General features: G+C 70.8%; 41 protein-coding genes, 1 tRNA gene and 1 pseudogene. 28 read left to right on the top strand and 15 right to left on the bottom strand.

What is annotated here, in order from left to right; genetic code table 11:
• The 4 genes from ACZ6ZQ_RS21255 to ACZ6ZQ_RS21240 all read right to left on the bottom strand — a co-directional run.
• Positions 1-974: serine/threonine-protein kinase (locus tag ACZ6ZQ_RS21255; RefSeq protein WP_469770061.1), on the bottom strand; the 974-nt coding region annotated here is incomplete at its 3' end.
• Between the two features lie 11 nt (positions 975-985).
• On the bottom strand, positions 986-3,232 hold the full coding sequence (locus ACZ6ZQ_RS21250) for a protein kinase domain-containing protein (protein WP_469770060.1): 2,247 nt from the start codon (positions 3,230-3,232) through the stop codon (positions 986-988).
• A gap of 2 nt (positions 3,233-3,234) precedes the next feature.
• Positions 3,235-4,119 (bottom strand): protein kinase family protein, encoded by an 885-nt coding sequence (locus ACZ6ZQ_RS21245; protein ID WP_469770059.1) that lies wholly within the window; start codon positions 4,117-4,119, stop codon positions 3,235-3,237.
• Positions 4,120-4,391: 272 nt separating this feature from the next.
• A tRNA-Cys gene (locus ACZ6ZQ_RS21240) sits at positions 4,392-4,463 on the bottom strand.
• 292 nt (positions 4,464-4,755) lie between these two features.
• Here ACZ6ZQ_RS21240 and ACZ6ZQ_RS21235 point away from each other — a divergent pair.
• The 6 genes from ACZ6ZQ_RS21235 (at position 4,756) to ACZ6ZQ_RS21210 (ending at position 11,014) form a co-directional block, all read left to right on the top strand.
• Complete coding sequence (locus ACZ6ZQ_RS21235) at positions 4,756-6,198, top strand: MFS transporter (RefSeq protein WP_469770058.1); 1,443 nt, start codon at positions 4,756-4,758, stop codon at positions 6,196-6,198.
• 298 nt (positions 6,199-6,496) lie between these two features.
• Positions 6,497-6,697 carry a hypothetical protein gene (locus ACZ6ZQ_RS21230; RefSeq protein WP_453668838.1) on the top strand — a complete coding sequence of 67 codons (201 nt, stop codon included), beginning with the start codon at positions 6,497-6,499 and terminating at the stop codon, positions 6,695-6,697.
• A complete protein-coding gene (locus tag ACZ6ZQ_RS21225) occupies positions 6,694-7,089 on the top strand; it encodes a type II toxin-antitoxin system death-on-curing family toxin (protein WP_453668839.1) in 396 nt (131 codons plus the stop codon). The genes ACZ6ZQ_RS21230 and ACZ6ZQ_RS21225 overlap by 4 nt, the downstream gene beginning before the upstream one ends.
• 150 nt (positions 7,090-7,239) lie before the next feature.
• Positions 7,240-9,024: a DEAD/DEAH box helicase gene (locus ACZ6ZQ_RS21220; RefSeq protein WP_469770057.1), complete on the top strand. Its 1,785-nt coding sequence runs from the start codon at positions 7,240-7,242 to the stop codon at positions 9,022-9,024.
• A 414-nt stretch (positions 9,025-9,438) separates the two neighbouring features.
• Positions 9,439-10,080 carry an IclR family transcriptional regulator gene (locus ACZ6ZQ_RS21215; RefSeq protein ID WP_266373770.1) on the top strand — a complete coding sequence of 214 codons (642 nt, stop codon included), beginning with the start codon at positions 9,439-9,441 and terminating at the stop codon, positions 10,078-10,080.
• 136 nt (positions 10,081-10,216) lie between these two features.
• Positions 10,217-11,014 carry a S16 family serine protease gene (locus ACZ6ZQ_RS21210; protein WP_469770056.1) on the top strand — a complete coding sequence of 266 codons (798 nt, stop codon included), beginning with the start codon at positions 10,217-10,219 and terminating at the stop codon, positions 11,012-11,014.
• A gap of 115 nt (positions 11,015-11,129) precedes the next feature.
• Here the strand turns inward: ACZ6ZQ_RS21210 and ACZ6ZQ_RS21205 are convergent, their stop codons facing one another.
• On the bottom strand, positions 11,130-11,603 hold the full coding sequence (locus ACZ6ZQ_RS21205) for an Lrp/AsnC family transcriptional regulator (RefSeq protein WP_453668213.1): 474 nt from the start codon (positions 11,601-11,603) through the stop codon (positions 11,130-11,132).
• A gap of 122 nt (positions 11,604-11,725) precedes the next feature.
• Here ACZ6ZQ_RS21205 and hppD point away from each other — a divergent pair, with 122 nt between their 5' ends.
• The 4 genes from hppD (at position 11,726) to nthA (ending at position 14,157) form a co-directional block, all read left to right on the top strand.
• On the top strand, positions 11,726-12,871 hold the full coding sequence (gene hppD, locus ACZ6ZQ_RS21200; protein ID WP_453668212.1) for a 4-hydroxyphenylpyruvate dioxygenase: 1,146 nt from the start codon (positions 11,726-11,728) through the stop codon (positions 12,869-12,871).
• Positions 12,872-13,020: 149 nt separating this feature from the next.
• Positions 13,021-13,302, top strand: a complete 282-nt coding sequence (locus ACZ6ZQ_RS21195) for a hypothetical protein (protein WP_469770055.1) — start codon at positions 13,021-13,023, stop codon at positions 13,300-13,302.
• A complete protein-coding gene (locus ACZ6ZQ_RS21190; RefSeq protein ID WP_469770054.1) occupies positions 13,295-13,573 on the top strand; it encodes an SH3-like domain-containing protein in 279 nt (92 codons plus the stop codon). Before ACZ6ZQ_RS21195 ends, ACZ6ZQ_RS21190 begins: the two co-directional genes overlap by 8 nt.
• Positions 13,570-14,157 carry a nitrile hydratase subunit alpha gene (gene nthA / locus ACZ6ZQ_RS21185; protein ID WP_469770053.1) on the top strand — a complete coding sequence of 196 codons (588 nt, stop codon included), beginning with the start codon at positions 13,570-13,572 and terminating at the stop codon, positions 14,155-14,157. The genes ACZ6ZQ_RS21190 and nthA overlap by 4 nt, the downstream gene beginning before the upstream one ends.
• Before the next feature lie 255 nt (positions 14,158-14,412).
• Here nthA and ACZ6ZQ_RS21180 read toward each other — a convergent pair whose 3' ends face one another.
• A complete protein-coding gene (locus ACZ6ZQ_RS21180; RefSeq protein ID WP_469770052.1) occupies positions 14,413-16,074 on the bottom strand; it encodes a tetratricopeptide repeat protein in 1,662 nt (553 codons plus the stop codon).
• Positions 16,075-16,181: 107 nt separating this feature from the next.
• Here ACZ6ZQ_RS21180 and ACZ6ZQ_RS21175 point away from each other — a divergent pair, with 107 nt between their 5' ends.
• Positions 16,182-17,549: an FAD-binding oxidoreductase gene (locus ACZ6ZQ_RS21175; protein ID WP_469770051.1), complete on the top strand. Its 1,368-nt coding sequence runs from the start codon at positions 16,182-16,184 to the stop codon at positions 17,547-17,549.
• Between the two features lie 84 nt (positions 17,550-17,633).
• The gene (locus tag ACZ6ZQ_RS21170) at positions 17,634-18,020 is read left to right on the top strand and encodes a VOC family protein (protein WP_469770050.1); all 387 of its coding nucleotides are present in this window, start codon (positions 17,634-17,636) and stop codon (positions 18,018-18,020) included.
• Positions 18,021-18,152: 132 nt separating this feature from the next.
• Here ACZ6ZQ_RS21170 and ACZ6ZQ_RS21165 read toward each other — a convergent pair whose 3' ends face one another.
• The gene (locus ACZ6ZQ_RS21165) at positions 18,153-18,629 is read right to left on the bottom strand and encodes an SsgA family sporulation/cell division regulator (protein ID WP_469770049.1); all 477 of its coding nucleotides are present in this window, start codon (positions 18,627-18,629) and stop codon (positions 18,153-18,155) included.
• Between the two features lie 265 nt (positions 18,630-18,894).
• On the opposite strand from ACZ6ZQ_RS21165, the gene ACZ6ZQ_RS21160 reads away from it, so the two are divergent.
• A complete protein-coding gene (locus ACZ6ZQ_RS21160) occupies positions 18,895-20,430 on the top strand; it encodes an RDD family protein (RefSeq protein WP_469770048.1) in 1,536 nt (511 codons plus the stop codon).
• 395 nt (positions 20,431-20,825) lie between these two features.
• Positions 20,826-21,308: an RDD family protein gene (locus ACZ6ZQ_RS21155; RefSeq protein WP_469770047.1), complete on the top strand. Its 483-nt coding sequence runs from the start codon at positions 20,826-20,828 to the stop codon at positions 21,306-21,308.
• Here ACZ6ZQ_RS21155 and ACZ6ZQ_RS21150 read toward each other — a convergent pair.
• The gene (locus ACZ6ZQ_RS21150) at positions 21,297-21,623 is read right to left on the bottom strand and encodes a hypothetical protein (protein ID WP_469770046.1); all 327 of its coding nucleotides are present in this window, start codon (positions 21,621-21,623) and stop codon (positions 21,297-21,299) included. The genes ACZ6ZQ_RS21155 and ACZ6ZQ_RS21150 overlap by 12 nt on opposite strands.
• A 425-nt stretch (positions 21,624-22,048) precedes the next feature.
• Between ACZ6ZQ_RS21150 and ACZ6ZQ_RS21145 the strand changes: the two genes are divergently transcribed.
• Entirely contained in the window at positions 22,049-24,484 is a 2,436-nt protein-coding gene (locus tag ACZ6ZQ_RS21145; protein WP_469770045.1) for an immune inhibitor A domain-containing protein, read from the top strand.
• A 120-nt stretch (positions 24,485-24,604) separates the two neighbouring features.
• Positions 24,605-24,922 (top strand): hypothetical protein, encoded by a 318-nt coding sequence (locus ACZ6ZQ_RS21140; protein WP_469770044.1) that lies wholly within the window; start codon positions 24,605-24,607, stop codon positions 24,920-24,922.
• A 121-nt stretch (positions 24,923-25,043) separates the two neighbouring features.
• On the opposite strand, the gene ACZ6ZQ_RS21135 is transcribed toward ACZ6ZQ_RS21140, so the two are convergent.
• Both ACZ6ZQ_RS21135 and ACZ6ZQ_RS21130 read right to left on the bottom strand, forming a co-directional pair.
• Positions 25,044-25,628, bottom strand: a complete 585-nt coding sequence (locus ACZ6ZQ_RS21135; protein ID WP_469770043.1) for an isochorismatase family protein — start codon at positions 25,626-25,628, stop codon at positions 25,044-25,046.
• Positions 25,629-25,775: 147 nt separating this feature from the next.
• The gene (locus ACZ6ZQ_RS21130; RefSeq protein WP_469770104.1) at positions 25,776-27,104 is read right to left on the bottom strand and encodes a nicotinate phosphoribosyltransferase; all 1,329 of its coding nucleotides are present in this window, start codon (positions 27,102-27,104) and stop codon (positions 25,776-25,778) included.
• Positions 27,105-27,279: 175 nt separating this feature from the next.
• Here ACZ6ZQ_RS21130 and clpS point away from each other — a divergent pair, with 175 nt between their 5' ends.
• From clpS to ACZ6ZQ_RS21115, 3 genes are all read left to right on the top strand, one after another.
• Positions 27,280-27,591 (top strand): ATP-dependent Clp protease adapter ClpS, encoded by a 312-nt coding sequence (gene clpS, locus ACZ6ZQ_RS21125; RefSeq protein WP_469770042.1) that lies wholly within the window; start codon positions 27,280-27,282, stop codon positions 27,589-27,591.
• Positions 27,591-28,190: a DUF2017 domain-containing protein gene (locus ACZ6ZQ_RS21120; protein WP_469770041.1), complete on the top strand. Its 600-nt coding sequence runs from the start codon at positions 27,591-27,593 to the stop codon at positions 28,188-28,190. Before clpS ends, ACZ6ZQ_RS21120 begins: the two co-directional genes overlap by 1 nt.
• A 319-nt stretch (positions 28,191-28,509) precedes the next feature.
• On the top strand, positions 28,510-29,958 hold the full coding sequence (locus tag ACZ6ZQ_RS21115; RefSeq protein ID WP_469770040.1) for an amino acid permease: 1,449 nt from the start codon (positions 28,510-28,512) through the stop codon (positions 29,956-29,958).
• Positions 29,959-30,027: 69 nt separating this feature from the next.
• Here ACZ6ZQ_RS21115 and ACZ6ZQ_RS21110 read toward each other — a convergent pair whose 3' ends face one another.
• Complete coding sequence (locus ACZ6ZQ_RS21110; protein ID WP_469770039.1) at positions 30,028-30,732, bottom strand: LmeA family phospholipid-binding protein; 705 nt, start codon at positions 30,730-30,732, stop codon at positions 30,028-30,030.
• Positions 30,729-33,080, bottom strand: coding sequence for an MMPL family transporter (locus ACZ6ZQ_RS21105; protein ID WP_469770038.1), 2,352 nt, complete (start codon positions 33,078-33,080; stop codon positions 30,729-30,731). Before ACZ6ZQ_RS21105 ends, ACZ6ZQ_RS21110 begins: the two co-directional genes overlap by 4 nt.
• A gap of 108 nt (positions 33,081-33,188) precedes the next feature.
• Between ACZ6ZQ_RS21105 and ACZ6ZQ_RS21100 the strand changes: the two genes are divergently transcribed.
• The 5 genes from ACZ6ZQ_RS21100 to ACZ6ZQ_RS21080 all read left to right on the top strand — a co-directional run bounded on the left by ACZ6ZQ_RS21100 (position 33,189) and on the right by ACZ6ZQ_RS21080 (position 36,023).
• A complete protein-coding gene (locus ACZ6ZQ_RS21100) occupies positions 33,189-33,989 on the top strand; it encodes a TetR/AcrR family transcriptional regulator (RefSeq protein WP_469770037.1) in 801 nt (266 codons plus the stop codon).
• A 58-nt stretch (positions 33,990-34,047) separates the two neighbouring features.
• Positions 34,048-34,470, top strand: a complete 423-nt coding sequence (locus ACZ6ZQ_RS21095) for a M67 family metallopeptidase (RefSeq protein WP_469770036.1) — start codon at positions 34,048-34,050, stop codon at positions 34,468-34,470.
• 88 nt (positions 34,471-34,558) lie between these two features.
• A complete protein-coding gene (locus tag ACZ6ZQ_RS21090; protein WP_453667952.1) occupies positions 34,559-34,681 on the top strand; it encodes a putative leader peptide in 123 nt (40 codons plus the stop codon).
• Between the two features lie 106 nt (positions 34,682-34,787).
• A complete protein-coding gene (locus tag ACZ6ZQ_RS21085; protein ID WP_469770035.1) occupies positions 34,788-35,066 on the top strand; it encodes a MoaD/ThiS family protein in 279 nt (92 codons plus the stop codon).
• A gap of 6 nt (positions 35,067-35,072) precedes the next feature.
• Positions 35,073-36,023, top strand: coding sequence for a PLP-dependent cysteine synthase family protein (locus ACZ6ZQ_RS21080; protein ID WP_453667950.1), 951 nt, complete (start codon positions 35,073-35,075; stop codon positions 36,021-36,023).
• Between the two features lie 140 nt (positions 36,024-36,163).
• Here ACZ6ZQ_RS21080 and ACZ6ZQ_RS21075 read toward each other — a convergent pair whose 3' ends face one another.
• Positions 36,164-36,625, bottom strand: coding sequence for a type II toxin-antitoxin system PemK/MazF family toxin (locus tag ACZ6ZQ_RS21075; RefSeq protein WP_469770034.1), 462 nt, complete (start codon positions 36,623-36,625; stop codon positions 36,164-36,166).
• Positions 36,626-36,857: 232 nt separating this feature from the next.
• Here ACZ6ZQ_RS21075 and ACZ6ZQ_RS21070 point away from each other — a divergent pair, with 232 nt between their 5' ends.
• From ACZ6ZQ_RS21070 to ACZ6ZQ_RS21060, 3 genes and pseudogenes are all read left to right on the top strand, one after another.
• On the top strand, positions 36,858-37,610 hold the full coding sequence (locus ACZ6ZQ_RS21070) for an MBL fold metallo-hydrolase (protein ID WP_469770033.1): 753 nt from the start codon (positions 36,858-36,860) through the stop codon (positions 37,608-37,610).
• Positions 37,611-37,762: 152 nt separating this feature from the next.
• Positions 37,763-39,310, top strand: coding sequence for an APC family permease (locus ACZ6ZQ_RS21065; RefSeq protein ID WP_469770032.1), 1,548 nt, complete (start codon positions 37,763-37,765; stop codon positions 39,308-39,310).
• Positions 39,300-39,700: pseudogene (locus ACZ6ZQ_RS21060) on the top strand (universal stress protein); the annotation flags it as partial. The gene ACZ6ZQ_RS21065 and the pseudogene ACZ6ZQ_RS21060, both read left to right, overlap by 11 nt.
• Positions 39,701-39,843: 143 nt before the next feature.
• Here the strand turns inward: ACZ6ZQ_RS21060 and ACZ6ZQ_RS21055 are convergent.
• A complete protein-coding gene (locus ACZ6ZQ_RS21055; RefSeq protein ID WP_469770031.1) occupies positions 39,844-41,109 on the bottom strand; it encodes a PTS transporter subunit EIIC in 1,266 nt (421 codons plus the stop codon).
• Positions 41,110-41,308: 199 nt separating this feature from the next.
• Positions 41,309-42,580, bottom strand: a complete 1,272-nt coding sequence (locus ACZ6ZQ_RS21050) for a PTS transporter subunit EIIC (protein WP_469770030.1) — start codon at positions 42,578-42,580, stop codon at positions 41,309-41,311.
• 224 nt (positions 42,581-42,804) lie between these two features.
• On the opposite strand from ACZ6ZQ_RS21050, the gene ACZ6ZQ_RS21045 reads away from it, so the two are divergent.
• Complete coding sequence (locus ACZ6ZQ_RS21045) at positions 42,805-43,038, top strand: PTS sugar transporter subunit IIB (protein ID WP_093660495.1); 234 nt, start codon at positions 42,805-42,807, stop codon at positions 43,036-43,038.
• Positions 43,039-43,224 lie beyond the last annotated feature (186 nt).

Below are 43,224 nucleotides of genomic sequence, written 5' to 3'. Positions count from 1 at the left end.
GCGCCTCCGGCGGCCAGTACGGCGGCTCCGGCCGCGAGCCCGGTCAGGAACCTGCGGCGGCCGGGAGGCTGCGCCACGACCGTGCCGGGGAGCGTCGACCACTGCTGTGCACCGGTCTCCCGCTGCTTGATGTCGGTGGCCAACGGGCCCTGCCGCCAGATCCGTTCGGGGCGCCGCGGCGGCGCGAAGGCCGCACGGATCTGATCGGGGGAGGGCCGCGACGCGGGATCCTTCGCCAGGCACGGGCCGATGAGCGGGCGCAGCGGTTCCGGGACCCCGCTCAGGTCCGGCTCCCCGTGGACCACTTCGTACTGCACGGCGGCCACATGGCCACCGGAGTACGCCCGTACACCGCTTGCCGCGTACGCCAGGACGGCCCCGAGGGAAAAGACGTCCGCTGCCGGACCGACGCGCTGCCCCAGCACCTGCTCGGGTGCGCCGAAGCCGGGCGTCACCGGGGCCTGGCCCGTGGTGGTGAGCGTGAGCCCGTGCTCGGGTCGCGCGATGCCGAAATCGATGACGCGCGGGCCGGAGGAGGTCAGCACGATGTTCGCGGGCTTGAGGTCGCGGTGGATCAGGCCGGTGGCGTGGATGGTCCGGAGTGTCTCGGCGAGGGCGGCGGCGAGGGCGCGCAGGGCCTCGTCGGGGAGCGGCCCGTAGGCGGCGACAGCCTGCTCCAGGGTCGGTCCCGCGAGGAACTCCGAGGCGATCCAGAGACGGCCGCCCTCGGTCTGGGCGGCCAGGACCCGTGCGACACCCTGGCCGGTGACGGCCCGGGCGGCCTCCGCCTCGCGCAGAAAGCGCTGCACCATGTGCTGGTCATGGGCGAGCTGGGGCAGCAGGACCTTGACGGCTGCGGCCCGGCCCTGGCTGTCGTGGCCGAAGTACACCTTGCCCATGCCCCCGGCACCGAGCACTCCGACGAGGCGATAGGGGCCGAGCCGGAGCGGGTCGCCGGGGCCGAGAGGGTTCATCCGAGAGTCTTTCATGAGGGGCCCGCAGGGGACTTGACGAAGGTGAGGTTGACGGCGATGACCTCCTCGCCGTCCGTGAGGACGAGGCGCTTGGCAGGCTCGTGGAGGGTGAGGCTCCGTGAGCTCCTGGAGAAGGCCCATTCCTGAGCGTGGGTGCGGAGGTTGACGACGCAGACGCTGCCGCCGGCCGTGACGAAGACGTATTCGCCGTTCACGGCGGGCGGGACCGTCAGCTCGGGAGCCCTTTTGGTCTCCGTCTCCCACCGGAGCTTCCCTTCGGCGGCGCCCACGACCACGACGCCCATGTCCTTCTCCGCCGCGTACACCACTCCGCCCCGCAGGGCCGGCGTGCCGTACGAGCCCGCCGGGCGGCCCGCTCCGAACGTCCAGGCGACGGCGCCGTCGCTCAGCCGGAGCGCCTGGAGGCGGCTGCCACCCACGTACACGTGCTTGTCGTCCGCGGCGAGACCGTTCGGTGCGAGCGCGGCGTCCCGGGTCCGCTCCCCGGGCACCGTGGTCGCCCACAGCGGTCTGCCCGTCCGCACGTCCAGGGCGCTGACGTCGAGGCCGCCGCCGTTCTGCGCCGGCCGGCGCAGGATCAGCCGGCCGCCGGTGAGGGCGGTGACGATGAGGTCGTCGGCGCTCCCGACGTCGTACGCACGCAGGGGCGAGCTCCACTTCTCCCTGCCCGTACGGACGTCGAAAGCCGCGACGCTCCAGCTCCCCGCGCTTTCTGCGCTCCCCGCCCTCGCCGAGGCGAGGTACGCCGTGCCGTCGGCGACCCTCAGCAGCGCGGCCTGCTGCACGGGTGCGGCGGACTTCGCGAACGGGGCGGCCGGGGACGTCCGGCCGTCGACGGGATCCACGGTGTGGAGCGACAGCCGATGACCGTGTGCGCCACTGGGGAGCAGTACGTGGATCTGCTTGCCGTCCGTGTGGACGTGCCGGGGGTCCTTCACCGCCCCCACGAGCCAGCGGCGCTCACCGCTCAATGCCGCCAGCCCGAGCAGTCCGTCGCCTGTCGCCATCGCGACGATCTCACCGGCCGGAAGCGGGGCGAGCACGGCCGGGCTGCCCTTCGTGCGCGTGGCACGCCTGCCCCAGGCCTGGCGCTCGACCGCGGGAGTCGTCGGAAGAGGGCCCGGCGGTGGTGCACCCGTAGGCAGCGCCGTGCCGCCGCCGGATCCACCGCCGGGTCCACCTCCTTGGCCCCCGGTTCTGCGGAGCCACGACCAGGCACCGGCGCCGACGGCCACCAGCGCGAGGGCCGATCCGCCGGACACGGCCAGCAGCCTGCGCCGGCTCATGGCGGCCGGCCCGGTGTCCGGGACGGTCTCGGGGAGCGGCACCACGTCCGGGGCCGGCAGTCGGTAAGGGGCGTACTGCCAGACCTCCGTCGCCCGCCGGGCGATCTCCGCGAGGAGCACGTCCGGCAGGTGATCCGCGAACTCGCCGCGCCCGTCGTGGAGTCCGGCGGCGAGCTGCGCCGTGGTGGGGCGCTGCGAAGGGTCCTTGGCGAGACAGCGCAGGAGCAGCGGCGCCAGGGACGCGGGTACGTCCGTCAGGTCCGGGTCGGCGTAGCGCACGCGATAGAGGAGGTCCGCGGCCTGGCCGGCGCCGAAGGGGCCGTGGCCGGTGGCCGCGTACACCAGGACGCCGGCGAGGGCGAAGACGTCACCCGCGGGAGTGTGCTCCTGGCCCGTGGCCTGCTCGGGAGACATGAACGCCGGGGTGCCCGCCGCGGCGCCCACGCGCGTCAGACGGTCGTCGCCGGCCGCGCGGGCGATGCCGAAGTCGATGACCTTGGGACCGTACGCCGTGATCATGACGTTCGAGGGCTTGAGGTCGCGGTGTACGACGTCGGAGGAGTGGAGCTGGCCGAGCGCTCCGGCGAGCGCGGCGCCGAGGGCGCGGACGGTGGGCTCGGGGAGGGGACCGCAGAGCGAGACGGCTTCGTCGAGGGGCGGGCCGAGTACGTACTCCGTGGCGAGCCAGGGGGTTTCGGCCAGCGGGTCGGCGTCGACGACGGCGGCGCCGTGCTGGGAGCCGATGATGCGGGCGGCGTCGGTCTCCAGGCGGAAGCGGGTCCGCGCGGCGGGGTCGGTGGCGATGGCCGCGTGCATGGTCTTGAGAGCGACGGTGCGGCCGCCGGGGGACCGGGCGAGATAGACCGTGCCCATGCCGCCACTGCCGAGTCGGGCCGTCAGCAGATACCCGGACAGGTGCTGGGGGTCGTCGTGGGTGAGTGGGGAGGGCATGGTCAGGGCGTCCTGATTTCGGCGGAGAGCATCTCCGCGGACTGGCGGGCGAGGGCGGCGACGATGCGGCCGGGGAGCCAGCCGGGGGTGAGGAGCGGGCCCGCGGACGTGAGCACGGTGGCGTGCGGGGTGGGGGGTGCCAGCTCGGTGAGGACGGCAGGCGCGGTGGGGCGGTTCGCCGGGTCCCTGGTCAGGCAGGCGGAGACCAAGGGGCGCAGGGCCGCGGGGAGTTCGGAGCGCTCGGGGACGGTGTGGCCCGTGGCCGCGTACGCGAGCACCGCACCCAGGGCGTAGATGTCGCCGGGTGGGCGGGGGCGGCCGCCCGCCGCCTGTTCCGGGGCGAGGCTGCCGGGCTCCAGTCCCGGCAGACCGGCGCGCCGCTCGCCGTCCGGTGCGGCGGCCCGTACCGCGCCGAAGCAGGTCAGCCGGGGGCCGTCGCCCGTCAGGAGCACGGCGGCCGGGGAGACACCGGCATGGGTGAGGCCCTGGGCATGGGCGGTGGCGAGTGTCTCGGCCACCGCCGCGCCGAGCGCGCGCACCGACTGCTCCGGAAGTGGCCCGCCGTGGACCGAGAGTGCGATGGGGAGGGGCAGCGCGGGCAGGTACGGGGACGCGTACCAGGGGGCTTCTCCCGGCGGCGCGAGCTCGGCCACCGGCGAGACCCACGGGCCGAACAGGCGCTGCGATGCCTCGGCCTCGACCGCGAACCGGGCCGGATCCGCGCCCGGGAGCGGAGTGCTGAGCAGGACGGTGCGCTCGCCGTCGGTGCGTCGCGCGATGAAGCGACGGTGGGGGACGTACGAATCGTACGGACCCGGAGGATCGAGACGGGTGAGGAGCGCATACGGGCCGATACCACGCGGTGAGTTCAGGCGTGGTCGTTCCATGTGCGAATCCCCCTCTGTTGCTGTTGAGCAACAGGAGCCTACTGAGGGGCTGCTGAGGCGGGTGCGGGCGGGTGCGGGCGGATGTGGGCGAGGGAGGGGCCGGTGCCGGTGCCGGCAGGGCGCTCCATGGTCCGCCGTCGTCGGTTGCGGGCCTGGGCGGCGGGCACCGCAGCAGAGCCCGTGATCAACTGAGACGGGAACTGAGACGGACAACCAGAAGGGCGGCACCCCTTCCGGGTGCCGCCCTTTTGCTTTGCCTGGTCAGGCGATTGAGACCGTGGCGGGAATCGAACCCGCGTAACCCGCTTTGCAGGCGAGTCCCTCAACCACTCGGGCACACGGTCGTGTGTTCCTCGATGCATCGACCGTAGGGGCGGCCCCGGACCCCGCTCAAGGGCGGCGCCAGGGCTGCAATACGACTGCCATACGCCGTTCATGGTGGCCCGTCGCCGGGCCCGTAGCCGCGCCCGTCGGCGTGACCCATGTTCCGTGACCGTGACCCGTGGCCGTGGCCATGGCCCGCGGGTCATTAGGTCGTTGTCCGTGGTCGTAAGCCCGCGGCGTAGGACCAAGGGACGACTGGAGCCCCGCCCCGCGACAGGGGCCAACCAGTACGACGCCCCTTACGCTGGGGGCATGACAGCCCTCGAATCGCGCCAGCACCTCGACGTCAGCGTCGCCGACCCCGCTGACGACGGCGGCGTCCTCGGTCGCAGCTACCGGGCACTCAGCATCGGCATCGTCTCCGTCGTCCTGCTGATCGCGTTCGAGGCGACCGCCGTCGGGACGGCGATGCCGGTGGCGGCGCGGGAGCTGGACGGGGTGGGGCTGTACGCGTTCGCGTTCTCCGCGTACTTCACGACCAGCCTGTTCGCGATGGTGCTGTCCGGGCAATGGGCCGACCGCAGCGGGCCGCTCGGGGCGCTGACCGCCGGGATCTCGTCGTTCGCCGCCGGGCTGCTGCTGTCCGGGTCGGCATCGACGATGTGGCAGTTCATCGGCGGACGCGCCGTCCAGGGGCTGGGCGGCGGGCTGGTGATCGTCGCGTTGTACGTCGTCATCGGCCGCGCCTACCCGGAGCGGCTGCGGCCGCCGATCATCGCGGCGTTCGCCGCGAGCTGGGTGATCCCGTCCGTGGTGGGGCCGCTCGCGTCCGGAACGGTCACCGAACAGCTCGGCTGGCGGTGGGTGTTCATCGGCATCCCGGTCCTGGTCGTCGTCCCGCTCGCGCTCGCGCTGCCCGCGATACGGCGGCGGGCGTCCGGGCCCGTCGACCCGACGGCGCCCCCGGCGCCGTTCGACGCGCGGCGGATCCGGCTCGCCCTCGGGATCTCACTGGGCGCCGGGCTGCTGCAGTACGCAGCCCAGGACCTGCGGTGGCTGTCGCTCGTACCCGGGGCCCTGGGCACCGCGCTCCTGGTACCCGCGGCACTGGGTTTGCTGCCGCGCGGCACGTACCGCGCCGCGCGCGGGCTGCCGTCGGTGGTGCTCCTGCGGGGCGTGGCGGCCGGGTCGTTCATCGCGGCCGAGTCGTTCGTACCGCTGATGCTGGTCGCCCAGCGAGGGTTGTCGCCGACGCTCGCCGGGCTGTCGCTCGCGGTGGGCGGTGCGACCTGGGCGCTGGGGTCGTTCGTCCAGTCCAGGCCGCGCCTGGAGCCGTACCGGGAGCGGCTGGTGGTGACTGGCATGGTGCTCGTCGCGGCGGCGATAGCGGCCGCGCCCAGCGTGCTGATCGCGTCCGTGCCGGTGTGGACCGTCGGCGTCGCGTGGGGCTGGGGCTGCTTCGGCATGGGCCTGGTCATCTCGTCGACGAGCGTCCTGCTGCTGAAGCTGTCGGCCCCGGAGGAGTCGGGCACCAACTCCGCCGCCCTCCAGATCTCCGACGGCCTGTCGAACGTCCTGCTCCTGGCCGCGGGCGGCGCGGCCTTCGCAGCCCTCGGCGGCGGTGCGGCCGGCGCCCGTACGGCGGCCGCCGCGACCGCGTCCCACCCGGCCGCCTTCGCCGCGGTGTTCCTTCCCATGGCGGTGGTCGCGCTGCTCGGCGCATGGGTGGCGACGCGCCTCCACAACCGGCCCTAGGCCGTGTTTGAGAACTCCCGCCTGGCTCGCGACGCCTGACACGCACTCCCCCGTAGTCCTTCGGGCACGGGAGGTGCCCCCACGCTGCGTTGTCGGAGTCATCCACGTACGTCCAGTACGAGGATGCTCTCCCCCAGCTACCGCTGGGAGGTGCCCCCACCGCCTTGCGATTGCACGCACCAGACGCCGCGAGCCCCGCCCTACGGGCGGACGGCGCTAGTTCTCAAACACGCCCTAGTCCCGCGCCCGTCGCGGAATTCGCCGCGCGGCGGCGCGGGGCCGCGCTTAGCATCGGGCCATGCACGAGCTCACGATCATCCTCACCGATGCCGAACGCGACACGCTCCACGATCTCGCGGACGCACAGGACCGGAGCGCGGAGGAGCTCGCGCACGATGCGGTGCACCACTATCTGCGGGTGCAGAGCGACCGGCTGGCCGCGCTGGCCGGGCGGCTGGCGCAGCAGCACGCGGGTCTGCTGAGGAGGCTTGGCGAATGACCCACCAGACCACGAGCCAGACGCGTCATCTCACCGTGAGCGAGGTGACCGGCATCGCCCGGATCGCCTTCGGCGGACATCCGCCCGAGCTACGGGCCGGCGGCCTGCTGGAGTCGGCGGTGCACCGGCCACGGGCACGGATGTACGGGGTCGCCGCGTACCCGGATCTGTACGAGCAGGCCGGCGCGCTGCTGCACGCCATCGCCGCGAACCACCCGTTCGTCGACGGCAACAAGCGCACGGCCTGGCTGTCGGCCGCCGTCTTCCTCGCACTCAACGGCGCCGACCCGGCGGGCATCGACCAGGACCGGGCGTACGACCTGGTCGTCGCTGTCGCGGCCGGGGAGCTCACCGATCCTGCGGCGATCGGGGCGGTGTTGCGCACGCTGTGAGCCCGGCCGCCCGCGCCGTGGGCGGGGGCTGTGAGGCGGGTCTCACCGCGTCCCGGACCGGCCCCGTGAGGCCCTTCCCGGGGCGGCCGCACCGGTAGGGTGGCCCGGTTGTCGTACGTAACGCCGTAGCCCTGCCTCGAACCGGAGACCGTGACTACTACCGCCTCCCACCACCTCTCACCCGCCTTCCCCGGCCGTGCCCCGTGGGGTACGGCCGGCAAGCTGCGTGCCTGGCAGCAGGGCGCCATGGAGAAGTACATCCAGGAGCAGCCCCGTGACTTCCTCGCGGTGGCGACCCCCGGCGCCGGTAAGACGACCTTCGCGCTCACCCTCGCGTCCTGGCTGCTGCACCACCACGTCGTGCAGCAGATCACCGTGGTCGCGCCGACCGAGCATCTGAAGAAGCAGTGGGCGGCCGCGGCGGCCCGGATAGGCATCAAGCTCGACCCGGACTACAGCGCGGGTCCGCTGAGCAAGGAGTACGACGGCGTCGCCGTCACCTACGCCGGCGTCGGCGTACGCCCGATGCTGCACCGCAACCGCAGCGAGCAGCGCAAGACCCTCGTCATCCTCGACGAGATCCACCACGCCGGTGACTCCAAGTCGTGGGGCGAGGCGTGCCTGGAGGCGTTCGAGCCGGCGACCCGTCGCCTCGCCCTCACCGGTACGCCCTTCAGGTCCGACACCAACCCGATCCCCTTCGTCACGTACGAGGAGGGGAACGACGGCATCCGCCGGTCGGCCGCCGACTACACGTACGGCTACGGGAACGCCCTCGGCGACGGCGTCGTCCGGCCCGTCATCTTCCTCAGCTACAGCGGCAACATGCGCTGGCGCACCAAGGCCGGCGACGAGATCGCCGCCCGGCTCGGCGAGCCGATGACGAAGGACGCCATCTCGCAGGCCTGGCGCACCGCCCTCGATCCGCGCGGCGACTGGATGCCGAACGTGCTGCGCGCCGCCGACCAGCGGCTGACCGAGGTCAGGAAGGGGATCCCGGACGCGGGCGGCCTTGTCATCGCCTCCGACCAGGACTCGGCCCGCGCGTACGCCAAGCTCATCCGGGAGATAACCGGTACGAAGGCGACCGTCGTGCTCTCCGACGACGCGGGCGCGTCGAAACGGATCGACGAGTTCAGCGAGAACGAGGACCGCTGGATGGTCGCGGTCCGCATGGTGTCCGAAGGCGTCGACGTACCCCGGCTGGCGGTGGGCGTCTACGCCACGACGATTTCGACGCCGCTCTTCTTCGCCCAGGCCGTCGGCCGTTTCGTACGGTCCCGGCGGCGCGGCGAGACCGCGTCCGTCTTCCTGCCCACCATCCCGATGCTGCTCGGCTTCGCCAATGAGATGGAGGTCGAGCGCGACCACGTGCTCGACCGGCCGAAGAAGGACGGGGACGAAGACCCGTACGCCGAGTCCGAGAAGGAGATGGACGAGGCGAACAAGGAGCAGGACGAGGACACCGGGGAGCAGGACATGCTGCCCTTCGAGGCCCTGGAGTCCGACGCGGTCTTCGACCGGGTGATGTACAACGGCGCCGAGTTCGGCATGCAGGCCCACCCGGGGAGCGAGGAGGAGCAGGACTACCTCGGTATCCCGGGGTTGCTGGAGCCGGACCAGGTGCAGCTGCTGCTGCAGAAGCGGCAGGCGCGGCAGATCGCGCACAGCCGCAAGAAGCCGGACGAGGAGGCGGACCTGCTGGAGCTGCCGGCCGAGCGGCGGCCGGTGGTCTCGCACAAGGAACTGCTGGAGCTGAGGAAGCAGCTGAACACGATGGTGGGCGCGTACGTCCATCAGAGCGGCAAGCCGCACGGCGTGATCCACACCGAGCTGCGCCGGGTGTGCGGGGGGCCGCCGAGCGCCGAGGCGACGGCGGGGCAGATCCGGGAGCGGATCAAGAAGGTGCAGGAGTGGGCCACGCGGATGCGGTGACGACGCCACGCCGGCTGTGAGCACGTCGGCTGTGGGCACGTCGGCTGTGAGGAGGGCCCGGACGCGACCGCGTCCGGGCCCTCCCGGCGTGGCGGACGGCCTGTACCGGACCTTGTATCCGAGGCCTGTATCCGACGCCAAAAGGTCACTCGAGGGCTGACGCCCCGGTCATCCGGACTTATGGCCCGCAGAAGGGTGCCAAACGGTCCTGGCGCCCGGATTCTGGACGAGGTCTTCCGCTGAGCGGACCAGGGTCGCTACATTCCCCGCAATGAAACGCCCCGTGGCAGCGCCGCCGCGGAGCGCAGCCGGTGTGCCATGGCCTGCCGGCGGCCTCTCCGTGCGTCGCCGATGGGACCGGTGCCGCTGGACCGTGAGAGCGTCGCCGTCACTCACCTCGAAAGAGAGGGCGTCGTGACCGCGGAGACATCCCAGACGCTCGACAGGGGACTGCGTGTCCTCAAACTGCTCGCCGACACCGACCACGGCCTGACCGTCACCGAGTTGTCCAACCGGCTCGGCGTCAACAGGACCGTCGTCTACCGTCTGCTGGCCACCTTGGAACAGCACGCCCTGGTCCGCCGTGACCTGGGTGGCCGGGCCCGGGTGGGGCTCGGCGTGCTCCGCCTGGGCCGGCAGGTGCATCCGCTGGTACGGGAGGCGGCGCTGCCCGCGCTGCGCTCGCTCGCCGAGGACATCGGCGCCACCGCCCATCTCACGCTGGTCGACGGGGCGGAGGCGCTCGCGGTCGCGGTCGTCGAACCCACCTGGACGGACTACCACGTCGCATACCGGGCCGGATTCCGCCACCCGCTGGACCGGGGCGCGGCGGGCAAGGCGATCCTCGCGGCCCGTCAGGGCGGTCTCACCGAGCCCGCGTACACCCTCACCCACGGCGAACTGGAGGCGGGCGCGAGCGGTGCGGCCGCGCCGCTCATCGGGGTGACGGGGATAGAGGGAAGCGTGGGCGTGGTCATGCTCGCGGACTCCGTCCCCGAACGCGTGGGCCCCCGCGTCGTCGACGCGGCCCGCGAGGTCGCGGACGCGCTGCGCTGACGTTCCGGGCCGCCGGCCCCGGGGCGGCCCCGGGCGCGGCACTGCTTCGGGCCGGGCCCGCCCTGGCCGGTGCGGCCGGTCCTGCTCGTGACCGGGGTCGGTTCGGGCCCCGTGGGGGGACCGATACATTGACACCGTGTTCTCTCGCCTCAATCGTCTCTCGCGCCCCCGGGCTCTCGCCGTCTGCGCCCTGCCCGTCGGCGCGCTGCTCCTGGTCGCGGGGCTCGCGCCGCTGCCGTTCACCGTGGCCCAGCCGGGGCAGACCACGAATGTGCTGGGGACGGACAAGGGGAAGCCGGTGATCACGATCACCGGGGCGCCCGTCCGCAAGACGGACGGGGAGTTGCGGATGACGACGATCCTGGCGACGGGGCCGTCGGTGGACGTCGATCTCGGGGACGTGGTGGACGCCTGGTTCCGTACGGACAGTGCCGTGCTGCCGCACGACTCCGTCTACCCCTCCGGGCAGTCCGACGAGGAGATCGAGAAGCACAACACCGCCGAGATGGAGAAGTCCCAGGACAGCGCGGTGCAGGCCGCCCTGGGCTATCTCAAGAAGAACCCGGACAGTGTGAAGGTCACGCTGAACCTCGCGGACGTCGGCGGGCCCAGCGCCGGTCTGATGTTCTCGCTCGGCATCGTGGACAAGCTCGAAGGCGACGGCGCGGGCGGCGATCTCACCGCCGGCCGCAACATCGCCGGTACGGGCACGATCGACGCCGACGGCAAGGTCGGCGCGGTCGGCGGGGTGTCCCTGAAGACGCAGGCGGCGGCGCGCGACGGAGCGACCGTCTTCCTGGTGCCGAAGGCCGAGTGCGCTGCGGCCGACGCCGAGCTCCCCGACGGGCTGCAGCTGATCCCCGTCACGGAGCTGAAGGACGCCGTGGCCTCGCTCAAGGCGCTGGAGAAGGGCGGGCAGGTTCCTTCCTGCTGATCCTGTCGGTGCTTCCGGTGCTTCCGGTCCTGTCACCTTCCGGCGCCTGCCGGGTTGCTCGGACGACGTGGCGTCCGGAGCCGTGTCCATCTCCCGCCAGCACGGGAACACGGTGTCAGCCGGCGTCCTCCGCTGCCTGCTCCACCAGCGGGATGATCCGCAGCGGCACCGGGTTCTCCATCACGATCGCCGTGGACGCCCGCACGATGCCCTCGAAGCCGACGACGCGGTCGATCACCCGCTGAAGGTCGGCGTTGGAGCGGGCGACGAGCCGGCAGAGCATGTCGCCGTGGCCGGTCGTCGTGTGCAGCTCCAGCACCTCGGGCACGGTGGCCAAATGGGCCCGTACGTCGGCGCCTTGCCCCTGCTTGATCTCCAGCGTCGCGAACGCGGTGACCGGATAGCCGAGGGCCGCCGGATCGACGTCGGGGCCGAAGCCCCGGATGACGCCGTTCGACTGAAGCCGGTCCAGCCGCGCCTGGACGGTGCCGCGCGCCACCCCGAGCCGGCGGGAGGCCTCCAGGACGCCGATCCTCGGCTCCCGCGCGAGCAGCACGATGAGCCTGCCGTCCAGATGATCGATCGCCACAGCAGCCTCCCGAGTAGTCATCCTGTACAGATAGCCCGAACAAATCGGATGCAGGCTGAGCAGGTTGCCCAGCCGATACACAAACTATTGCGCAGCTTGTGGAAGGGAGGGAGTCTGCCGCCATGACAGAGACCCTGGATCACACCCCTCACACCGCCCGGCAGGCCGACCCCTTCCCGGTGAAGGGAATGGACGCGGTCGTCTTCGCCGTCGGCAACGCCAAGCAGGCCGCGCACTACTACTCCACGGCCTTCGGCATGAAGCTCGTCGCCTACGCGGGACCCGAGACCGGCAGCCGTGAGACCGCCTCGTACGTCCTGACCAACGGCGCGGCCCGCTTCGTGTTCACCTCCGTCATCAAGCCGGCCACCGACTGGGGCCGCTTCCTCGCCGACCACGTCGCCGAGCACGGCGACGGCGTGATCGACCTGGCCATCGAGGTGCCGGACGCCCGCGCCGCCTACGCGTACGCGACCGAGCACGGCGCCCGCGGCATCACCGAGCCGTACGAGATCAAGGACGAGCACGGCACGGTTGTCCTCGCCGCCATCGCCACGTACGGCAAGACCCGCCACACCCTCGTGGACCGGTCCGGCTACGACGGCCCGTATCTGCCCGGCTTCGTCGCCGCCGACCCGATCGTCGAGCCCCCGGCCAAGCGGACCTTCCAGGCCATCGACCACTGCGTCGGCAATGTCGAGCTCGGCCGGATGAACGAGTGGGTGGCCTTCTACAACAAGGTCATGGGCTTCACCAACATGAAGGAGTTCGTCGGCGACGACATCGCCACCGAGTACTCGGCGCTGATGTCGAAGGTCGTCGCGGACGGCACCCTCAAGGTGAAGTTCCCGATCAACGAGCCCGCGATCGCGAAGAAGAAGTCGCAGATCGACGAGTACCTGGAGTTCTACGGCGGGGCCGGCGTCCAGCACATCGCGCTCGCCTCGAACGACATCGTCGCGACCGTACGCAGCATGCGCGCGGCCGGGGTCCAGTTCCTGGACACGCCCGACTCGTACTACGACACGCTCGGCGAGTGGGTCGGCGACACGCGCGTGCCGATCGAGACCCTGCGCGAGCTGAAGATCCTCGCCGACCGCGACGAGGACGGCTACCTGCTGCAGATCTTCACCAAGCCGGTCCAGGACCGGCCGACCGTCTTCTTCGAGATCATCGAGCGGCACGGCTCGATGGGCTTCGGCAAGGGCAACTTCAAGGCGCTCTTCGAGGCGATCGAGCGCGAGCAGGAGAAGCGCGGAAACCTGTGACCCGCTGACCCGCTGACCCGCACGAGGTCCCGCACCGGGTCCCGCCACCGGGTCCCTCACCGGCCTGCGGCTCCACGGTCCTGACCCCGTGGAGCCGCAGGCCGACGGCTTTTCCTGCCCGCACCGCCGCAGGCCGTTATGGTCGGCGTATGGCAAGGATCAATGACGTCGGAGGGCTGCAGGGCTTCGGGCCCATCGACACCGCCGACGACACCGAGCCCTTCCACGCCGACTGGGAGGCCCGGGTCTTCGCGCTCAACTCCGCGCTCATCGCCCGCAAGGTGTACAACCTCGACGAGTTCCGCGACGCGACCGAGTCCATGGCGCCGGCCGAGTATCTGGCGGCGTCGTACTACGAACGCTGGTTCTTCGCGATCCGTACGCTCCTGGAGCGCAAGGGCGTCATCGAGGCGGGCGAGCTCGATGACTGACCGTTTCCGCACCGGCGCGCGCGTACGCACCGTCCACCACGACCCCCCGCACCACACCCGCCTGCCGCGCTACGCCCGCGGAAAACACGGCACCGTCGTCGAGCCGGAGGGCCCCGCGCTCCTCGCCGACCGGAACGCGTGCGGGACGGGCGACGCGCCCCGGGAACAGGTGTACGCGGTCAGATTCGCCGCCCGGGACCTGTGGGGCGCGGGCGACCACCACGTCGTACTCGACCTGTTCGAGAGCTATCTGGAGGACGACCAGTCGTGACCGGCCAGCACACCGACGCGGTGATCTCCCGCCAGGTACGCCGCCTGGAGACGCTCCTGGAGGAGCGCGGCCTCGTCGCGGGCGCCGCGCTCGACGAGGTGCTCGACGCCTTCCTGACGGGCGCCTCCCCGGCGAACGGCGCGCGTGTCGTCGCCCGCGCCTGGACCGACCCCGCCTTCCGCGCCCGTCTCCTCGCCGACGGCACCTCCGCCGTCGCCGAACTAGGCCTGTCCGCCGGCGGAGTCCAGCCACAGCGGCTGCGCGTCGTCGAGAACACCGCGGACACCCACAACGTCATCGTCTGCACGCTCTGCTCCTGCTACCCGGTCCGGCTGCTCGGCCCGTCCCCCAGCTGGTACAAGAGCGAGGCGTACCGGTCCCGCGTGGTCCGCGAGCCCCGCGCCGTGCTCGCGGAGTTCGGCCTCCACCTCCCGGCCACCACCCGCATCACGGTCTGGGACTCCACCGCGGAAACCCGCTACATGGTCCTCCCCGTCCGCCCCGCCGGTACGGAGGACCTGGCCGAGGCCGCACTCGCCGCGCTCATCCCGCGCAACGCCCTCATCGGCACAGCGGTGCTGTGACGATGCCGGGGGGGTAGGAGTACCCCCGGCGCCCCGGCGCCCCGGCGCCCCCGGCGGCCTCGGGCCGGTGGGTTTCCCCGCCTGGGCTCGGGGTTGGGGAGGAAGCTCCCCGGCGCTTCCTCGTGTACTCGGGCCGGCGTGTCTCCCCGCCCGCGTCCGGGGTCGGGGGGCGTGCGGGCGCCCCGCCAAGAAGGGCTCGGCGCTGTGCCCCCGCCCCGCAATCCCCGCAATCCCCGTGGCGGGGGCACGTGTTCGTCAGCCCTGCGACGGATCCGGCACCAACGGCGTCGGGGACGACTCGGGCTCCGACGACTCGGGAGATTCGAAGGCCTCAGGGGACTCGGAGGCCTCCGACGATTCCTCCTCCTGTGATGCCTCCCCCTCGGACGCCTCGTCCTCCGAAGGCTCCGCAGATTCCTCGGACGCCTCCTCCTCGGACTCCTCGGAATCCTCGGACTCCTCGGAATCCGCCGACTCCGCAGACTCCTCGTCCTCCGAGGGCTCCGTCGTCGTCCAGGGCTCGCCCTCGACGTCCACCGGGCCGCCCGGCGCGGGCTCGCCCAGCGCCGCGAGAGTCCGCTTCGCCGGCCCCACCAGCAGCGGGGAGAAGTACGGATTGACGCGCAGCGCCGCCGCCAGATGCCGCCGGGCCGGGCCGTCCTGGCCGAGTGAGCGCTCGATCTCGCCCCGGTGGTACAAGAACAGCGCGTTCCGCATGTCGAGCGAGGCTGTCGCACGCTTCGCGTACTTCAGCCCTTCCTCCGCCCGTCCCGCCCGGAACAGCGCCCATCCCAGTGCGTCCGACACGTACACACTCCGGTGCCCGCGCTTCCACTCCCGCCCGAGCCGGGCCACCGCCGCCTTCGCGTCCCCGTGGTCCGCTTCGTACCGCGCGAGCGTCAGCTCCTCGCTCGCGCCGTTCTTCCGCGCCTCCCGCGCGAGCCTGCGCACGTTCGCGTACTGCGTACGGGCGTCACCGTCGAGCTTCATCGACTCGTACAGTTCGCCGGCCTCCAGCGCGTACTCCGCCAGCGGCAGCTTTTCCAGCGCGTCCTGGTAGTCCCGGAACGCCTCGCCCTTGCGACCCAGCGCCGCGAGTGCCCGCCCCCGCCCCACCAGCGACGGATGGTGCCCGGAATCGATCCGCAGCGCCGAGTCGTAGTACCCGACCGCCTCCGCCGGCTCGCCCCGCTCCCACGCCAGCTCGCCCAGCCGGTGCAGGGACATCGCCTTCTCCGCCGGGCTGCCCGAGTGCGTCATCGCGTCGTACGCCATGGCTGCCGCGTCCTCCGGCCGGCCGCGGTCGCGGTACATCTGGGCCCGGCGCGCCAGGGCCGGGGCGGCGGAGGGCCGCAGGGCCACCAGCTTCTCCGTGGCCTTCTGCGCGGCCGAGTACTCGCCGAGCCCGTTGTACGCGTCGATCAGCACCGGATAGGCCGTCCACCGCTTCGGCGCCCGCGCCCGCACACCCTCGCCCCACCGCTTGGCCGCTCGGTAGTCCCGCTCCGCGTTCGCCAGCGCCGCCATCCCCAGTTGCGCGTCGAGGTTGCCCTGGTTACCCGGCAGCGCCGTCAGCGAACGCTTCAGCGCCTTGTGGGCCTTCGGGAAGTACGCGGTGTCCCCGGCCAGCGTCCCCCGCGCCACATACGCCGAACCGAGAACCGCCCACGAGTAGTCGTCGCCCGGGTGTCTGCGCAGCCACTTCTCCTGCTCCCCGATCAGTGCCGACAGCTCGTGCAGCGACGCCGGCGCCCCGACGCTCGCCGCGAGCATCGCCCGCGCCGCAGCGCCCCCCGCGGGCGGTGAGGCGTCGTCATCCCTGTCGGGGCCGAACACCATGACCCCGCCGACCAGCGCCCCGGCGACCAACGAGGCGACCATGACATTCCGGATGTTTGGCGCATATCGCGTCTTCATGGCGTCACTCTGCGCCAGTCGTCCGTCAATACGAAGAGCACACTCGGCGGCGCGACGCGGATCGCGGGCGGGTTCACACCGATGGCCCCGGGTGCCAGGCTGGGATCATGGACGAACTCCTCGCACGGCTGCGCACGGGTCTGCCCGCCGAAGCACTGATCACCGACCCGGACGTCACGGCCTCGTACGCCAACGACATGGCGAGCTTCTGCGACGCGGGCACCCCCGCCGTCGTCGTCCTGCCGCGCACGGTCGAGCAGGTCCAGCACATCATGCGCACCGCGACCGCCCTGCGCGTCCCGGTCGTCCCGCAGGGCGCCCGCACCGGACTGTCCGGGGCCGCCAACGCCTCGGACGACTGCATCGTGCTCTCACTCGTCAAAATGGACCGGATCCTGGAGATCAGCCCGGTGGACCGGATCGCGGTCGTCGAGCCCGGAGTCATCAACGCGACACTGTCGCGTGCCGTGGGCGAGCACGGTCTGTACTACCCGCCGGACCCCTCCAGCTGGGAGATGTGCACCATCGGCGGCAACATCGGCACGGCTTCCGGCGGACTGTGCTGCGTCAAGTACGGCGTGACCGCCGAGTACGTCCTCGGCCTCGACGTCGTCCTCGCCGACGGCCGTCTCCTCAGCACCGGCCGCCGCACCGCCAAGGGGGTCGCCGGATACGACCTCACCCGACTCTTCGTCGGCTCCGAGGGCAGCCTGGGCATCGTTGTCAAAGCCGTTCTCGCGCTCAAGCCGCAACCGCCCCAGCAGCTCGTACTCGCCGCGGAATTCCCCTCCGCGGTCACCGCCTGCGAAGCCGTCTGCGCGATCATGGAGCGCGGCCACACCCCCTCGCTCCTGGAACTCATGGACCGTACGACCATCCGTGCTGTCAACAAGATGGCGCAGATGGGCCTCCCCGACACCACCGAGGCGCTGCTGCTCGCCGCCTTCGACACCCCCGACCCCGCTCCCGACCTGGCCGCGGTCGGCGAGCTGTGCACGGCGGCCGGAGCCACCCAGGTCGTCCCCGCCGAGGACGCGGCCGAGTCCGAAATGCTGCTCCAGGCGCGCCGGCTCTCGCTCACCGCCCTGGAGACCGTCAAATCCGCGACGATGATCGACGACGTCTGCGTACCGCGTTCCCGGCTCGCCGCGATGCTCGACGGCACGGCGGCCATCGCGGAGAAGTACGACCTCACCATCGGCGTCTGCGCGCACGCGGGCGACGGCAACACCCACCCCGTCGTCTGCTTCGACCACACCGACCCCGATGAATCCCGGCGCGCCCGTGAGTCGTTCGACGAGATCATGGCCCTCGGCCTGGAGCTCGGCGGCACGATCACCGGCGAACACGGCGTGGGCGTACTGAAGAAGGAGTGGCTCGCCCGTGAACTCGGCCCGGTGGGCATCGAGTTGCAGCGCGGCATCAAGCAGACCTTCGACCCCCTCGGCATCCTCAACCCGGGCAAGATCTTCTGAGACCTCCGGACCAGGACCAACGCCCGATGGTACGGACGCAGCTCCCCGCATAGCGTGAAAGGACACGATGAAGAAGGAGGAGCCGTGTCCGCACGCCTTGACCACACCATCGTCCACAGCCGCGACCGCTTCGCCGGTGCCCGTTTCCTCACCGAGCTGATCGACGCACCCGAGCCGAAACCCTTCGGCCCCTTCGCCAGCGTCCCGCTGGCCAACGGAGTCACGCTCGACTACCTCGACGAGGGGGCGGAGACGGAGAGGGACATCGTCTCCCAGCATCTGGCGTTCCTCGTCTCCGACGAGGAGTTCGAGGAGATCCTCGGCCGGATAAAGGAGCGGGAACTCCCGTACTGGGCCGACCCGATGCACGCCGAGCCGCAGCAGATCAACCACCACTTCGGCGGCCGCGGGGTGTACGTCGACGACCCCGACGGCCACTCCATCGAATTCATCACTCACACCTACGTCTGAAGCTGTCTGACCTGTCTGACCGGCCTGACCTGCCTGACCCGAGCCCGACCCGTGTCCGACCCATGTCTGATCCACGTCTGATCACGTGTGATCACGTGTGATCACGTCTGGTCCGTGTCCGGCCCGTCGTGACTAGGCCTCGCCGTCCTGAGCCTCGTCGGACGGCCACGGGTCGCGCAGATACAGATCGTCCGCCGGAGTCGGCGCGAGCAGCTCCGCCAGCTCGTCGTCGATCCCCAGCTGCTCCGACTCCGCCCCCGGGGGCACCGCCCGCAGCGTCCGCTCCAGCCAAACGGACACCTGTGCGGAGGGTGCCTCCAGCAGGGCGTCGCCGTCCGGTGACGTCAGCGCGATCAGGATGACGCTGCACCCCTCGACCTTGGTCGGCCAGATACGGACGTCGCCGTGCCCGCACGGCCGGAAGATCCCCTCGACCAGCAGTTCACGGGCGAAGGTCCAGTACACGGGGTGCTCGGAGCCGACATGAAAGGTGATGTGCACGGCGTACGGATCGTCCGTGCGGTAGGTCAGCCTGGCCGGTACAGGGGTGCTGTGATCCGGCGACAGCACCAGCTTGAGGTCCAGCTCGCGTTCCACCACGGTGTGCATGAGAGTGCGACTTCCTTTCCTGGTACGAGGCCCTGGAGCGGGCCACGCAGGGAGAGAGCGCCTTCCCCGCCGACTATTACGCGACTTTCGCCATCAACTTCTCAGTGACATGGCACACGAGCGTGCCGGTGGGGCACAGCGTTACCGGAAAGTGGTCCTTAGGGCGGGATGGGCCCAGGTGTGTGCGACGGTCTGATAGATGTGGACCCTTGAGTCGACGCCCTCGATACCCTCGACGCCTTCCAGGAGATACGGGACCACGGTGATGAGCGCCCCAACCCCGGCAACCGGCGATGGCAGCCCCACGCCCGGCTACTACCCCGATCCGTCCATCCCCGGATATGTCCGTTACTGGAACGGTGCTTCCTGGGTGCCGGGTACGAGCCGGCCGGCACCGAAGGACGGCGAGGCGATGCCGTCGCCGCCCGCGGCTGCGGCGGCCGGCACCCCGGTCGCCCCAGCCGTCCCGGCTGTTCCGTCGGTCCCGTCGGTCGAGGAGACCGGCCCCGTCTTCCTGGACGAGGACCCGGAGGCGTCTGCCGACGTCCGCCCCGAGCCCTCCTCCGCCTGGCAGGCCGACGCCTCCCGCCAGACCGGCTTCGGCGGCGACCGCGACCGCCGGGTCTCCTGGGGCTCACCTGCGCAGGACCCCCGCGCGGGCAGTGCGCCGGGAGCCGGCACGGACAGTTCGGCCCCGACCGCCGGCCAGGCCTGGGACCGGCTTCCCGGAGACGCGGCGGCGGGCGGACGCCCGGACTCCCGCGCAGGCGGCGCGGCGGCAGCGCAGGACCCGCGCACGGCGGGCCCGGCCGCGGACCGCACGCCCGGGGTCCGGTTCGACCGAGCCGCCGGCCAGGCGGCGGATCGCTCCGACGCCGCGCAGGCGGACCCGACCGGGGGCGCGCTCCCGGGCGTGCGCAGCGTGGGCGGGGCCGGGGCCGATGAGGCACAGCCGGTCACCGACGGCACCGTCACCATCCGCGCCCAGCGCCCGCAGGGCGGTACGCCGCCCGCCGAGGGCACGATGGCGATCCGTACGATGACGCCGCAGCCGCAGCCGCAGCCGCAGCAGCCGCAGCAGCCGCAGGCTCCGCAACAGCCCCAGGCTCAGCAGCTGCACCCGCAGCCGCAGCAGCAGGCACAGCCCCAGGTCCCCGCGCAGCAGCAGCCGCCTCTGTCCGCCGGGGCGGGCGGCGGATCCGCTTCGTGGGCCCAGCAGGTGCACCGGCTCGCGCAGCAGCAGACCGATGAACCGCCGGTCGTGCCGTGGAAGCCCCCGGTCAACGACCCCTTCCTGCAGGCGGCGCAGGCTCAGGCCGCGGCCCGCCCGGCCGGCCTCGGCAAGCGGTTCGTGGCCCGGCTGATCGACACGGTCGTGCTGGGCGCACTCGCCGGAGCGGTGTCCTTCCCGTTCGTCTCCAAGGCGCTGACGCACATCGACGACAAGATCCAGGCGGCGAAGATGTCCGGCGAGACGGTCACCGTGTGGCTGCTCGACGGTACGACCGCCACCCAGTTCGGTATCGCGTTCGCCGCGCTGCTTGTACTCGGAGCGCTGTACGAGGCACTGCCGACCGCGAAATGGGGCTGGACGCTCGGCAAGAAGCTGCTGGGCCTGGAGGTGCGGGACATCGAGTCGCACGGGCCCCCGCAGTTCGGCGCCGCGCTGCGCCGCTGGCTGGTGCACGGGGTGCTGGGCGTGCTCCTCATCGGCGTCGTCAACGTGCTCTGGTGCCTCTTCGACCGGCCGTGGCGGCAGTGCTGGCACGACAAGGCGGCGCACACGTTCGTGGCCGGCTGACGTACCGGGCCGGCACTCCGGCTGACGCCCTGTCGGCCCTCTGGCCCCGAGGGTCCCCCGAACGGCACTGAGCCGTTGCGGGACCTGGCCGGGCGGGGTGCACTGCCCCCATGAGCAACGACCAGCCGCCCGGCCCGCAGCCCGAGGACGACCCGTTCCGCAAGAGGCCGCAGGAGCCGCAGGGATCGCAGGAGCCGCCGCCGCCTCCGGGCGGTCCGCCACCCTGGGGTCAGCCGCCCCCCGGCGGGCCTCCGCCGGGTGGGGGTCCTCCGTACGGTGCGCCTCCGCCTCCGCCTCCAGGAGCGGGGCCCCCGTACGGCGGCGGTGCGCCGCCGCCGTACGATGCGAGCGCCTACGGAGGTGACCCCTACGGCGGGACCGATCCACTCCGTGGCATGCCGCCGCTCGCGAACTCCGGCAGGCGCATCCTCGCCCGCTTCCTCGATTGGCTGATCGTCAGCATCCCGCTCGCGATCCTCGCGGTTGTCCTGTACTTCGCCACGGGGTTCGCCACGGGGCCCGATCCCGACGACTGGGAGAACGGCGTGGGTGATGTGTTCACCCTCTCCGCGTTCGGGTTCTGGTTCATCTCGCTCGTGGCATATGTCGCCTACGACACCCTGATGGTCAGACGGAACGGTCAGACCCTCGGCAAGAAAGTGATGAACCTGCGCGTCGCGATGCTCAACGACGGGAGCACTCCGGACACCGGCTCCGCGCTGATGCGGGCCGTGGTCTTCTGGCTGCCGACGATGATTCCGTACTGTGTCGGCCTCGTCTGGTTGATCATCCTGCTGATCATGATCCTGGTCGACAAGCCGTACAAGCAGGGGCTGCACGACAAGGCCGCCAAGACCGTGGAGGTGTCAGCGGCGTAGCGAATGCTCGCCGACGCGGGGCTCGGCCCCGGCGTGGGCGACGGGCACCCGGGCGGCGGACTCCGCGGAGGCGTCGACGGTGAGGGCGGGACCCGCGAGGGCGGCGGCACGGTTCACAGGGACCGTGCGCGCCGCCTTCGCCTTTGCGGGCAGGGGCACGGTCACGGCGACCAGCAGGCCCAGCGCGAGGGCGGAGACTCCGATCACCGCGACGCCGATACCCGTCGTGGTGCGGGAGAGCAGAAGCATGGCGACGGTCGAGACGACGACGGTGGCCGAACCGTAGGCGAGCTGTGCGGCAGTCGGACGCGGCATGACGGTTTCCGTCCCTCGAAGCATTGATTCGGTGGTGTCGCAACGGGTCGCACTGTCTGGCGACTCTACGACGGTGGATGCCCGAGAGGAACCGGTAGTAAGCGTGACCTAACCCACGGTGCCGGTGCACTGGGGGCGCATGGAGTCACTCGTCTCATGAACTGACCTGCTCGGTGCGCCTGTTGACCGGATCGCAAGGGCGCGAGAGGGTCGCCGGGGAAGCATGGGGCCTTGTATCCGAGATGCGTCCGATATCCGGAACTGCGCTACTGCATAGTGCAGTTGGCCTGTTCAAGTCAAGGTCTGTCTTTTCTCCAGTAACTCCGGTCAAATGTCGTCACTTGTGCACGCGCTGCCGCGCGCGGATCCCACCCCACATCCGTTGGTCCGCGGTTTCGTCGGCGCGCGGGGGAGGACACCATCAAGTGACCAGCAGACGACGGGCGATCAGAGCGTCCGCGGTGTTCGTGGCTCTGGCCGCGACCGGCGCGACGGCCGGAGCCTTCACCACGGCCCAGGCCGAGAACAAGCCCTCCGGCTCCGCCGGCATCGAGCGCCATGACCCGGCGCCCGGCGCGGGCCACGGCAAGGGCGACGACCAGGCCCGAGTCGACCACGACCTCGAGGGCCCGTTCAGCAAGCAGCAGGAGCAGCAGCGCAAGGCCGCGCTGGAGCAGGTCATATCCGGGGACGCGACCGTGCAGAAGCGCGGCGCGTCCAATGTCGTGAAGCTCGACGACAAGAAGTACGTCGAGCTCGGACGGGAGAAGACCGACAAGATCTTCACGATCCTGGTGGAGTTCGGCGACAAGGTCGACGACACCACGATGTTCGACCCGGACGGCGCGGGCCCGAAGCCGCCCGTCAAGAAGTACGGCGGTACGCCCGGCCCGCTGCACAACAAGATCGCCGAGCCGGACCGCAAGGTGGACAATTCCACCGCCTGGCAGAAGGACTTCAACCAGGCGCACTTCCAGGACCTGTACTTCGGCGAGGGCAAGGACAAGAAGGGGAACCCCAAGCACTCGCTGAAGACCTACTACGAGCGGACCTCCTCCGGCCGGTACTCGGTCGACGGCACGGTGTCCGACTGGGTCAAGGTCGACTACAACGAGGCCCGCTACGGCTCGAACTACTGCGGCCAGTCCAACTGCAGCAACGTCTGGGACGCGGTCAAGGACGGCGTCACCGCCTGGACGGCCGACCAGAAGGCCAAGGGCAAGACCGACGAGCAGATCAAGGCCGCGCTGTCCCAGTACGACCAGTGGGACCGCTACGACTTCGACGCCGACGGCAACTTCAACGAGGCCGACGGCTACATCGACCACTTCCAGATCGTCCACGCCGGCGAGGACGAGTCGGCGGGCGGCGGCGCCGAGGGCGCGAATGCCCTGTGGGCCCACCGCTGGTACGCGTACGGCACCGACGCCGGCAAGACCGGCCCGGCGAACAACAAGGCCGGCGGCACCCAGATCGGCAGCACCGGCATCTGGGTCGGCGACTACACCATGCAGCCGGAGAACGGCGGCCTCGGTGTCTTCGCCCACGAGTACGGCCACGACCTCGGTCTGCCGGACCACTACGACACCTCCGGCGGCGGTGACAACTCCACCGGCTTCTGGACCCTGATGTCGTCCGGCTCGTGGCTCGGCACCGGCCAGGACTCCATCGGTGACATGCCCGGCGACATGACCGCCTGGGACAAGCTGCAGCTGGGCTGGCTCAACTACACCAAGGGCAAGGCGGCGACGAAGTCCACCCACAAGCTGGGTGTGGCCGAGTACAACACCAAGAACCCGCAGGCCCTCGTCGTCGAGCTGCCGAAGAAGAAGGTCACCACCACCATCGTGAAGCCCGCCGAGGGCTCCAAGCAGTGGTGGAGCAACATGGGTGACGACCTCAAGAACACCCTCACCCGCTCCGTCGACCTCACCGGCAAGTCCAAGGCGTCCCTCGAGCTCTCGGGCTGGTGGGACATCGAGGCCGACTACGACTTCCTCTACGCCGAGGTCTCGACGGACGGCGGCGCCACCTGGACCGCCGTCGACGGCACCGCCGACGGCGCGGCGATCCCGCGCGACGCGAGCGACGCCCCGGCGCTGACCGGCGCCTCGGGGGGGAACAAGAAGCTCGTCTACTCGCTGGACGCCTACGCGGGCAAGAAGGTCGACGTCCGCTTCCGCTACCAGACCGACGGCGGCGCGGGCGGCAAGGGCTTCACGGCCGACGCGATCACCGTCAACGCCGACGGCGCCCCGCTGTTCACGGACAACGCCGAGGGTGACGACAACGGCTGGACCGCGAAGGGCTTCTCCCGTATCGGTGAGTCCTTCACCAACGAGTACGAGCAGTACTACCTGGCCGAGAACCGTCAGTACGTCTCGTACGACCAGACCCTGAAGGTCGGGCCGTACAACTTCGGCTTCAAGGCGCCGAAGGACGGCTGGGTCGAGCACTACCCGTACCAGAACGGTCTGCTGATCTGGCTCTGGGACACCTCCCAGAAGGACAACAACACCAGCCAGCACCCGGGCCAGGGCCTGGTCCTCCCCATCGACGCCAACGCCAAGCCGATGAAGTGGGCGGACGGCACCCTGCTGCGCAACCGCATCCAGTCGTACGACTCGACCTTCAGCACCTTCCGCTCGGACGCCTTCACGCTGCACAAGGCGGACGCGGCGCTGAAGATCGCCTCGCACAAGGGCAACCCGGTCTTCGACGACCGCAAGGGTGTCTACTGGTACGAGGAGACCGCGACCGCCGGTGTCAAGGTTGCTGACACCAACACTCGGATATCGATCGTCAACGAGCCGAAGAACGGCCAGACGATCACCGTGAAGGTCGGCCCCTCGACGAAGTAACGCGCATCGCCGCAGGTCAGAACACGGTCGGCCGTCGCCCTCTAGCGGGCGGCGGCCGATCGTGTTTAGGTGCGTCTGACCGAAGTTCTTATTGACAGTGAGTACGGGGGAGCGTGAGGCATGCCCGGCGGAGGCTTCTGCAAACTGCCAGGAGGCAGTGTCGTGGTCGCGATAGGCCTGCCCAGCCCGGCCGGCGACGGCGGCACGGTACGGATCCTGGTCCATGCGGCGAACCGCGCCCGCGCCCTGACCCGGCTGCGGAATCTGGGCCTGCGGGCGGTCTATCTGCGGGGGAACGCGGAACCGCCGACGCCGGACGAGATCACGGCGGTGCTGCACCACCCGGACGGCCTGGTCTGGCGCACGCACGAGGGCCTCACGACGCAGGAGCTGTGGCACCCGATACGAGCGTTGCTGAAGCCCGCGGGCGGAGCGTGACCAGGGCAGGCCCCCAAGACCCCCGTACGGCCTCCTGCCGTGTCCTCGAGCTCCCTCGGAGCTTCGCCTCGGGCACCCGGACAGGCCACTGGAGCCCGTCCGGGGGCTTGAGGCGCGGGGGCTACACCACCGGCTTCCCGGACAGCTCCACGCCCGCGCTCCGCAGCTCCTCCAGCGCCCGGTCCGTCGTCTCCTCGGAGACCCCGGCCGTGAGGTCGAGGAGCACGTGCGTGCGGAAGCCCTCGCGGGCCGCGTCCAGGGCCGTGGCGCGCACGCAGTGGTCGGTCGCGATCCCGACGACGTCGACCTCGGTGACCTTGTGGGCGCGCAGCCACTCCGCCAGCGTCGAGCCGTTCTCGTCGGTTCCCTCGAAGCCGCTGTACGCCGCCGCGTGCGCCCCCTTGTCGAAGACCGCGTCGATCGCCCCGCTGGCGACCACCGGGGCGAAGTTCGGGTGGAAGCCGACCCCCTCCGTACCGGCGACGCAGTGGGCCGGCCAGGTGTCCACGTAGTCGGGGTGCTCCGAGAAGTGGTCGCCCGGATCGATGTGGTGGTCGCGGGTGGCCACGACGTGGCGGTAGCCGGGCTGGGCCGCACCGATCAGGTCGGTGATGGCGGCGGCGACATCCGCACCCCCCGCCACCGCGAGGCTGCCCCCCTCGCAGAAGTCGTTCTGAACGTCGACGACGATCAATGCGCGGTGCATGGCGGGTGTCCTTCGGTGGAGGGTGAGGAGGGGGACGGTCCGGCGGCAATGTTCTGAGGGTAGAGACTTCAACCGCCTTGCGGGAGGGGGCATTTGCCTGCTAATACCGCTGTCGTTGCCTCCAGGGTCATCCGGGGTTCATGCGGTTTACAGGTACTCCGTGGGGATCACCGGCTCGCCACGGGACAGCTGGACCGCCGACATGGGCAGCGCCGCACGCGCCGCGATGTGCCGCTCACGCGCCGCGTCCAGCGGCTCACGGGCGACTATCTCGCCGCCCTTGACCAGCTCCACCAGCAGCTGCCGGTCCGCGAGCGCGTCCGGGACCTGTCCGGTGCCCAGCACCTCGGCCTCGGCGACGCCCTCGTCGTCGGCCCGGCGGGCGGCCCACTTGCGGCCTCCCACGGACAGTTTCCCGCCGAGGGACTTCTTCGCCACCGGGGTGAGCGGGGCCTGCGGGTCGGCGGAGGCGGCGCGGGCGACCAGCTTGTAGACCATGGAGCAGGTCGGGTGACCGCTGCCGGTGACCAGCTGGGTACCCACTCCGTACGCGTCCACGGGCGCCGCGGCCAGCGAGGCGATCGCGTACTCGTCGAGGTCCGACGTCACGACGATCTTCGTGTTCCGCGCCCCCAGCTCGTCCAGCTGCTGCCGTACCCGGTGGGCGACCAGCAGCAGGTCCCCGGAGTCGATGCGTACGGCACCGAGCTCCGGACCGGCGACCTCGACGGCGGTACGGACGGCCTCGGCGACGTCGTACGTGTCGACGAGGAGGGTCGTCCCCCGTCCGAGTGACTCCACCTGGGCCCGGAAGGCGTCCCGCTCGGTGTCGTGCAGCAGGGTGAAGGCGTGCGCGCTGGTGCCGACCGTCGGGATGCCGTAGCGGAACCCCGCGGCGAGGTCGGAGGTGGAGTTGAAGCCTCCGACGTACGCGGCGCGCGAGGCGGCGACGGCGGAGAGCTCGTGCGTGCGCCGGGCGCCCATCTCGATGAGCCTGCGCCCGCCGGCGGCGGACGACATACGGGAGGCGGCGGCCGCGATCGCCGAGTCGTGGTTGAGGATCGACAGGATCACGGTCTCCAGCAGCACGCACTCGGCGAAGGAGCCCTCGACCCGCAGGATCGGCGAGCCGGGGAAGTACACCTCGCCCTCCGGGTAGCCCCAGATGTCGCCGCTGAAGCGGTAGTCGGACAGCCACTGGAGGGTCGGCTCGTCGACGATCCGCCGGTCGTGGAGGAAGCCGAGCACGCCCGGGTCGAACCGGAAGTTCTCCACGGCGTCCAGGACGCGTCCGATGCCCGCGACCACGCCGTAGCGGCGGCCCTCGGGCAGCCGTCGGGTGAAGACCTCGAAGACCGAGCGGCGATCGGCGGTCCCGGCCCTCAGCGCCGCCTGGAGCATCGTGAACTCGTACTGGTCGGTGAAGAGCGCGGTCGACGGCACGTCCACCGGCAGCCCCAGATCCCCAACGTTCACAACGGTCAACCTCGCACTCTCGTCCTGAGCTGCCGATCGGGCAGGCCGGGGGACAGGAGGTCGGCCCCGGGGATCGCAGCCATGCAAAGGATGCTACCCCCAATCTCGTCAGAGTGACGAGATGTCCGCGAAACGCGCGGGGTCGTTTGTGCGACAGCGCCCCTCGGGTGGCAGCATGGGTGGAGTGACTGTGCCTCTAGAGATCGAGCAGACCCAGTCGGCCGAGGAGACCTTCGCCGTACCCGAACCCGACGTCCCCTGGGTGACGATCGTCCACAACGATCCGGTCAATCTGATGAGCTACGTCACGTACGTCTTCCAGGCCTACTTCGGCTACACCAAGGACAAGGCCCACAAACTGATGCTGGACGTCCACCACAAGGGCCGCGCGGTCGTCTCCAGCGGCAGCCGCGAAGAAATGGAACGTGACGTGCAGGCGATGCACGGCTACGGACTGTGGGCGACGCTCTCCCAGGAACGTAAGTGATGGCCGGACACTTCGAAGCGCTGCCCGGTGGTGGCGCCGCCGTCGCTCTCGACGAGGTCGAGATCTCCATCCTCCGCTCGCTCGCCGTCCAACTGCTGGAGCTGATCGGCCCGGGCGACGAGCCCGCCAAGGGGGAGGACCCGCTCGCCGCGCTCTTCGCGGACGGCCCGAGCGAGCCGCCCTCCGACCCGGCGCTGGCCCGCCTCTTCCCGGACGCGTACGGCGGCCCGGAGGGCGAAGGCGCCGACAACGCCGATGAACTCCGTGAGTTCTCCGCCGAGTTCCGGCGCTTCACGGAGAACGATCTGCGCGGCCGCAAGCGCGACGACGCCCTCGCGGTCGTCCGCAATCTCGACGCGCTCACCTCGACGGGCGAGGGCGGCGCGGTTCTGAAGCTGACCGCTGACGACTCCCAGCACTGGCTCGGCGCGCTCAACGACCTGCGGCTCACCATCGGCACCCGGCTCGAGGTCACCGACGAGGACGAGGGCGGCGAGCTGTACCGGCTGCCGGACTCCGACCCGCGCAAGCCGATGGTCATGGCGTACCTCTGGCTCGGTGCGCTCCAGGAGACGCTCGTCGAGACGATGATGCCGTAGGGCCACCGCGACACCCGGCGCTGTTCGCTCAACGGACACTCAAATCCGGATAACGATCGCGTCACTCACTCACCCTGCTTTGCTGCGCCAGGTGAGGTTTGTCCGGTTCTTCCTGTGCGGTGCGTCACATCGCCCTGAATGGATCAATGTTGCGGCCGTGATAAATCTTCACGACCGCCCGGAGACGCCACCCCTGTTTCCGGGTGCGCTTCGACCGGCAGACCGCCGGTGGCACTCCATCCATATCCGGGGGGATCAGGACCTGATCCGCAGCCGTACGCAAGCGGCGCGGGTCAGCATGGAGAAAGGCGCAGCATCCATGACCTCAGCGCGGGTCGACAAGCATGACGGCAACGAGGCCGCGGCAACTTCGAGCGAGGGATACGAGCGTGGGCTCGGCCCCCGCCAGGTCCAGATGATCGCCATCGGTGGCGCCATCGGTGTGGGCCTGTTCCTGGGAGCCGGAGCGAACATCGCGAAGGCCGGACCCAGCCTCATCCTCATGTACGCCCTCGCGGGCGTGATCATCTTCTTCATCATGCGGGCGCTCGGCGAGCTGCTCCTCTACCGGCCGGTCTCCGGTTCCTTCGCGGAGTACTCCCGGGAGTTCCTCGGCCCGTTCTTCGGCTATGTCACCGGCTGGACGTACTGGCTGATGTGGATCGTGACCGGCATGGCGGAGCTCACCGCCGCCGCGATCTACATCAACTACTGGTTCCCCTCGGTCCCGCAATGGGTCACGGCCCTGGTCTTCCTGGTCGTCCTCTACGTCGCCAACCTGATCTCGGTGAAGCTCTTCGGCGAGATCGAGTTCTGGTTCTCGATGGTCAAGGTGACCGCGCTCGTCGGCATGATCGTCATCGGTCTCGGTGTGCTGACCTTCGGCTTCAGCGCCGCGGGTGACACCGCCGCCGTCTCCAACCTGTGGGCCTTCGACGGCTTCTTCCCCAAGGGCATCGGCTCCAGCCTGATGACCCTGCAGGGCGTGATGTTCGCCTACCTCGCCGTCGAGCTGGTCGGCGTCACCGCAGGTGAGTCCGAGAACCCCGAGAAGACCCTGCCCAAGGCCATCAACTCGCTGCCCTGGCGGATCGCCCTCTTCTACGTCGGTGCCCTCACGGTCATCCTGTGCGTGGTCAAGTGGACGGAGTTCGCGCCCGGCGTGAGCCCCTTCGTCGCCGCCTTCGCCAAGATCGGCATCCCGGCCGGTGCGGCCATCGTCAACTTCGTCGTCCTCACCGCGGCCCTGTCGTCCTGCAACTCCGGCATGTACTCGACCGGCCGTATGCTGCGCGACCTGGCCTCCAACGGCGAGGCCCCGAAGGTCCTGGGCAAGCTGGCCGCCAGCAAGACCCCGGCCATCGGCATCACCGTCTCCGTGGCCCTCATGGGCATCGGCGTGCTCCTCAACTACGTCGTCCCGGAGAAGGCGTTCGGCTACGTCACCTCGGTGGCCACCGCGGCCGGCATCTGGACCTGGATCATGATCCTCGTCAGCCACATCCGCTACCGCCGCGCGGTCGAGGCCGGACGGCTGCCCGCCTCCTCGTTCCCGGCTCCCGGCGGCGCGGTCTGCAGCTGGATCGCCCTGGTGTTCCTGCTCTTCGTGACGGGCCTGATCGCGTACGACCCGGACTCCCGTGTGAGCCTGTACGTCGGCGCCGGCTGGGCCGTCGCGCTCGCCATCGGCTGGGCCTTCATGAAGAAGTCCCGCAAGGCGCAGCTCACCGCCGCGCCCACCCGCGAGTACGCGGACGTCGCCAAGTAACGGCACGCTCCCCTCGCACCATCCATCGGGTCATGCCGGGCCTCCTCGCCCGGCATGACCCGATGTGCGTCAGGCTCCGGACCCGCCCGGGGTGAGCCGGACGTCCCTCGCGCGGGCGTGGAGCGTCACGCCGGCATCGCCGACCGAGACATCGGTCGGGGTGAGCCCGGCGGGCAGCTCCGGCACGGTGCGCTGACGGCCCTCGAAGGCCGCGGCGATACGGGGGCCCGCCGGGTCGACCGGCCGCCCCGCGAACGACGCGGCGACGGGCACCACGGTGATGGTGCGCCCGGCCAGCCGCAGCTCGGCGACGACAACCAGCGGCAGACCGAGGAACTCACGCTCGACGCGCAGGCGTCCGTCCGCGTCCGCGGAGAGCGAAGCGCCCTCGCCGGGACCGGCGCCGAAGGAGCCGAAGGGCGCGGTGAACCGTGCGTCGGCGGCAGCGGCCGTGTACGCACCGGCCTTTTCCCTGACGTCGCGCAGCTCCACCGACGCCTGTACGGGCTGCCCTTCCCCGGTCACGGCGTCGGCCCGTACCGCCACCCGGGGGAACGTTCCCTCTGCGGCGTTCAGCAGGAAGGGGAAGGCGTCGATGCTCACCCGCGGGGTGCCGACCACGGCACTCTGCGCTCCGGCGATCCGCTCGGCGAGCCGCTCCTCGGCGACCGCGGCGGCGATCCGGTCGGCGAGGGGCAGCGCGGCGAGTACCGCACCCAGCGCGAGCGACGTCCACAGCAGCCGTCTTGGGCCGCGGGCCAAAATCCGGATCACGCTGAGCCTTTCACGCCGACGAGGGAGGCGCTGCCCGGCGCGGGAGCGGCCGGGGCCGGGACGTGGCCGTCGTCCTCGACGGCCATGTGCGGCAGCAGCAGGTCCAGCCAGCGGGGCAGCCACCAGTTGGCGCGGCCCAGCAGGACCATCGTGGACGGGACGAGAACGCCGCGGACGACGGTGGCGTCCAGCGCGACGGCCGTGGCCAGGCCGATGCCGAACATCTTGACCACGGGGTCGTCGGACAGCAGGTAGCTGAGGAAGACGCTGACCATGATCAGTGCGGCGGAGGTGATGATCCGCCCGGTTGCGGCGAGCCCGGTGATCACGGCCCGCAGGGTGTCCCCGTCGCGCAGATAGGCCGCCCGGACCGCGCTGAGCAGGAAGACCTCGTAGTCCATGGAGAGTCCGAACAGTACGGCGAACATCAGCAGGGGGACGTATCCGGGGATCGGTATCGGGCCTTCGAGCCCGATCAGGGACGCGCCCCAGCCCCACTGGAAGACCGCGGTGAGCACACCGCAGGACGCGGCGACCGAAACCAGGTTCATCAGTGCGGCCTTCACCGCGACGACCGGGGAGCGGAAGGCTGCCAGCAGGAGCAGAGCGGCGACGGCGAGGACGAAGCCCACGACCAGCGGCAGCCGCCGGCCCAGACGTTCGTTCAGATCGGCCTGGGCGGCGGTGGCTCCGCCGACATGGGTCACCTGGCCGGTGCCCGCGGTGGCGTCGGGCAGGGTCTCGTCCCTCAGCAGATGGACCAGTTCGACGGTGGCCGGGTCGCCGGGCGCGGTGGTGGGGGTGACCTGCCAGCGCGCGTGTGTGCCGTCGGCGTCCAGCTGCGCGGGTCCGACGGCCGTGACGCCGTGGGCCGTGCGCAGGGCGGCGGTGACGTCCGTGATCCGGGTGTCGCCGGGGCCGGACGCCGGGGTGGGCAGCGTGGACACGATCTGCAGGGGGCCGTTGGCGCCGGGGCCGAAGGCGTCGGCCAGCCGGTCGTACGCGGTCCGGCTCGCCGTTCCGGTGGCTTTGTCGCCCGCGTCGAGCTGACCGAAGGTCAACTGCGCGGCGGGGGCGGCGAGCACACCGGTAAGGACGAGCGCGGCCAGGAGACAGCGCCACGGCCGCGAGGCCACGTACCCGGCGATGCGGCCCCAGCCGCGGAGGCGCTCCTGTCCGGCTTCAGGGCGTTCCCGGCCGGCATCGGGGCGCTCCTGTCCGGCATCGGGGTGTTCCCGTCCGGCATCGGGCAGCGCCGCGCCGGACGTCTCCCCGCGCCCTGGGTCCGTCTCCTCGTTCGCGGGGTCCGTCGCCCCGCTCACGGGGTCCGTCGCACGCGCCTTGGGTGTGAGCCGCCGCCCGAGCAGCGAGAGCACGGCGGGCAGCAGGGTGAGCGTGGCCGCCATGGCGACCAGTACGGCGATCCCCGGCGCGAGCGCCAGCGCGTGGAGCAGCGGCAGGCCGCCCAGCGCGAGCCCGGCGAGCGCGGCGATGACCGCGCTGCCCGCGAACACGACGGCCTTGCCGGAGCCGGCCGTGGTGCGCGCGGCCGCCTCCTCGACGCCCAGGCCGGCCGCCCGCAGCTCACGGAACCTGGTCAGGCAGAAGAGCGTGTAGTCGATGCCCACGCCGAGACCGATCATCGCCGCGATGGTCGTGCCCGAGGACGGCATGTCCATCAGGTGGCCCGCCAGGCCGATCGCACACAGGGAGACGGCCAGGCCGATCGTCCCCGTGAGCAGCGGGACCCCCGCCGCGACCAGGCTGCCGAAGCCCACGGCGAGGATGACGAAGGCGGCCGCCAGCCCGATGATCTCGCTGTGCCCGCTGGAGCCCTTGTCCGCGGCGGCGGCGAGATCGCCGCCGGGGGTCACCTCGATGCCGGCCCCGGTGGCCTCGGCGGCCGCGTCCGTGATGCTCCGGGTGGTTCCGGGCGTGATGTCCCGGCCGGTGACGTCGAGTTCGACCACGAGCTGACCCGTCCGGCCATCGGCACTGAGGGCGCCGCGGCCCGCCGGTTCGTAGGGCGTGGTGACGGCCGTGACGTGTGCCACGTCCTCGATGGCCCGCGCGGCCTCCTCGACCGCCTCGCGCTGCCCGGCCGCGGTGAGGGGCGGGGCGCCCGGCGGTGCGTACAGGACGACGGGCTGCCGGCCGGAGGCCGCGTCGGAGAAGGCTCTGGCCGTGTCCCGTGCCGCCTGGCTGTCGCTGCCCGGGATGGTCACGGCCTCGGTGGTGGCCGTTCCGAACACGCCCACCGCGGCGGCCACGGCGGTGAGCAGAAGCAGCCAGGCGGCCACGGTCCGCTTGGGTCTGCGGGCGCACCAGCGCCCTACGGACAGGAGCATCGGATGAGCCGTCCCTCTCGTGCGGCGGAAGTTATTGCACTCGGCGTGCAATCCGCACAGTTGCATCGAGAGTGCAACAATGTCAACGCAGGGATGGGAGGAGCCGACGTGAAGCAGCCGCAGCCGCAACCACAGGCGGAATCGCAGGCGCCGGGCAGCGCCCGGACGGGCACCCGGGAAACGGTGCAGGGCGAAGCTCGTGAACGGGCGCGCGGCGGCGCGCGGGACGGCCGCACCGAGCGCGGCCGGCAGACCCGCGAGAAGATCGCCGACGCGATGCTGTCCCTGCTGGACGAGGGGCAGACGCAGTTCCCGGCGGACCGTGTCGCCGAGCGCGCCGGGGTGTCCCGGCGCCTGGTGTTCCATCACTTCGCCGACATGGCGCAGCTCGCGGACACCGCCATCGCCCGGCGCCTGGACCAGCTGGCCGCACAGATCAAGCCGTTGCCGACGGACGGGCCGCGGGAGGCGCGGGTGGCGGCGCTCGTCGAGCAGCGCGCCCGCATCCTGGAGTGGATCACGCCGGCGCGGCTGACCATGATGCGGATGGACCAGCTCTCCGAGCGCGTCGACGAGGCCACCCGGCAGGTCATGCACTTCGCCCGGCAGCGGCTGACCGAGATCTTCGCCGTGGAGCTCGGCCGGCTCCCGGAGGGACGCAGGGCCGACCTGCTCAACGGGCTGGACGCGGTGACCACATGGGGCGCCTGGTACCACTGGCGCAGCGGCGGCCTGGAGCCGGAGGCCGCCCGCCGTGCGATGGAGACCACGGTGCACGCGCTGCTCGCCGTGTCCGACCGGCCGGACGAGCGGCCGCACGAGCGACCGGACGACTTGCCGCACGAGCGTCCGGACGGGCGGCCGGAGGGACGGCCGGAGACCTGCCACGACCCCGAGCCGCGGGAATGATCTCAGTCAATGGTCCCCGGATCTCAGATCCGGTGGCCGTCCGCCTATTCTCGTCCCCATGCTGACCATCACCCAGGCCCTGTACGACCAGATCGTCGCCCACGCCCGCGCGGACCACCCCGACGAGGCCTGCGGCGTGGTCGCAGGACCCGTCGGCGAGGGACGGCCCGAGCGGTTCATCCCGATGCTGAACGCCGCCCGCTCGCCCACGTTCTACGAGTTCGACTCGGCGGATCTGCTCAAGCTGTACCGGGAGATGGACGACCGCGACGAGGAGCCGGTGATCATCTACCACTCCCACACGGCGACCGAGGCCTACCCGTCCCGTACCGACATCTCGTACGCCAACGAGCCCGGCGCGCACTACGTCCTGGTGTCCACGGCGGACACGGACGACGCGGGACCGTTCCAGTTCCGCTCGTTCCGGATCGTCGAGGGTGAGATCACCGAGGAGGACGTCAAGGTCGTCGAGGCGTACTGAGTACCGAGCGTCCGCCTGACGAACAGTTCGGGTCCACGATGCGAGATCACATTCCGGGAGCCGGAGCGGGAATCGTTACGATGACCGCATGGTTTCGAACGACGTGAGCGAGAAGACGCCGGGCATGCTGCTCGTTGCGCGGCTGCACGTCGACCTGTGCCGCCTCGCCAGCGCCATCTGTACGCGCTGCGCGGACCGCCGTCCGGCCTGAGCCACGGCCCCGAGCGCACCACCCTCCGCACCAACCCCCGCGCGGGGGGCCGAGCCGCGCGCCCCACACGTATCGCCCCTACGTCCTTCCGACAGGAGCCCATGCCATGGCCATCGAGGTCCGCATCCCGACCATCCTCCGCACCTACACCGACGGCGCCAAGGCCGTGGAGGGCAACGGGGACACCCTCGCCGAGCTCTTCGCCGACCTGGAGACCCGGCACACCGGAATCCAGACCCGGATCGTGGACGGGGACCAGCTGCGGCGCTTCGTGAACGTGTACCTGAACGACGAGGACGTCCGTTTCCTCGACGGCATCTCCACCAAGCTGTCCGACGGCGACAACGTCACGATTCTGCCGGCCGTGGCCGGCGGCATGGTCTGATCCCGGATGCGCTACGACTCCCCGCTCGCCGCGGTCGGCAACACGCCGCTGGTCCGGCTGCCCCGGCTCTCCCTGTCGGAGGACGTCCGCATCTGGGCCAAGCTCGAGGACCGCAACCCGACCGGCTCGGTCAAGGACCGCCCCGCGCTCCACATGATCGAGCAGGCGGAGAAGGACGGCCGGCTCACCCCCGGCTGCACGATCCTGGAGCCGACCAGCGGCAACACCGGGATCTCGCTGGCGATGGCGGCGAAGCTCAAGGGCTACGGCATCGTCTGCGTGATGCCGGAGAACACCTCGCAGGAGCGCCGTGACCTGCTCACGATGTGGGGCGCCGAGATCATCTCGTCGCCGGCCGCGGGCGGCTCCAACACGGCGGTCCGCGTCGCGAAGGAGCTGGCCGCCGAACATCCGGACTGGGTGATGCTCTACCAGTACGGCAACCCGGACAACGCGGGCGCCCACTACGCCACCACCGGCCCCGAGATCCTCGCCGACCTGCCCTCCGTCACCCACTTCGTCGCGGGCCTCGGCACCACGGGCACGCTCATGGGCGTCGGCCGCTTCCTGCGCGAGCACAAGCCCGACATCAAGATCGTCGCCGCGGAGCCGCGCTACGACGACCTCGTCTACGGCCTGCGCAACCTCGACGAGGGCTTCGTCCCGGAGCTGTACGACGCCTCCGTCCTCACCTCCCGCTTCTCGGTCGGCTCGGCCGACGCGGTGGCCCGCACCCGTGAGCTCCTGCAGCAGGAGGGCATCTTCGCGGGCGTGTCCACGGGCGCGGCGCTGCACGCCGCGATCGGTGTCGGCAAGAAGGCGCTCAAGGCGGGCGAGTCCGCGGACATCGTCTTCGTCGTCGCCGACGGCGGCTGGAAGTACCTCTCGACGGGCGTCTACACGGCCCCGACGACCGAGGCCGCGATCGAAACGCTGCACGGCCAGCTCTGGGCCTGACCCGGGACCCCGCCCCGGACACCCGGGGAGCCCGCGCCCGGACCCCGCTCCTCGATCGCCGGACGGGCCGGCAGACCCGGCCGCGTCCGGCGATCGAGGACGCGCCTCAAGGGCGTACGGGGCTCCGGGGCTCGCCCCGGTTACGGCGACAGGTGCCGCACCTGGTCCCACAGCAGCGGGTCCACCACCCCGACACGGCGGCGGAAGTCGCGGACCCGGACCTCCCGCACCTCATCCGTCTCCAGGAAGCTCGGGCGGCCGTGCGCGTCGCCCACCGCACCCGGCGGGAGCGGGATCACGCCGGGGCGCGCGTCGTGGTACTTGCTGGTGATCTTGGCGACGCGGGCCGCGCCGCCGTGGACCCGCAGGACCAGGCACGGCCGGTCCTTGGAGCCGGGTCCGTCCTCGTACGGAACATCCGCCCACCAGATCTCGCCCGGCTGCGGACGCCGCTTCGGGCCGGCCGGCGCCGGGGGACCTGCCACGCGCCCGCGCGGCCTGCCGGGCGGGCGCACCCGCCCCCCGGGCCGTACCCGCATCACCGCAGCCACCAGCGCGATCACCACCACCGCGCCGAGCGCCAGCCACCAGGACGTATCCATACCTCAGACGGTACCGGCGCGCACCCGGTGCCGTGCGCACCGCACACACGCCCGCGCACCTCGTCCTATCCGGTGACAGGGCAGGTGAGTTCCCCCACAACGAGCCGCCGCGAAGGAGCGGCCGACCCCTTCGCGCCGTACGCTCAACAAACCGCACGACCTCCCCCGCGCTCGCCCCTCAGCCCGCCCCGTTCCCCGTTCACGAACGACCGTCCACGGAGGTTCAAGCTCCATGAAGCTCACCGTCGTCGGCTGCTCGGGGTCGTTCCCGTCCGCGGAATCGGCCTGTTCGAGCTACCTCGTAGAGGCCGACGGCTTCCGGCTGCTCCTCGACATGGGTAACGGCGCCCTCGGCGAGCTGCAGCGCCACATCGGTCTCTACGACCTCGACGCCATCTTTCTCAGTCATCTGCACGCGGACCACTGCATCGACATGTGCGGATACTTCGTGGCCCGCTACTACCGCCACGACGGCGGCCGCTGCGACGCCATCCCGGTGTACGCGCCCGAGGGTGCGGAGCAGCGCCTCACCACCGCCTACGCGGACACCCCCTCGGACAAGTCGATGAGCGAGGTCTTCGACTTCCACACGCTCAAGCCGGGCTCCTTCGAGATCGGCCCGTTCTCGGTCCGCACGGAGAAGGTCGCGCACCCCGTGGACACCTTCGCCATCCGCGTCGAACACGACGGCCGCTCGCTCACGTACTCCGGCGACACGGGCGTCTGCGACCCCCTCGTCGAGCTCGCCGACGGCACCGACCTCTTCCTCTGCGAGGCGGCCTTCACGCACGGCAAGGAAGACATCCCGGACCTCCACCTCAACGGCCGGGAGGCCGGAGCCCACGCCGCCCGTGCCGGGGCGCGGCGTCTCGTGCTCACCCACATCCCGCCGTGGACGGACGCCGAGCGGAACCTGGCGGACGCCCGCGCGGTGTACGACGGGCCCGCCGAGCTGGCGGTCGCGGGCGCGGTCTACGAGATCTAGGGCCTGTCCTCGTAGCGCAGCAGTGCAGCGCCGATGTGCCGCAGTACCGAAGCAGCGCAGTACCGATGTGCCGCAGTACCGCGCAGGCCCCCTTCGGCCCGCCTCGCTAAAATTACGTGAAAGCGACACATCGCCCTGATCTGCGAGGACACATGGCCGATGACGTCATGGACCGCCCGCCCCCGCCCAGCTCGCACCACAAGGAGGGGCCGGGGGAGCTCAAGCACAACGCGATCGGGTTCCTCGACGCGCTGGTCATCGGCATCAACTCCACCTCGCCCGCGTACTCCCTCGCCGCGGTCATCGGCGCGGTCGTGGCTCTGGTGGGCATCTACGCCCCCGGCGTGGTGCTCGCGTCCTTCGTGCCGATGCTGCTGATCGCGTCGGCATTCTTCTACCTCAACAGGGTCGACCAGGACTGCGGCACGACGTTCTCGTGGGTCACCCGGGCCATGGGCCCCTGGGCGGGGTGGATCGGCGGCTGGGCGATCATGATGACCGGCGTGCTGGTGGTCGGCTCGCTCGCCGACGTCGCCGTCGGCTTCGGCCTGCTCACCGTCGGCCCGGACAGCTGGGCCGCGAACGACTTCGTACGCCAGCTGCTGACAGTGGTCGTCATCCTCGTGATGACGACCATCTGCGTCATCGGCACCGAGGCGTCGGCCCATGTGCAGAACGTGCTCATCCTGGCCCAGGTCGTCTCGCTGCTCGCCTTCGCCGTCGTCGCGATCTACCGCGTCTACGCGGGTACGAGCCCCCTCGGTCCCGTCCAACCGGAGATCGAGTGGCTGAACCCGTTCGGGGCCGGCGGCGCCGCACTGACCGGAGGTCTGCTGCTGGGCGTGTTCATGTACTGGGGCTGGGAGTCGGCGGTCAACCTCACCGAAGAGGTCAGGAACTCGGCAAGTGCCCCCGGACGAGCCGGCATCTGGTCGACGATCGTGCTGCTGGTGACGTACCTGTCGGTCGGCATCGCGGTCGTGGCGTTCGCCGGACCGGCCTTCCTCGCCGAGAACGCCGCCAAGGAGGAGTTCGTCTTCGCCCTGCTCGCAGGTCAGGTCATGGGCGGCTGGGACTGGCTGGTGCTGTTCGCGGTCTCGACGTCCGCGCTGGCCTCGACGCAGACGACGATCATCCCGTCGTCGCGCACGGGACTGTCGATGGCCCGCCGGGGTGCGCTGCCGTCCGTCTTCGCCCGGATCCACCCGCGCTTCCGTACGCCGTACGTGAGCACGTGGGCCGTCGCCGTCGTCGCCATCGCCTGGTACCTCGGCGTCAGCCGGATCAGCGAGAACGCCCTCTTCGACTCGCTCACTGCACTGTCGCTGCTCATCGCGTTCTACTACGCGCTGACCGGAGTCGCCTGCGCCGTGTACTACCGGCGCCAGCTGACCGAGAGCGTCCGCAACTTCTTCCTCATCGGGGTGGGCCCGCTGATCGGCGCTGCGCTGCTGGCATGGCTGCTCGTGGAGTCCGTCATCGACATGTCCGACCCCGCGAACTCCTACAGCGGTGTCTCGTGGTTCGGCTTCGGCCCGCCACTCGTCATCGGCATCTTCATCCTGATCGTGGGGCTGTTGCTCATGGCTGCGCGACGCCTCACGGCAGCGAGGTTCTGGAGCGAGCGCCCCGGGGTGGCCGACCCCGAGGTCGCACGCGGCACCAAGGGGCCCTGGGATGTAGGTCGTCCTGGGGTATGACGAGTCGCCCGGCTCGGTGCGTGCGCTGCGGGTCGCGCTCGAGGTGTCGGCGGCGTTCGGCGAACCGCTCGTGCTGGTCTTCGGAGCGCGGCCCCGGGCGTGCTGCGGGAGGAGTACCGGGCCCACTACGAAGCCATCCGGCAGACCGGACGTATCGCCCTCGCGCACGCGGTCGAGGCCGCCGACGACGCGGGCGTACCGTCGGCCGTCGAGATCATCGACAAGAAACCGGCGGAGGCGCTCCTCGAAGCAGCCGGCCGCCATGACGCGCGGGTGATCATCGTCGGCAGTTACGGCGAGAGCCCGATGCGGGACGCTCTGCTCGGCTCGACCCCGCACAAGCTGCTGCATCTGTCGACGGTCCCGGTGCTGTGCGTGCCGGCCGAGGAGCGAGGCCGAGGAGTGAGGCCGAGGAGCGAGCGGAGCCAGACCGGTGGAGTGAGCGCAGTGAGCGGGCAAGGCCGAGGTATGCGGAAAGCCCCGCCCTCCGGTACGGAAGGCGGGGCATCTGCGTGCGTGCTTGCGAGAACCGCTTACTTGGCCTCGGCCTTCTGCAGCTCCGCCAGCTCCTCGTCGGACTCGCGGCCCGGCGTCGGGAGGTTGAACTTGGTGATCGCGAAGCGGAAGACCACGTAGTAGACCGCCGCGAAGCAGAGGCCCACCAGAGCCAGGCCCCACGGGTTGGACGCGATACCCAGGTTCAGGAAGAAGTCCACCGCGCCGGCCGAGAAGCCGAAGCCGTCCCGCATGCCGAGCGCCCAGGTCAGCGCCATCGAGACACCGGTCAGCACCGCGTGGACCGCGTACAGCACCGGAGCGATGAACATGAACGTGAACTCGATCGGCTCGGTCACACCGGTGAGGAACGAGGTCAGCGCGAGGGAGAACATCATGCCGCCGATGACCTTGCGGCGCTCGGGGCGGGCGCAGTGCACGATCGCCAGGCAGGCCGCCGGGAGGGCGAACATCATGATCGGGAAGAAGCCGGTCATGAACTGTCCGGCGGTCGGGTCGCCGGCGAGGAAGCGCCCGATGTCGCCGCTCTTGCCCTCGTACGTGCCGGCCTGGAACCACGGGAAGGAGTTCAGCAGGTGGTGCATGCCGATCGGGATCAGCGCACGGTTGGCGACACCGAAGATGCCCGCGCCGGCCGCCCCGGAGCCGACCAGCCACTCGCCGACGTTGTGCAGACCCGTGCCGAGGACCGGCCAGATCAGGCCGAAGACGATGCCGATGACCAGGCCCGCGAAGGCGGAGAGGATCGGGACGAGGCGGCGACCGCCGAAGAAGCCCGCCCAGTCCGGCAGCTTGGTCCGGTAGAACTTCTGGTACAGCAGGGCGACGACGATGCCCATCACCACGCCGCCGAGGACCTTGGCGTCCACCGGGGCCTCGGTCATGACGATCTTGCCGTCGACGACCTTGGCGACCTTGTCCAGGTTCGGGTCCGTGAACGTGGCCAGCACGTTCTTGAAGACCAAGTAGCCGGTCACCGCAGCCAGCGCCGTCGAGCCGTCCGACTTCTTGGCGAAACCGATGGCGATACCGACGGCGAACAGCAGCGCCATGTTGGCGAGGATCGCGTCGCCACCGGCCGCCATGTACCCGGCTATCTTGGTGACGAAGTCCGGGAACGACTCCCTCGCGAGCATGTCGGGCTGGCCGAAACGCACGAGCAGCGCGGCCGCCGGCAGCACCGCGACCGGCAGCATGAGGCTGCGGCCGATGCGCTGCATGACAGCCATCACGCCGGCGCCCTTCTTCTTCTGGGCCGCGGGGGCGGCGCTAGCCGTGGACACAACTTCCTCCAGTGGGCAAGGCGCCGCCCGGGACCAGGGGCAGAGGGGGACGGCAGCGTCTCAGGGGGAACGCGGTGGTTTGAAACCGCGTGGTCTACACCAGTCAGAGGTGTAGACCTGTTGTAGCACGGTGAGGGTGGGATAAGGAACCTGTGATTTCTGTGGCCTCGGCCATAACCGGTCAATGCAGACAAAGGCCCTACGCCTTGGTGGCGTCCTTCTCCAGCTGTTCCTGGATCTCCTCCGGTTCCCGCCCGGGGGTTGGGATGTTGAACGCCGTGATGGCGATCCGGAAGATCACGTAGTAGACGACCGCGAAGCAGGCGCCGATCGGAATGATCAGCCATGGCTTCGTGTCCAGGTGCCAGTACACGATGTAGTCGATGAACCCGGCCGAGAAACTGAAGCCCGCGTGGACGCCGAGCGCCCAGGTGATCGCCATCGAGGCGCCCGTGAGCAGGGCGTGGATCCCGTACAGCAGCGGCGCCACGAACATGAAGGAGAACTCCAGCGGCTCGGTGACACCGGTGACGAAGGAGGTCAGGGCGGCCGCGAACATCAGGCCCCCCACCCGCTTGCGGTGCTCGGGCCGGGCGCAGTGCGTGATGGCGAGCGCGGCGGCCGGCAGGCCGAACATGAAGATCGGGAAGAAGCCGGACATGAACTGGCCCGCGGAGGGGTCCTCGGCGAAGAAGCGGGTGAGGTCGCCCTGGACGGTCGTGCCGTCCGGTTCGGTGTACTCGCCTGCCTGGAACCAGAAGAAGACGTTCAGGAACTGGTGCATTCCGATGGGGATGAGCAGACGGTTGGCGACACCGAAGATGCCCGCACCCCAGGCGCCGAGGTCGATCAGCTGCTTGGAGAACCAGTTCAGCGCGTCACCCACCGGCTCCCACAGGAGCCCGAACATTGCGCCCAGTGCGCAGCACAGGAACGCCATGATGATCGGGACGAGTCGCCGGCCGTTGAAGAAGCCGAGCCAGTCGACGAGCTTCGTGCGGTGGTAACGCTGCCAGATCGTGGCCGTCAGCAGGCCGATCAGAATGCCGCCGAGGACTCCGGGGTTCTGTGGAATGCCGTCCGGGGTCTTCTCGGTCACCGAGCCGGCGACCGGAAAGGCCTTGAGTACGTTGTGGTAGACGAGGAAGCCGGTCATGGCGGCGAGCGCGGTCGAGCCGTCGGCCTTCTTCGCGAAGCCGATGGCGATGCCGACGCAGAAGAGCAGCGGGAGTCCGAGGCTGGGGTCGAGGATGCCCAGGCCGGCTGTGAGGAGGACGTCCGACGTCTTGTCCCAGAATGCTCCGTGCAGATACGCCTCGAAGAGGCGGCCGAGGCCGACCAGCAGCCCGGCCGCCGGGAGGACCGCCACCGGCAGCTGGAGGCTCCGGCCGATCCTCTGGAGCCCGGGGAGGACCCCGCTCCGCCACTTCCGCTCCGGTGGTGCGGGCGCGGCCGCGCTCTCGGCACTCATCGGCGTCCTCCCGGAAGGGCCTCTCCTGACGGTCGTTGCACACTGGTGTAGACCAGTTGCGGTAGGCTCCCCGGGCCCGACCGCGGGCGGGGTGCCGGTGATCGTCATCATTCGATACGAGGCTGCTACTCGCTCGCGAAGTTGGGCCAACCGTGAGTTACCGTGACAAAACGGACCAGCGGCCCCGCCCCGGACCCCGGCCCAGAAGACCTAGGGAGAAACGTATGGCCAGCAAGGCTGAGAAGATCGTCGCCGGGCTCGGCGGTATCGACAACATCGAAGAGGTCGAGGGCTGCATCACCCGCCTCCGCACCGAGGTCGTGGACCCGAGCAAGGTCGACGAGGCCGCGCTGAAGGCCGCCGGCGCCCACGGCGTCGTCAAGATGGGTACCGCGATCCAGGTCGTCATCGGCACCGACGCCGACCCCATCGCCGCGGACATCGAAGACATGATGTGAGCGACGCACGCGAGGCCGCCGGGCCGCGGGTGGCGATGATGCCCGCGGTTTCGCCGAGTGGGCGGAGAAGCGAACCGAGGGCATGCGTGAGCGACGCACGCGAGGCCGCCGGGCCGCGGGTGGCGATGATGCCCGCGGTTTCGCCGAGTGGGCGGAGAAGCGAACCGAGGGCATGCGTGAGCGACG

This window comes from Streptomyces sp. NPDC053673, from assembly GCF_055585225.1.
Note: the sequence above shows the minus strand (reverse complement) of the source record. Positions and strands in the feature narration are given on the sequence as shown.

Coding starts and splice junctions, on each gene's coding strand:
- ACZ6ZQ_RS21105 (WP_469770038.1), bottom strand. CDS start 33,080: ATGCTCCTGTCCGTAGGGCGCTGGTGCGCCCGCAGACCCAAGCGGACC.
- clpS (WP_469770042.1), top strand. CDS start 27,280: ATGGGTGGAGTGACTGTGCCTCTAGAGATCGAGCAGACCCAGTCGGCC.
- ACZ6ZQ_RS21180 (WP_469770052.1), bottom strand. CDS start 16,074: ATGAAGACGCGATATGCGCCAAACATCCGGAATGTCATGGTCGCCTCG.
- ACZ6ZQ_RS21160 (WP_469770048.1), top strand. CDS start 18,895: ATGAGCGCCCCAACCCCGGCAACCGGCGATGGCAGCCCCACGCCCGGC.
- ACZ6ZQ_RS21080 (WP_453667950.1), top strand. CDS start 35,073: ATGCGCTACGACTCCCCGCTCGCCGCGGTCGGCAACACGCCGCTGGTC.
- ACZ6ZQ_RS21250 (WP_469770060.1), bottom strand. CDS start 3,232: ATGCCCTCCCCACTCACCCACGACGACCCCCAGCACCTGTCCGGGTAT.
- ACZ6ZQ_RS21140 (WP_469770044.1), top strand. CDS start 24,605: ATGCCCGGCGGAGGCTTCTGCAAACTGCCAGGAGGCAGTGTCGTGGTC.
- ACZ6ZQ_RS21150 (WP_469770046.1), bottom strand. CDS start 21,623: ATGCCGCGTCCGACTGCCGCACAGCTCGCCTACGGTTCGGCCACCGTC.
- ACZ6ZQ_RS21230 (WP_453668838.1), top strand. CDS start 6,497: ATGCACGAGCTCACGATCATCCTCACCGATGCCGAACGCGACACGCTC.
- ACZ6ZQ_RS21135 (WP_469770043.1), bottom strand. CDS start 25,628: ATGCACCGCGCATTGATCGTCGTCGACGTTCAGAACGACTTCTGCGAG.
- ACZ6ZQ_RS21190 (WP_469770054.1), top strand. CDS start 13,295: ATGACTGACCGTTTCCGCACCGGCGCGCGCGTACGCACCGTCCACCAC.
- hppD (WP_453668212.1), top strand. CDS start 11,726: ATGACAGAGACCCTGGATCACACCCCTCACACCGCCCGGCAGGCCGAC.
- ACZ6ZQ_RS21175 (WP_469770051.1), top strand. CDS start 16,182: ATGGACGAACTCCTCGCACGGCTGCGCACGGGTCTGCCCGCCGAAGCA.
- ACZ6ZQ_RS21095 (WP_469770036.1), top strand. CDS start 34,048: ATGCTGACCATCACCCAGGCCCTGTACGACCAGATCGTCGCCCACGCC.
- ACZ6ZQ_RS21245 (WP_469770059.1), bottom strand. CDS start 4,119: ATGGAACGACCACGCCTGAACTCACCGCGTGGTATCGGCCCGTATGCG.
- ACZ6ZQ_RS21120 (WP_469770041.1), top strand. CDS start 27,591: ATGGCCGGACACTTCGAAGCGCTGCCCGGTGGTGGCGCCGCCGTCGCT.
- ACZ6ZQ_RS21195 (WP_469770055.1), top strand. CDS start 13,021: ATGGCAAGGATCAATGACGTCGGAGGGCTGCAGGGCTTCGGGCCCATC.
- ACZ6ZQ_RS21115 (WP_469770040.1), top strand. CDS start 28,510: ATGACCTCAGCGCGGGTCGACAAGCATGACGGCAACGAGGCCGCGGCA.
- ACZ6ZQ_RS21155 (WP_469770047.1), top strand. CDS start 20,826: ATGCCGCCGCTCGCGAACTCCGGCAGGCGCATCCTCGCCCGCTTCCTC.
- ACZ6ZQ_RS21050 (WP_469770030.1), bottom strand. CDS start 42,580: ATGAGTGCCGAGAGCGCGGCCGCGCCCGCACCACCGGAGCGGAAGTGG.
- ACZ6ZQ_RS21045 (WP_093660495.1), top strand. CDS start 42,805: ATGGCCAGCAAGGCTGAGAAGATCGTCGCCGGGCTCGGCGGTATCGAC.
- ACZ6ZQ_RS21090 (WP_453667952.1), top strand. CDS start 34,559: ATGGTTTCGAACGACGTGAGCGAGAAGACGCCGGGCATGCTGCTCGTT.
- ACZ6ZQ_RS21065 (WP_469770032.1), top strand. CDS start 37,763: ATGGCCGATGACGTCATGGACCGCCCGCCCCCGCCCAGCTCGCACCAC.
- ACZ6ZQ_RS21225 (WP_453668839.1), top strand. CDS start 6,694: ATGACCCACCAGACCACGAGCCAGACGCGTCATCTCACCGTGAGCGAG.
- ACZ6ZQ_RS21085 (WP_469770035.1), top strand. CDS start 34,788: ATGGCCATCGAGGTCCGCATCCCGACCATCCTCCGCACCTACACCGAC.
- ACZ6ZQ_RS21165 (WP_469770049.1), bottom strand. CDS start 18,629: ATGCACACCGTGGTGGAACGCGAGCTGGACCTCAAGCTGGTGCTGTCG.
- ACZ6ZQ_RS21070 (WP_469770033.1), top strand. CDS start 36,858: ATGAAGCTCACCGTCGTCGGCTGCTCGGGGTCGTTCCCGTCCGCGGAA.
- ACZ6ZQ_RS21075 (WP_469770034.1), bottom strand. CDS start 36,625: ATGGATACGTCCTGGTGGCTGGCGCTCGGCGCGGTGGTGGTGATCGCG.
- ACZ6ZQ_RS21235 (WP_469770058.1), top strand. CDS start 4,756: ATGACAGCCCTCGAATCGCGCCAGCACCTCGACGTCAGCGTCGCCGAC.